The 45719-nt window shown below is 41.9% G+C and carries 38 protein-coding genes and 1 pseudogene; 18 read left to right on the forward strand and 21 right to left on the reverse strand.

Annotated elements, in window-relative coordinates; translation table 11 throughout:
• Positions 1 to 342 precede the first annotated feature (342 nt).
• A complete protein-coding gene (locus AC1F2U_RS29975; RefSeq protein WP_480264445.1) occupies positions 343 to 777 on the forward strand; it encodes a VOC family protein in 435 nt (144 codons plus the stop codon).
• 262 nt (positions 778 to 1039) lie between these two features.
• Here the strand turns inward: AC1F2U_RS29975 and AC1F2U_RS29980 are convergent, their stop codons facing one another.
• From AC1F2U_RS29980 to AC1F2U_RS30000, 5 genes are all read right to left on the reverse strand, one after another.
• Positions 1040 to 1417 (reverse strand): response regulator transcription factor, encoded by a 378-nt coding sequence (locus AC1F2U_RS29980; RefSeq protein WP_322712093.1) that lies wholly within the window; start codon positions 1415 to 1417, stop codon positions 1040 to 1042.
• Between the two features lie 159 nt (positions 1418 to 1576).
• On the reverse strand, positions 1577 to 5707 hold the full coding sequence (locus AC1F2U_RS29985) for a PAS domain S-box protein (RefSeq protein ID WP_480264446.1): 4131 nt from the start codon (positions 5705 to 5707) through the stop codon (positions 1577 to 1579).
• A 13-nt stretch (positions 5708 to 5720) separates the two neighbouring features.
• A complete protein-coding gene (locus AC1F2U_RS29990) occupies positions 5721 to 7700 on the reverse strand; it encodes a GAF domain-containing sensor histidine kinase (RefSeq protein WP_480264447.1) in 1980 nt (659 codons plus the stop codon).
• A complete protein-coding gene (locus AC1F2U_RS29995) occupies positions 7687 to 7863 on the reverse strand; it encodes a hypothetical protein (protein ID WP_480264448.1) in 177 nt (58 codons plus the stop codon). The genes AC1F2U_RS29990 and AC1F2U_RS29995 overlap by 14 nt, the downstream gene beginning before the upstream one ends.
• Before the next feature lie 381 nt (positions 7864 to 8244).
• Positions 8245 to 8748: a sterol desaturase family protein gene (locus tag AC1F2U_RS30000; RefSeq protein ID WP_480264449.1), complete on the reverse strand. Its 504-nt coding sequence runs from the start codon at positions 8746 to 8748 to the stop codon at positions 8245 to 8247.
• 1023 nt (positions 8749 to 9771) lie between these two features.
• On the opposite strand from AC1F2U_RS30000, the gene AC1F2U_RS30005 reads away from it, so the two are divergent.
• A complete protein-coding gene (locus AC1F2U_RS30005) occupies positions 9772 to 9924 on the forward strand; it encodes a ribbon-helix-helix domain-containing protein (RefSeq protein ID WP_480264473.1) in 153 nt (50 codons plus the stop codon).
• A gap of 491 nt (positions 9925 to 10415) precedes the next feature.
• On the opposite strand, the gene AC1F2U_RS30010 is transcribed toward AC1F2U_RS30005, so the two are convergent.
• Complete coding sequence (locus AC1F2U_RS30010; protein WP_094348394.1) at positions 10416 to 10595, reverse strand: ribbon-helix-helix domain-containing protein; 180 nt, start codon at positions 10593 to 10595, stop codon at positions 10416 to 10418.
• Between the two features lie 438 nt (positions 10596 to 11033).
• Between AC1F2U_RS30010 and AC1F2U_RS30015 the strand changes: the two genes are divergently transcribed.
• Entirely contained in the window at positions 11034 to 14615 is a 3582-nt protein-coding gene (locus tag AC1F2U_RS30015; protein ID WP_480264450.1) for a WD40 domain-containing protein, read from the forward strand.
• Positions 14616 to 14730: 115 nt separating this feature from the next.
• Here AC1F2U_RS30015 and AC1F2U_RS30020 read toward each other — a convergent pair whose 3' ends face one another.
• Genes AC1F2U_RS30020 through AC1F2U_RS30035 form a run of 4 tightly spaced genes read right to left on the reverse strand, consistent with a single transcriptional unit; the run spans position 14731 to position 19462 of the window.
• Positions 14731 to 15486 (reverse strand): SDR family oxidoreductase, encoded by a 756-nt coding sequence (locus tag AC1F2U_RS30020; RefSeq protein ID WP_480264451.1) that lies wholly within the window; start codon positions 15484 to 15486, stop codon positions 14731 to 14733.
• 48 nt (positions 15487 to 15534) lie between these two features.
• Positions 15535 to 16506: an SGNH/GDSL hydrolase family protein gene (locus AC1F2U_RS30025; RefSeq protein ID WP_480264452.1), complete on the reverse strand. Its 972-nt coding sequence runs from the start codon at positions 16504 to 16506 to the stop codon at positions 15535 to 15537.
• Positions 16507 to 16549: 43 nt separating this feature from the next.
• Positions 16550 to 17692: a 3-oxoacyl-ACP synthase III family protein gene (locus AC1F2U_RS30030; RefSeq protein WP_480264453.1), complete on the reverse strand. Its 1143-nt coding sequence runs from the start codon at positions 17690 to 17692 to the stop codon at positions 16550 to 16552.
• 12 nt (positions 17693 to 17704) lie between these two features.
• Positions 17705 to 19462: a ScyA-related TPP-binding enzyme gene (locus AC1F2U_RS30035; protein ID WP_480264454.1), complete on the reverse strand. Its 1758-nt coding sequence runs from the start codon at positions 19460 to 19462 to the stop codon at positions 17705 to 17707.
• A gap of 259 nt (positions 19463 to 19721) precedes the next feature.
• On the opposite strand from AC1F2U_RS30035, the gene AC1F2U_RS30040 reads away from it, so the two are divergent.
• From AC1F2U_RS30040 to AC1F2U_RS30050, 3 genes are all read left to right on the forward strand, one after another.
• Positions 19722 to 19871, forward strand: a complete 150-nt coding sequence (locus tag AC1F2U_RS30040) for a hypothetical protein (protein ID WP_480264455.1) — start codon at positions 19722 to 19724, stop codon at positions 19869 to 19871.
• 22 nt (positions 19872 to 19893) lie between these two features.
• Complete coding sequence (locus AC1F2U_RS30045; protein WP_480264456.1) at positions 19894 to 20586, forward strand: haloacid dehalogenase type II; 693 nt, start codon at positions 19894 to 19896, stop codon at positions 20584 to 20586.
• 257 nt (positions 20587 to 20843) lie between these two features.
• Positions 20844 to 21713, forward strand: a complete 870-nt coding sequence (locus tag AC1F2U_RS30050) for a DUF5895 domain-containing protein (RefSeq protein ID WP_480264457.1) — start codon at positions 20844 to 20846, stop codon at positions 21711 to 21713.
• 273 nt (positions 21714 to 21986) lie between these two features.
• On the opposite strand, the gene mltA is transcribed toward AC1F2U_RS30050, so the two are convergent.
• A complete protein-coding gene (gene mltA / locus AC1F2U_RS30055) occupies positions 21987 to 23246 on the reverse strand; it encodes a murein transglycosylase A (protein WP_480264474.1) in 1260 nt (419 codons plus the stop codon).
• Between the two features lie 3 nt (positions 23247 to 23249).
• Positions 23250 to 23504, reverse strand: coding sequence for a hypothetical protein (locus AC1F2U_RS30060; protein ID WP_094348386.1), 255 nt, complete (start codon positions 23502 to 23504; stop codon positions 23250 to 23252).
• A gap of 324 nt (positions 23505 to 23828) precedes the next feature.
• Here AC1F2U_RS30060 and AC1F2U_RS30065 point away from each other — a divergent pair, with 324 nt between their 5' ends.
• Positions 23829 to 25289 carry a protein kinase domain-containing protein gene (locus AC1F2U_RS30065; protein ID WP_480264458.1) on the forward strand — a complete coding sequence of 487 codons (1461 nt, stop codon included), beginning with the start codon at positions 23829 to 23831 and terminating at the stop codon, positions 25287 to 25289.
• A gap of 48 nt (positions 25290 to 25337) precedes the next feature.
• Here the strand turns inward: AC1F2U_RS30065 and AC1F2U_RS30070 are convergent, their stop codons facing one another.
• Positions 25338 to 26246: a Tll0287-like domain-containing protein gene (locus AC1F2U_RS30070; protein WP_480264459.1), complete on the reverse strand. Its 909-nt coding sequence runs from the start codon at positions 26244 to 26246 to the stop codon at positions 25338 to 25340.
• Positions 26247 to 26426: 180 nt separating this feature from the next.
• Here AC1F2U_RS30070 and AC1F2U_RS30075 point away from each other — a divergent pair, with 180 nt between their 5' ends.
• Positions 26427 to 27281, forward strand: coding sequence for a phosphate/phosphite/phosphonate ABC transporter substrate-binding protein (locus tag AC1F2U_RS30075; RefSeq protein WP_480264460.1), 855 nt, complete (start codon positions 26427 to 26429; stop codon positions 27279 to 27281).
• Positions 27282 to 27419: 138 nt separating this feature from the next.
• On the opposite strand, the gene AC1F2U_RS30080 is transcribed toward AC1F2U_RS30075, so the two are convergent.
• The 3 genes from AC1F2U_RS30080 to AC1F2U_RS30090 all read right to left on the reverse strand — a co-directional run bounded on the left by AC1F2U_RS30080 (position 27420) and on the right by AC1F2U_RS30090 (position 32583).
• Positions 27420 to 28190: a hypothetical protein gene (locus AC1F2U_RS30080; protein WP_480264461.1), complete on the reverse strand. Its 771-nt coding sequence runs from the start codon at positions 28188 to 28190 to the stop codon at positions 27420 to 27422.
• 628 nt (positions 28191 to 28818) lie between these two features.
• Complete coding sequence (locus tag AC1F2U_RS30085) at positions 28819 to 31560, reverse strand: GAF domain-containing sensor histidine kinase (protein WP_480264462.1); 2742 nt, start codon at positions 31558 to 31560, stop codon at positions 28819 to 28821.
• A 552-nt stretch (positions 31561 to 32112) separates the two neighbouring features.
• Positions 32113 to 32583 carry an NADAR family protein gene (locus tag AC1F2U_RS30090; protein ID WP_480264463.1) on the reverse strand — a complete coding sequence of 157 codons (471 nt, stop codon included), beginning with the start codon at positions 32581 to 32583 and terminating at the stop codon, positions 32113 to 32115.
• Positions 32584 to 32850: 267 nt separating this feature from the next.
• Between AC1F2U_RS30090 and AC1F2U_RS30095 the strand changes: the two genes are divergently transcribed.
• Positions 32851 to 34359, forward strand: a complete 1509-nt coding sequence (locus AC1F2U_RS30095; protein WP_480264464.1) for a UbiD family decarboxylase — start codon at positions 32851 to 32853, stop codon at positions 34357 to 34359.
• 201 nt (positions 34360 to 34560) lie between these two features.
• Here the strand turns inward: AC1F2U_RS30095 and AC1F2U_RS30100 are convergent, their stop codons facing one another.
• Positions 34561 to 35478, reverse strand: coding sequence for a TauD/TfdA family dioxygenase (locus AC1F2U_RS30100; RefSeq protein WP_480264465.1), 918 nt, complete (start codon positions 35476 to 35478; stop codon positions 34561 to 34563).
• A 245-nt stretch (positions 35479 to 35723) separates the two neighbouring features.
• On the opposite strand from AC1F2U_RS30100, the gene AC1F2U_RS30105 reads away from it, so the two are divergent.
• Positions 35724 to 36263 carry an SH3 domain-containing protein gene (locus AC1F2U_RS30105; protein ID WP_480264466.1) on the forward strand — a complete coding sequence of 180 codons (540 nt, stop codon included), beginning with the start codon at positions 35724 to 35726 and terminating at the stop codon, positions 36261 to 36263.
• A 76-nt stretch (positions 36264 to 36339) separates the two neighbouring features.
• Positions 36340 to 36606: a DUF4058 family protein gene (locus tag AC1F2U_RS30110; protein ID WP_480264467.1), complete on the forward strand. Its 267-nt coding sequence runs from the start codon at positions 36340 to 36342 to the stop codon at positions 36604 to 36606.
• On the opposite strand, the gene AC1F2U_RS30115 is transcribed toward AC1F2U_RS30110, so the two are convergent.
• Complete coding sequence (locus AC1F2U_RS30115) at positions 36574 to 36771, reverse strand: DUF559 domain-containing protein (RefSeq protein ID WP_480264468.1); 198 nt, start codon at positions 36769 to 36771, stop codon at positions 36574 to 36576. The genes AC1F2U_RS30110 and AC1F2U_RS30115 overlap by 33 nt on opposite strands.
• Here AC1F2U_RS30115 and AC1F2U_RS30120 point away from each other — a divergent pair.
• The 6 genes and pseudogenes from AC1F2U_RS30120 to aroF all read left to right on the forward strand — a co-directional run.
• Positions 36719 to 37123: pseudogene (locus AC1F2U_RS30120) on the forward strand (IS4 family transposase); the annotation flags it as partial. The gene AC1F2U_RS30115 and the pseudogene AC1F2U_RS30120 overlap by 53 nt on opposite strands.
• A gap of 320 nt (positions 37124 to 37443) precedes the next feature.
• Positions 37444 to 37623 carry a chlorophyll a/b-binding protein gene (locus AC1F2U_RS30125; protein ID WP_194046856.1) on the forward strand — a complete coding sequence of 60 codons (180 nt, stop codon included), beginning with the start codon at positions 37444 to 37446 and terminating at the stop codon, positions 37621 to 37623.
• A 179-nt stretch (positions 37624 to 37802) separates the two neighbouring features.
• Positions 37803 to 38126 (forward strand): hypothetical protein, encoded by a 324-nt coding sequence (locus AC1F2U_RS30130; RefSeq protein ID WP_292738173.1) that lies wholly within the window; start codon positions 37803 to 37805, stop codon positions 38124 to 38126.
• 760 nt (positions 38127 to 38886) lie between these two features.
• Positions 38887 to 39156, forward strand: a complete 270-nt coding sequence (gene rpsO / locus AC1F2U_RS30135; RefSeq protein WP_041565894.1) for a 30S ribosomal protein S15 — start codon at positions 38887 to 38889, stop codon at positions 39154 to 39156.
• Between the two features lie 11 nt (positions 39157 to 39167).
• Positions 39168 to 39638, forward strand: a complete 471-nt coding sequence (locus AC1F2U_RS30140; RefSeq protein WP_322668932.1) for a PAM68 family protein — start codon at positions 39168 to 39170, stop codon at positions 39636 to 39638.
• A gap of 286 nt (positions 39639 to 39924) precedes the next feature.
• Positions 39925 to 40983, forward strand: a complete 1059-nt coding sequence (gene aroF, locus AC1F2U_RS30145; RefSeq protein WP_480264469.1) for a 3-deoxy-7-phosphoheptulonate synthase — start codon at positions 39925 to 39927, stop codon at positions 40981 to 40983.
• 278 nt (positions 40984 to 41261) lie between these two features.
• On the opposite strand, the gene AC1F2U_RS30150 is transcribed toward aroF, so the two are convergent.
• Both AC1F2U_RS30150 and AC1F2U_RS30155 read right to left on the reverse strand, forming a co-directional pair.
• On the reverse strand, positions 41262 to 41513 hold the full coding sequence (locus tag AC1F2U_RS30150; RefSeq protein WP_480264470.1) for a hypothetical protein: 252 nt from the start codon (positions 41511 to 41513) through the stop codon (positions 41262 to 41264).
• A gap of 363 nt (positions 41514 to 41876) precedes the next feature.
• Positions 41877 to 43133, reverse strand: coding sequence for an HhoA/HhoB/HtrA family serine endopeptidase (locus AC1F2U_RS30155; protein WP_480264471.1), 1257 nt, complete (start codon positions 43131 to 43133; stop codon positions 41877 to 41879).
• Between the two features lie 284 nt (positions 43134 to 43417).
• Between AC1F2U_RS30155 and AC1F2U_RS30160 the strand changes: the two genes are divergently transcribed.
• Positions 43418 to 44314: an ATP adenylyltransferase family protein gene (locus tag AC1F2U_RS30160; RefSeq protein ID WP_480264475.1), complete on the forward strand. Its 897-nt coding sequence runs from the start codon at positions 43418 to 43420 to the stop codon at positions 44312 to 44314.
• 14 nt (positions 44315 to 44328) lie between these two features.
• On the opposite strand, the gene AC1F2U_RS30165 is transcribed toward AC1F2U_RS30160, so the two are convergent.
• Positions 44329 to 45618, reverse strand: a complete 1290-nt coding sequence (locus AC1F2U_RS30165) for an MFS transporter (protein WP_480264472.1) — start codon at positions 45616 to 45618, stop codon at positions 44329 to 44331.
• Positions 45619 to 45719: the final 101 nt, after the last annotated feature.

Consider the following 45719-nt stretch of genomic DNA (forward strand, 5'->3'; position numbering starts at 1 on the left):
CATGTGACTAAACGCTTTGCTTATTAGCGTACTACTCAACACATTTCATGCTCCTATTTAGTGCATCACTCTTACTACAGTAAAATAATCTGTATTCTTAAGCACAAAATTAGATGCGCTTACCCTGTTCTTTTTCTGTCGTTAAAGGATTATTTGAATTAGCGATTGATTGTCAAATTTTTGACTTCCCTAAACTTTATGAATATGGTGTTTTCTCATGAATCATTTAGGATTGCTATAGTTAGTGATGATACTCTCTATCAGGCTCTGAAAGAAACTATGCGTGAAAAAGGAGTTCGTGTTGTCTCATGTTTATGATGTGTAGATAAAAATCAATTATTCGTGGATTATAAAGAAAAATGCACGCACATAGACAAAATGAAACGCGTAAACACAATCTCTCTCTCATTCATTGTTATTTATACCATGAATATGGAGAGTACATTATCATTTTATTCTGCTCTTGGCATGGAATTTATAGAAGAACAACATGGGTCATCTAACTTAGTTCATCATGCATGTAATTTGGGAAGCATTGTGCTAGAGATATATCCATACCAAGCAACTTTACTAAATCCAGAAAATAAACAGAAAATGGGTGCAGAATCGAGGTTTGGATTTAATGTTACATCTCTTGAAGAGATATTATGCAATTTAGAAAAATTGGAAATAAAATCCAAGCTATCGTCAAAAGTTAAAAATAATGAACAGCGAGTTAGTGTTACCGATCCTGATGGTAGAGTCATTCTTTTAACTGAGATATCAAGCGTTGACTAACAATACAAAAAAAGGATTGCAAGACTGACGGCTATAATCTCGAATATACTTATGCTGATGGTCAACACTTGAGGGCACTGATTTTATTGATTGCTATTGCTTATACTTGTGCTATTTTAGCAGGTCGTAACTCCCGCCAAATGGGACTATAAAAATATGTTAGTCGTTTTAAGGAATTACAGCGATCGCAGCACAAATATAGTGTCTTTTGGATCGGTTGGTATGAGTCTGCGATCGCAGGCAAAATCATTCAATAATTTCCTTACAAGCCTAACACCTGCATTGATTTTTCAAGTACTTCTTTGGGACGAAATGGTTTAGTTAGATATAAATCTGCACCAACCTCAATTCCTTTTTGTTTATCAAACTCCTGTCCTTTAGCTGTCAAAATAATAATGTAGATATCAGTCATTTGCAGGTCGTGTTTTACAATATGGCAGACTTGCAGACCATTCATTTTCGGCATCATCACATCAAGAAAAACTAGGTTTGGTTTTTCAGTTTTAATAGTTTCGAGAGCTTCTTCTCCATTTCTAGCAGTTAGAAGTTCAACACCCTCATCTTCTAATGCTTCTAAGGCTTGTTCCATCAAAATCAAGATATTGGGTTCATCGTCAACAATTAGAATTTTCTGGTTCATAGGGATTGGGGATTGGGTATTGGGCATTTGTACTGAGGACTTGCCCTGAGCGCAGTAGAAGGGAGTCGAAGTATTGAGCATTGGGCATTGAAAAGAGACAGAGGGGAAAATTCTGCTCCCTTGCTTTTTGCACAGTTCCCAGTCCTCACTCCCTAGCAATTACTGTTCTGACAGCATAATAAAAAATACATTTTCTAACTCCTTCTCAAAGCGTAGGGTTTTCACCAAATCGGCTTCTTGAGAGAAGATAGAATCGATGATGATCATGTCAGGTTTGGCTGACAGGGCTTTATTGATGCATTCTTGCGGATTGGAGGCTTCAATTACGCTGTATCCCTGAGCTTGTAATACATCGGATAAAGTTTTTAAGGCTGATGCATTTTTATCTACAACCAATACCTTTTTACTAGAAGTGCCTTGGTAAAGCAATGAGCCAATTTCGTTGAGGAGTTTTCCTGTATCAATCGGCTTGGTGAGATAGCGATCGATGCCAATGTGGTAGCCCCGTTCTTTGTTTTCAATAATCGACAGAATGATAATTGGAATGTCTGCGGTCTGAGGATCGTTTTTGAGAACGGCTGCCACATCGAAGCCGTTGATTTGGGGCATCATTACATCCAAGAGAATCAGATCGGGACGCGCTATTTTGATTTGATGAATTGCATCCATGCCGTCTTTCCCTTCTCGAACATTGTAGCCTTCGTTCTCCAGTTGTTGACGCAGCAGTTCCCGAATGTTAGCGTCATCATCTACAACCAAAATGGTTTTACGGTTTTGGTTCAACACAGCGCTTTTAGTGATGACGTGTTCTTTGAGTTGTTTGACAAGCGTATCCAAATTCAGATTAGCAGTGGTTTGTCGATCGCAAGCGTAGGTGGGAATGATGAACGAGAATATGCTGCCTTTACCTGGTTCACTTTCAACCCAGATTCTACCGCCGTGATGATCGACAATTTGTTTACAAATGGGCAGTCCTAACCCAGTGCCTTTGGGTTTGTCGGTGAGGGTGTCACCAACTTGGCGGAATTTCTCGAACACTTTTGGCTGATCTTCTGGTGCAATTCCAATGCCTGTGTCGATGACGCTAATGCAAACACCGTCGTTTCCTTGTTTAACGCGGCAGGTGACACAACCAGATTCGGTAAATTTAACGGCATTAGAAATTAGGTTGATTAAAACTTGCAGTAGACGATTGCGATCGCCTACTATCTGAGGCAGTTCAGGTTCAATCTCGCTCACCAACTGCAAGCCATTGGTTTCAAATAACCCGGCGGTAGAATTGGTTGCCCAATCCAGTAATTCGCTGGGATCGAGGGGTTGCATCTGCCATTCCACCTTACCTGCTTCCATCTTGGCGATGTCCAAGACATCGTTAATCAAAGACGTGAGCCGTTCTGCTTCCGATACAATAATGTTGAGATTATCAGCCACCCGCTTAATCGTTTTCTGAAGCTTGCGATCTTCGGTAGAAATCATTGGGAACACATCGGTTTCCAGCTTTTCTTGAATGATCGACGCAAAACCGAGGACAGAAGTCAGTGGCGTCCGCAGTTCATGGGAAACTGTTGAGATGAAATCGGTCTTCATCTGGTCGATTTCTTTTTCTGCCGTCACATCCCGAATCAGTAGCGCCGAACCGAAGCAGGCGGCGGGTTCTGAATCTGTCGTCTTTTTAAAAATGGCGGTTGCCACTGCCTGACCAATGCGTTCCTTAGTCAGTGCAACTTCGGCAGAGAACACCTCACCGGGATGGGATTGAGTTCGTGTAATCAGGTCTGGTAAACCAGATATCGGCAATTCTCGGTAGTGACCGTTGAGGGCAGTAGCTGTCAATTCATACATACTTAAAAAAGCAGGATTGAAGTGGGTGATTTGTCCTGTAGTATCTGCCACTAACAAACCATCTGCTAAGTTATCTAAAATCGCATTTAATCCCTGTGCTTCTGCTAATGTATTTTGCAAGGCAGCCGTCCGCTCGACAACTCTGGCTTCCAGTTCTTGATTCAGTTGCCGCAGAGCGATTTCTGCTTGTTTGCGGGCAGTGATGTCAGTATTAATTTCTAGCATGGCGCAGGGTTGACCGGATAAATCTCGTTGCAAAGTCCAGCGGCTCTGAACGGTGATGCATCTGCCATCGCGCGTGATGTGTTCCAGTTCTCCTTCCCAAGTGCCCTGCCGGAGAAACTCTGATAGAATTTCTTCTAAAGGTTTTGGAAAGGTTGATTTTAGAAATGCGTGAATGTATTGGTCTTTCACTTCCTCACGCGTCCAACCGTAGAGCCTTTCGGCACCCTGATTCCAGTGAGAGATTTTGTCGCTCATGTCGCGGGCGATAATCGCATCGCTGGAATGATTCAACATATCGAGTAAACGTTGATTTTCAGCTTCTGCCAGCTTGCGATCGTGGATATCGGTGCAAGCGCCAATCCATTCCCGAATGCTGCCGTCTTCCTCCAGTACGGGGGCACCACAGACAGAGAAGTAGCGGTATGTGCCATCCTTGCCACGCAGCCGATATTCGGTTTGGTAGATACCTCGGTTTGCCACAGCAGCATTCCAAACTTCTGTGGAGCCGGCACGGTCATCTGGGTGAATCGGATCGAGCCAGCCCCAACCCTCAACCTCAGCCTCGCTTTGCCCCGTATAGGCCATCCAGGTGAGCATTTCCCTGCTGATTCCCAGTCCTTCCGGGGTAGCCCCCCAGATAATCTGTGAAGTAGCAGTTACTAAGGAGCGATATCGTTCTTGAAGACGCTGATTTTCGGCTTCTGCCAGCTTGCGATCGTGGATATCGGTGCCGGTGCCAATCCATTCTCGAACGCTGCCATCTGCTTCTAGGATAGGGGTACCACAGATAGAAAAGTGGCGGTAGCTGCCGTCTTTACCACGTAACCGATATTCAGTTTGAAAGAGACTCCGATTCGCCACAGAATTACTCCAGGCAAGGGCGGTGCGGGTACGGTCATCGGGGTAAATCGGATCGAGCCAGCCCAAACCCTGGATTTCATCTGCACTCTGACCTGTGTACGCTAACCAGGTAGACATTTCACTGCTCACCGCCTCTCCTTCAGGGGTAGTCACCCAGACAATTTGCGAGCTGGCAGTCACCAAAGAGCGAAACCGTTCTTCGCTCTGTTGCAAAGTTTTTTCTGCTAGCCAGCGATCGTGAATATCAGTGCAGGTGCCAATCCACTCGCGGATGCTGCCATCTGCTTCCAAAACAGGAGCTGCATTGCCAAAAAAGTAGCGATAAGTACCGTCTTTGGCACGAATCCGATATTCAACTTGATAAAGACTCTGGTTCGCCACAGCAGCACTCCAAACTTCAGCACTCTTGGCACGGTCATCGGGATGCATGACATCTAACCAGCCCCAGCCCATCATTTCGGCTGCACTCTGACCTGTATATGCTTCCCAACCAGCTATTTCAGAGTTCACCATTCCTTCCGGCGATGCCGTCCAGACCATTTGTGAAGTGGTAGTCACTAAAGAGCGATACCGTTGTTCGAGATACTGCTTTTCGGTTTCTGCCAGCTTGCGATCGTGAATATCGGTGCAGGTGCCAATCCACTCCCGGACGCTGCCATCTTCTTCTATAACGGGCGCGCCCCAGACCCAAAAGTAGCGATAGTTGCCATCCTTGCCACGAATTCGATATTCTATTTGATACATACTCAGGTTTGCCACGGCAGCACTCCAGACTTCTCCGGTATAGGCGCGATCGTCAGGATGAACGGCATCAATCCAGCCCCCATTCTCAGCTTCAGCTAGGCTTTGACCTGTATAAGCTATCCAGCTTGCCAGTTCAAAGCAAATTCCATCTGGTGTGCTTACCCAGACAATTTGTGTATTAGCTGTCACCAAAGAGCGGTATCGGGCTTCACTCTGTTTTAGGTTTTGTTGAATATATTGGCGTTCCTGCTGAATGCGTCGAAGGTCGCTGATGTCCTCCACACTAGACCAGATCAGCCGCTCTCCATCCTTCTCAATCATCAGCCCAGATAACCTGACTGGAACCAGATGCCCGTTTTTGTGGATGTACTCCTTCTCATAAGGTCCATAGCGACCAGTTCGTTCCAAGTCTTCTAGGCTAGATTGCTCCGTAGCAGCATATTTTTCTGGGGTAATCTCGCAGTAGGTGAGATTCAGGGTTTCTGGAACAGTACGCCCCAAAATGGCAGCAAAGGCGGGGTTGATGTTAATTAGTGTCCCATCTGTTCGGCATAGTGCTAGCCCAACAGGACATTGTTCAAATAGCTGACTGTTGTATTCATCAAGTTGGTTAAACATGATTGAGGTTTCTTTAGTGGTGTATTTGGCTAGGGTTAGAACAACAGAACCAAGACAACAAAGTAGCGTAAAGCTTTAACGAAATTGGGTGGTGTTGAAACATCTGATAAAGTTGATCGGGTGATGCACTTTCCACATCTGGACTGTGCTGTGAAAGTCGCTGGATCAGTTGAGTATGGCGGATCAGCAGATCCGTCGGTTTGAGTATTGGAGCTGTTGATGGAATGAAGCCGTCGGTATCGGGAGTAGGGGATGATTCCGTTGTGGGAGTTGGCAAGGCAGAGGTGCTATTTTGTTCTTCAACAGCGTCTGCCAATGCACAATTTATTGGAATCTGAATCCAGAATTCTGTGCCTTCACTGGGTTGAGAACGACACTTAAGCATTCCCCCATGTTTGTCTACAATAATTTGGTAGCTAATTGCCATACCTAACCCCGTTCCTTTCCCAACATCTTTCGTGGTGAAGAAGGGATCGTAAATGCGGCGAATTACCTCCTCCTTCATGCCTGGGCCGTTGTCGGCAATGCGAATTACAACCCACTGGTGGTCAATGGCTATGGTACGAATAGTGATTTGGGGATTGGGAGTTGGAGATTGAGGATTATTTTTGAGTTTCCAATTTTCCATGCTTTCTTCCAAAGCATCAATGGCATTTGCCAAAATGTTCATAAACACCTGATTCAATTGTCCGGGATAGCATTCAATCAGAGGAAGTGTTGCATAGTCTTTAACAATTTCAATTGCCGGACGATGAACATCTGCTTTCAGACGATGATGAAGAATCATTAGCGTTCCATCGATGCCATCGTGGATGTTCACGGCTTTCATTTCAGCTTCGTCATGGCGGGAGAAGTTTTTCAGGGATTGGACAATTTCGACGATACGACCTGTGCCCAGTTTCATCGAATCTAGCAGTTTGGGAAAATCCTGCATGATAAATTCCAGGTCTATATTGTCTAACTCTGATTCCAGTTCTGGAGGAGCAACAGGTAGAAATTTCTGATACTTTTCCAACAGGTGTAACAAGTCTTGGGCGTATTCGGCAACATACTTTAAATTGCCGCAAATAAAATTAACTGGGTTGTTGATTTCGTGGGCAACTCCGGCAATAAGTTGTCCGAGACTGGACATTTTTTCGCTTTGGATTAACTGAGTTTGGGCTAATTGCAACTCATGGAGAGCTTGCTGAAGCCTTTGTGTTTGGGCTTTTGCCTGGACGGCTGCTTGAGTGCTTTGCTCGTAAAGCACAGCTTTGTCAATAGCGATCGCTGTTTGAGAGGCAAAGATACTCACCAGTTTCAGGTGTTCAGCCTTGTATGAGTCAGTTTTGGCCGTTCCAATAGCGATCGCTCCCAGTACCCGCTCTTTGGCTCGTAATGGTACACAAATCATTGCACTAACGTTTTTTTGCCCCTCTAATCGCGGATCGGCTTGCACATCATTGACGAGTTCGGCCCGGTTGGATTGCACAATGTTGCCGATAATTCCCTTACCGGGTTCTGGCTGATTGCGGTCAAAAAACACTCCAAATTCGGCAATGATTTCAAACGCAGTTGCATCTGGACTCAAAAGCAGAATCATCCCCGCAGATGATTCAATTAATTGACTCAATTCTTGAAGCACAAGTTGGGCAATCTGTCGCGTATCTAAACTTGTTGTCAGTTGAGTCGAGATATCGTCAAACAAATCAATTTCCTGATATCGCTCTAACAATTCTTTGGCGAGTACTTTCTTTTCAGCTTCCTGCTTTGCCAGCAATGATAGCAAGTTTGCAAGTATAGTTGCCTGTTCTTCTCCAACAACCCAACCGATGATTTCTCCTGAAACCTCGATTGGATAACGCTTTTCTACAGTTTGCTCCCCAATACTAATTAGTTTCGTGCCGTCTACCAGTTCAACATCAATCGCGATGTTGAACTGGTAGACTAAGTTATGAATAAGAGATGGCAACTCTTTTTTGTTGAGCATCTTTCTGAGGCTAACTGCGGGCATGAAACACCTCATCTAGAGCAGGTTGCAAATTTCTCACAATCAGTGTTGATTCGTCGTTGGCGTAGTGTCTCAAAGAGAAACCTACACTTTCACAGTAGTTATCTGTACCCCTTTGTATAAGCAAGCTACGCCTAGCATCTCCCGAAAAGAGAGGAATTGTCATAAAAATCTAGGGATATAATAGTTTACTAATTAAGACTAGTTTTCCCAAAAACCTTAGCGATATAACAGCGAAGTCGAGCGGTAGTAAATACCTTTAAACTCTTTACCACAGGCATTCTTCCGTTCTTATAACTCGCTTAATGTTTGATAGGTTCTAAAACAACTATAATTAAAAAATTCTTAATTAGATAAAAGCATAGATTTTAATCTATGGTAAATTCATGTCTCTTGTTGCTACTCCTTATAAATTGGGAATCAGCTTTTTTGAGTATAAAAGTTAGCGTATTTATGAGAGTAGAATAATCGCTTTTAGCATACCAAAAGAAGCTGCGATCGCAGCTTCTTTTGGTGATTTTAAAAAGTATTTAAGTAAGTGCTAGTTTTAGTTAGATCCGAGGTAGCGAAAACGAAGTCTGAGTAACCGTAGCCAGCGTAACCACATTTGTGCAGGTTGTTCAAAGAAGGTAAAAATATCACCGAAACCCAAATTAGTTTTGTGATGATGTAACCAGTGTCTTTCAGGAGTAGTAATAAATAGAATTTGGCATAAAATATTTACAGGCTTTGAAGTTTGCCAACCCAGTACACTTATATGTCTCCACCATACATGTAATTGACCAAGCAGTAATCCAGAAATCACGCCAATAGGAGAAAAAGACCACAGGACTACTGCTATAAGTATATAAGGCAAAGCTCCCAAGATACCATCTAAAAGAACCTGGGGATTAAAAGTCAAAATAGCGTAGTGGCGGAAGTCTTTCTTCCAGGAGTGGTGCGTTTTTAAATGAAGGCTACCAAAAACGTGCTCGGGTACGTGGTAAAAGAATGTAGATAGAAAATCGCCAATAAATAGTAACAACCAAGCGACAGCGATAGCCTCAAGCATTTGTACTCCTCAAGTTTAATAAGAAAACTTCACAGAAAATATGCAAATGTCATGCTGTAGGAGTAGACACCTGTTTTGCGCTATGCAAGCAGCATCTGTGTGTTTCATGAGTCTACCCTCCAGTTAATTTGGCTCAGAGTATATGTAATTGGAGCAGTTGTAGTTTCATGAATCTCCGATCCTTAATGCAGTCAACAGCAACTTGTAAGAACCTCCAATTTGACTTCTAGATCTGGGTTAATGGTATTAATACCTCTAAAACCCGATGTAAATACAGTATTTTGCCATAGTTACTACACAATCTTCTTACTAAGGCATACAGCGTAAGCAAAGGTTGAGTTAAGTTGAGTACAAATTTAGGTTAAGGGTTTCTGCAATATTGTTAATTCTAAATTTATTGCAATTAAGCTTGAATTATGACTCTATTTAGAACGTTCTAAATAAATATTCTGCCAATATTAATTGAGTTATTGGGATGAATCAAGTAGGTTTATAGTTTAACTGAAAAGCTGTAAATTTTAGAGCATCTAAGATTAATTAGATGCTATAGATATTTTCTATAAATCGAGTAATAATATCGTTCTCAATTTCCACTTCCAATAATGAATAAACATTAAAAAGATAGGGATACTTTTATAATTTATCTTTATTTGCCAAGTGCGTTTGGATTTCCTTACTCTAGATTAGTCGTTCGTTCTTGTTGTAGACACTGGCAACTTTATGTGTCACCCTTGTCCTGTGGTTGCTGCTGCGCATAGCTTGCTACGCACACCGAACGGGGTATGCATTAGACTACAGCCTAAGCTAAAAGTGACAAAAAATAAAATGATAGAGTACTAAATATTGATTCTTTCTTTATCATTTATAGACAAGTTAGTAAATCAGTAAAGCACGCCTGCAATATTTATTTACAACGTGTCCTATTAAAATGGTATCTCAGTATATTCAAAATTTAGATTACTTTCCAGTTGGAAGGTAAAATCAAGATTTGAAGTTATGATTACACGATTTATCTATTTCAGTATGAACAAAAAATGGGCGGTCAAGCGAATCACTATAAACCTGGCATCAAATGAAGCCAAAAACCTTGAAAAATATTGTGAACAGACAGGCAGACCAGCAACGGATGTCATCAGAGAACTTATTCGAGCCTTACCACTGACGAAACAAAAGTAAATTTGCGAACTATTTCACCCTGCTTGATTTTCAAGATATAAATATTAAAATTCGGTTTAATTGGAGGTCTTAAATTCAGAGGTAGTAATTTTTTGTGATGATTGAGAAGAACGTAAAAATTTAGTTCTTGACGTGCTGCGCTCATTTACCGCGGACGCAGCGTGCCAAAAAGAAGATGACACGAGCGCTATTATTGAGTTGCACAATGAGGAGTGAGAGAATATTTTTTTGATTTGGTGACTATCCTTATTGTGTCGTCATCTTCGTCAAAAAATAATCTCTAACTCATATTGTTTAAAATTTTTGCCACAAACAATAGCATTGAGGTAGCAAATATACAGTCGTGAGAATCTAATCTATGATTATTGCTCTTGCAATTACTCACGTTAGAATTAAATTGGAAACCTTTGTCCAAATCTGCAACAGCTTCTACTTTAGCTATAACTCTTCTGGACTGACGCTTTTCAGGCTTGGCGTCAACGTTCAGCATCTCAAGGCAAAGCTTGAATGAGTTCTCGAATCACGTCTATTGCTAGTTTGCCTGTCTGTTCGCAATACTTTTCAAGGTTTTGAGCTTCATCTGATGTCAAATTGATAGTGATTCGCTTAAGCGCTCTTTTTTGACTGGAGGTGGTCAAACGGGGAAATTTAAGTGCAGCAGTTTTATTCATTGATTGATAAGCTAGATATATAGAAACTTTCCTTATCAAGATTGCCAATTTTGAGCTGTATTTACCAGTGAAAATCGAGATTTTGAGATTGAACTTAAGCTTTACTCCCAAAAATATTACTGAGGAAATGAGGTATTAAATCACTAATACCATACGTAATCAATCTGCCATCACCAAATGTAAGAAGCTTTCGGCTAAAAAGATGATCTTAGCAATGTCCAACAGTCCAGATAGTCTGTTGAGCAAGGGACGTTTAATTACCGAGATGAGTGAATGGCAAAGGTAGTTTTTGTTACCAAGTGATTTGGTAATATGCCTATTTTAAATCTTCTGCAACATGAGATTATTCGTTTGTTATGGCTATTACCCCATATCTATAACAACCTAGTAGATAATTCCTTTTAATAAAAAGTGATTAAACGAACAGTGAGTTAATACATGACTTTACAGAATTGGAGACGTAAGCGTGGCGTTGCACTTACTACCAAGGGTTTACAAAAAATTAAAGAAGCAAAGCATCAGTCAGAAGCAAAAGAAAATTTTGGAAATCGGTATACTCTTGAAGAAATGAGTGTACGTTCTGGTTTATATTCCGCTACCATCTCGAAAGTATTAAATCGGGAAGGAGGAGTTGACAAACAGACTATTGAGAAGCTTTTTTCAATTTTTAACTTAAAAATAGATAAAAGTGACTATTCAAGCTCAAATACTCGTCTAGATTGGGGAGAAGCTATCTTTAACTCCGCTTTTTATGGGCGTATAGAAGAACTTATTACACTAGAGCAATGGATTCTCAATGAGCACTGCCAATTGGTTGCACTATTGGGAATAGGAGGCATTGGGAAAACAACACTGTCTGTAAAGCTTGCTCAACAGATTCAGGAGAACTTTGAGTATGTGATCTGGCGATCGCTGCGAGAAGCACCGCCTGTTAAAATTATTCTAAGTAACTTAATCCAATTTCTATCTGACGAACAGGAAACAGAAAGTAATTTACCAGAAAGCTTTAGCGATCGCGTATCGCGACTACTCTATTATTTACAAAATAATCGCTGTTTAGTGATCCTTGATAATGCAGAATCAATTCTCCGCAGTGGTAGCCGCGCTGGGCTTTATCGAGAAGGATATGAGGAATATGGTGAGCTTTTAAGACGGGTAGGAGAAGCAACTCACCAAAGCTGCTTAGTGCTGACTAGTCGGGAAAAACCTAGAGAAGTGGCATTGCTAGAAGGACAAGCACTACCTGTTCGCTCATTGCCACTGAGTGGATTGAAGGTGGCGGAAGGGCAAGAAATTTTAAAACTCAAAGGACTATCGGCGGCAGAGGATGAATGGAAAGTAATGATTGAACGTTACGCAGGCAATCCATTAGCCTTAAAGATAGTTGCCACAACCATTCAAGATATTTTTGATGGTAATGTGACTGGATTTTTACAACAAGACACAGCTGTTTTTGGAGATATTCGCGATATTTTAGAGCAGCAGTTTGAGCGCTTATCAGATTTAGAAAAGGAAATAATGTATTGGCTAGCGATTAATCGTGAGCCAATGGCGCTTCCAGAATTGCGAAATGATATTACATCACAAGTACCGCAAGCAAAATTAATGGAGGCTGTGGAATCTCTACTAAGGCGATCGCTAATTGAGAAGGCTTCTCTACGAGACCCTGCGCGAACGCTAATGCCAATGCCTAAGCTGATTGAAAAAAGTAAGGCACTATTCACACTTCAGCCTGTAGTCATGGAGTATATGACTAGTAGATTGATAGAACAAGTCTGTGAAGAAATTGTTACTCAGAATTTTGATTTGTTTAGGCGTCATGCTTTGATAAAGGCGACTGGTAAATACTATGTTAAAGATATTCAGGTTCGCCTTATCCTTAAACCAGTCATAGATGGGTTGCTTTACGACTTAAGAAGCAAAAAAAATATTGAAAGTCGGTTAACTCAAATTCTTGCAACACTGCGAGAAGAATCTCCGCTAGAACCAGGGTATACGGCTGGCAATATTCTCAATCTGCTTTGTTATTTAGAGACGGATCTAAGTGGCTATGATTTTTCTTATCTGACTGTTTGGCAAGCAGACCTACGCAACGTAAATTTTCACAATGTAAATTTTGCTCATGCCAATCTAAGTAAATGTGTTTTTGCTGAAACCATAGGGGGGATTCACTCAGTGGCATTCAGCCCTGATGGAAAACTTTTAGCGACAGGAGATACTAATAATGAGATTCGCCTGTATCAGGTTGTGGATGGAAAACAACTGCTTACCTGCAAGGGGCATAAGGGTTGGATTTGGCCAGTTACTTTTAGTCCTGATGGTCGTGTTCTTGCCAGTGGCAGTGACGATCAAACAGTGAAGCTGTGGGATACTAGCAGTGGTCAATGCCTAGCCACTTTACAGGGCCATAGCGGTGGAATCTGGTCTGTTTCCTTCAGCTCAGATGGTAATATACTAGCGAGTAGCAGTGAGGACACAACGGTGAGGTTGTGGGATATCACTACCGGGCAATGCCTTAAGACTCTACTAGAACATGGTAGTCGGGTGTGGGCAGTTACTTTTAGTGCTGATGATACAATGCTTGCTACTGGAAGTGACGACCACACGGTAAGGTTATGGGATATCATCACTGGTCAATGCCTAGCCACTTTACTTGGACACACCCATAGAGTACAGTCAGTTGCCTTCAGCCCAGACGGTCAAATATTGGCTAGCGGTTGTCATGACCATACAGTAAAGCTATGGGATGTTGCTACAAGCCAATGCCTTCATACCTTGCAAGGTCATACTGACTTAGTAAATTCGGTTGCCTTCAATTCAGACAGTATGATGTTGGCAAGTGGCAGTGATGACCAAACGGTAAAGCTATGGGATGTCAGTACAAGCCAATGCCTCAAGACTTTCAAGGGGCATGGCACTCGGATCTGGTCAGTTGCCTTTAGTCCTGATTCTACGATGCTGGTAAGTGGCAGTGATGACCAAACGGTAAGGCTGTGGGATGTCAGTACAGGTCAATGCCTTAAGATTTTGCAGGGTTACTGTAATGGAATATGGTCAGTTACCTTTAATCCTCAAGGCACGATGCTTGTTAGTGGTAGTGGCGATCAAATGATAAGGTTATGGGATACCAGCACAGGTAAATGTCTTAAAACGTTGCAGGGGCATACTAATCGGGTTACATCAGTTTCCCTTAGTCCAGATGGTAGCATTCTTGCTAGTGGCAGCGAAGATCAAACAGTGAAACTATGGGATATTAGTATCGGTCAGTGTCTCAAAACGTTGCAGGGGCATAGTAATCGGATCTTATCAGTTGCCTTTAGTCACGATGGTACAATGCTGGCAACTGGCAGTGATGACCAAACAGTAAAGTTGTGGGATGTCAGCACTGGTAAATGCTTAAAGACTTTACAAGGGCACACCCAGCGGGTATGGTCTGTTGCTTTTAGTTTAGACGATCATACGCTAGCTAGTGGTTGCCATGACCAAACAGTAAGGCTTTGGGATGTCAGCAATGGCAAATGTCTCCAGATTCTGCAAGGTCATACTGACTGGGTCTGGTCAGTTGCCTTCAGTCCTGATGCTAAGACATTGGCAAGTAGCAGCAGTGACCAAACAGTGAAACTATGGAATGTCAGCACCGGAATGTGTCTTAAAACTTTGTATGGGCATACCAATTCCGTATATTCAGCTGCCTTTAGTATGGATGGTTGCACATTAGCAAGTGGTAGCGGAGATCAAACGGTGAAGCTGTGGGATGTCAGCACAAGCAACTGCGAGAAAACTTTATCAGCACACACTAAATTAATCTGGTCAGTTGCTTTTAATTCTAAAGGTAATACTTTAGCTAGTAGCAGTGAAGATGGGACAATTAAGCTTTGGGATATTTTAAAAGGTGAATGCTTGAAAACTCTTTTTAGCTCTAGACCTTACGAAGGCACTAATATCACGGGCATTACAGGTGTAACTTTTGCAACTATTGCCACTCTAAAAGCTTTAGGAGCAGTTGAATATAAGAAGTAGTATTACATTTGTAAACGCTGCTCTTACATTTTGCGCTTGTTTTTGGCAAAAGCGATATTCGGGAAGCAAGTAATATCTATCACAACTTATGAACCTTGCCTCCATCTGCCTTGCTTTACTGTGCAGTATATCCTCCATCAATTATCATGTTGTGCCCCGTGATGAAGGAAGTTGCTTCCGAACACAACCACACTACTGTTTCTGCCACTTCCTCCGGCTTTCCAATGCGTCCTATAGGATGCATTGCCTTAAGTTGAGCAAGTGCATCTCTAGATAAAGCACTCAGTATATCAGTCTCAATGACACCGGGACTCACGACATTGATCCGGATGCCTTCCTTAGCATAGTCCATAGCCAACGCGCGGGTTAAAGCGATGACGCCACCTTTGGTAGCACTATAGTTTGCAATGCCCGCAATACCTACAACACCAGCAGCAGAAGCCACATTTACGATCGCCCCGCTGTTCTGTTTGAGCATCGCCTTGATTTCGTACTTGAGGCAGAGCCACGTTCCTTTAAGATTTACGTTTACTAGACGATCCAAGTCTTCTTCTGAGATATCATCAGTAATTAAGCTGGGATTACCCCCAATCCCAGCATTATTGCAAGCACAGTCTAGACGACCATAAATTTTGACAGTTGTATTGACCAGTGCCTCCACTTCAGCAGCATTTGAAACGTCGGTCTTAACAAAAATAGCTTCACCTCCGATCTCTTTTATAAGACGCACGGTCTCCTGACTTTCGGCAAGCCGACGACTAGCAACCACAACTTTTGCTCCAGCGCTGGCAAATGCGATCGCACTCGCCCGACCAATACCTGATGAGGCCCCTGTAACCAGTGCTACTTTCCCGTCTAATTGACCTGTCATCGGTGTGTTCCTTCCCTTTTGATTGCTTTGTTTTGCACCAACTGATAGCTATTTGCGTTTCCGTAGCGATACTGCACCTACACCAAAAGTTAAGACTCCTAACACAGCAGAAGGTTCAGGGACAGGTACTGGTTCAAGGGCTGAAAACGCTAATTTTCCGATTAGCTTATGAGTGGCAGTCGTTGGATGAACTTCATCCCAGAATAAAAACTTGTCTGGGATACACATAACTGGCTGTGTGGTAACTTCAATAGGCACCACTGGTGAATCTCCGATGCACGAGTCAGTTCCATTCGTGAGACTGAATTCCTCCGGCTTTGCAACGATCCGATTAAAAAGAGAATTAACATCAAGAGGAATAATGTTGGCATTAAGGTTTAGTTTCTGACTCAAAAGTTTCAGGTTTGTGGTCAAGCTGGAATTATGTTTACTGGTAAAAGTGTTAAGTAAGCTAGAAACTTGACTATTGCCGCCTGTAACTGGAAACTTTCCTAAATCTGGCAGATTCAATACCATGATATCTCTAGCACCAACAGCAGCAAGCGATTTTATTGCTGTTGATAAATTTGTAACTGCCTGCGTAGGGTTGGGAGTGCCTTGGAAAAAGTAATCTAAATAATCATTAACACCCGCCCACAAGATGTAGAGGGAGTTTGGATCGGCAGACGGATTTGCTGTTGTAAAACTGTTGATTTGTTGTTGTAATCCTGGTAGAGTGCTGATTCCTATATTCTGGAATCCTGTAGTTGCACCACCGAAGGCAAAGTTGGTGTTCGGATTGAAAGTTAACCCAAGATCGGAGGCGAGATATTCCACCCAAACCGGACCATTGGAAAAACGTTTATTAAAGTAAGGTGGATTTGGGGGGACGATTCCGTTAGTTGCATTAAATACATTACCCGTATCGGAAAAGCTATCTCCAAAAACATAAATCTTGTCATAGTTCTTTGCCGAGACTTTGAGCGGAAATATCATCAAAGATAACAGGAAAAATCCTGTTGCTAGGATTTGTTTTTGCACAATTATCAAGTATTGATTATGTTTTAAATCTTGATAGATAACTTTAACAAGGAGCGAAGCTACGATCTAAAGAACTTTTCAGTGCTGATTCAGGTTCATTGAGATGTGGATCAAGACCTAGCGCCACGTTACCCCAACGCATCACACTTGCAGAGGCGACTCCTGCTGCGCCAAAGCCATAAATGAGAACCAGATCGTTTTCCCGAATTTTACCCATCTGTGCAGCGTGATAAAGATTGGCCACGGTAAGTACTGGCCCAATGTTTGCGTACAGAGGATAGAGGTTAAGGGTGCGCTCTGAGTCAATACCAAGTACACGTACACAGAAGCTTGAAAACCAAGCTGTGACCGTATTGAAAAGAAAAAAATCAATTCGATCGAGAGTTAAATCGGCTGCCGAGATAGCACCTTCGCAACAGATACGTAAAAGCTGCGCCGATTCTTCACTGAGCGCATTTTTTGCATCCTTGTTCAACTGCATACGAATTCGTGGATTGCCTTGCTTGTTTTCTGTAATATTTAAGGTTAATAATTCACAGAAACAACTTGTATCCATAGTTTTTGTACTTAGTATTCCTTGGTTAGGTTTGACTGAACCGACCACGAAGGCTCCAGCACCATCACCGAGAAACCAGGAAACAGTATCTTCCTCATCGACAAAGCGAGAGTAAGTGCAGGAAATTACTACCAGTACATTGCGGTACTCACCTGCTCGTACTAGAGCACAAGCAGTTTGCAATGCTACTGGGGTAACACCGCAGGCTCCATCAAGATTCCATGCAGCACCTTGCAGTCCTAGTTTTCGGGCAAGAAAGGCAGCATTACCAAATCCGATTTGTTCGGGCCAAATCGAGGCTACGAGCATTAGATCGACTTCTTCAGGATTAAGCTTCGCTGCTTTGAGAGCATCACGAGCTGCACGCTCTTCCAGCATCAGCGATGATTCACCTGGAGCAAGTACCCGCTGCTCGACAGTACCACGAAAAGGATCTGACAGATATGGCAACATCTCCAAGTCAAACTCGTTGCTGGGGGTAGAGCCAGCAAGCGAAAACAGCCTTCCCAAGCTTTTTTCCTCGACTTGAGCAACTATATCTGGGTATTTCTCTCTGTAATAATCCTGCGTGCGTCTGACGCTGGGAAAGCTAACTGCGATCGCGCGAATACCTACTGAGTGATGCACCATGAAAATCTCCTCTTAGTAATTCGTAGCACCTTGTGAAATCAAATTGTGAATATGACTTTTAATTGGTGCAAGTCGGGTTGGATCAATTACTACGTCAACAACGTACGGACAGGTCGAGGCCATCGCTTTCTCCAAAGCTGCCTGGATTTCAGGTTCTGTTTCAACACGGATGCCGTCAGCTCCCATTCCACAAGCTATCTTGACAAAATCCACCTGCGGAATCTCTACATCTACATCTTTGAACCCTAACAAAGCCATTCCCTGGTCGCACATACTATAGCGCCCATCGTTTAGTACAATCCAAACGGCAGCAATTTGGTATCTTACAGCCGTGCTTATCTCATTGTTCATTAGCATGGCACCATCTCCAACTATGGCGACGGTCTTACCATTGCGTGCCAGCGCAGCACCCACGACGCCTGTGACGAAATGACCCATAGATGCAAACCTGGTACTGGCTCGAAAACGACCTGGTTTGGCAAATCGCAATAGGTTAATTGCCCAAGCTAGCGAGTTTCCTCCTTCAGCCATGACAACTGCATCGCTTCCTTCAACTATTTGCCGTTGAATTGCATCCATGAGTACTTCCGGTCGTACTGGCCCCTCTGCACGTGGATTAATTATTACAGGCTTGGAACAAGGCAGCAACAGTTCTGTTAACTGATTTGGGTGTTGTGGAAAGTACTTTAGCAGTGCCTTTACAAACATTCCCACATCGGACTGGATGGCAAAGGTTTCAGCAGATGGATATGCAGTTCCTGGAACTTCTGGGTCGATATCGACATGGACGAACCCTCGTTTGGGAACCATCGTAGAATTCCAGAACGAAGTCCACTCACTGAGGCGCGTTCCTAGCACCAACACTCGTAAAGGTCGTTGTTCTTGCATATACGTTAAAACTGACGTATCTCCGGCAAAACCTGTAACACCAACAAATTGAGGATGGTTTTCGGGAAAAATGCCCTTGCCCCGAGGTGAACACATTACCGCCGCTCCCGTCGCTTCTGCAAGCTGACGAATTTCTGCTGCTACACCCCGCGCACCAAAGCCGACCCAAATGGCAAATGGCCCTTCTGAAAGCAACCGCGTACATTCTGCAATAGTTTCTTCATTTACGGCTGCGGGAGCAAAAGAGAAAGCCACTCGTGGCAATGATGTCTTGACCGAACTAGATTGGATATTAGTGGAGATATTTAAGTGTGCTACAAAGCCATCTGGTCGGGCTATACCAAGTGCCAACCGTCTATGAATTTTTGACAGTTCATCACTGCATTCGAGAGTCGTCGCATAATGAAACACTGGTTCTGAGCTAAACAGCCCCGCGCTAGGCATGGTGTAAGTGCTGGTTTCTTGGAATGCCCACCGTCCACGCTGTGGTGCTGAGGTTGAAGGCGACAAAAAAATCACTTTAGCACCCTCCCAACGTGCAGCAAATAACCCGGTTAGTGCATTCGTAATTCCTGGACCGGTTGTAGTGAATACCACAACTGGCCGATCGCTAGCAAAGTACGCCTCAGTAGCTGCAAAAGCTGCTCCAGCTTCGTGGCGAAAGTGCAGCACCTGGATAGAACTTTGATGTAGTGCAGCCCACACTGGCGCGATCGCACCTCCCGATACACCAAAGGCATACTGTACTCCCATATCTTCCAGGATTTTTACCACTGCCTCCGCTATCGAAAAAGTTTCGGATGGCTTGCTATGAGATGGCTGTTTACTTGAGTTTAATTCTTTAGTGGTATTTGCTTGTGTATCCTGAAATTTAACATCCATACAAACTATACTTAGGAATAATTTCCTTTCTGGAATAACTATTATCCCACACCTAAACTTAGTAATATTGTAATATCAATGTAATATAAATTTGTTTGGATAATGCCCATACAACTTCGGTGAGCAATGCTCTCTAACGCAGGTATAACTATAAAATGGCCTTGGCGGTTCACTTTGTCAATCTTTGAGCAACCTATAAGTTCCGCGTTGCCCTGATATAAAAAAATGTTCAGAGACTTCAAGAACAGTGGATGTGGCGATGCCTGCGGTGGTCACTGAGCGGCTGGTGAGCGCAGTTGTACCCCTCCGGGGAAGCAAGCTACGCGCAGCGTCTCGTAGAGAAGTGCGGGCTGCGCTAACGCGGACGACTTCACCCGTCTTTTGGTTTGTGAAAACTGAACGCTATTAATCAAGCTCTGGAGTATAAAAAAGTGATTGAATTAAATCAGTATAAGGCTTTAACTTTCGATTGTTACGGAACCCTAATTGATTGGGAAAATGGCATCTTAGGGGTGCTAAAGCCACTTCTCCTGGCACACAACACTAATTTGGATGACGAACAAATTCTTGATATTTTTGCTGAATTTGAAGCAGAACTGGAAAAAGGAGATTATATCAGATATCAAGAAGTTTTGAAAAGAGTAGTCCAGAAATTTGGTGAACGATTTGGCTTTGAGCCAACTGCTAATGAACTAAATTCACTTGCCGATTCGATTCAGCATTGGCTGCCTTTCCCCGATACAGTTGAGGCACTTAGAACTTTCAAACAAAAGTTTAAGCTGGTAATTATCTCAAATGTAGATGACGATCTCTTTGCTTTCTCGGCAAAGCACTTGCAGGTGGAATTTGACGAGGTAATCACAGCAGAACAGGCAAAAAGCTACAAACCTTCCTTCAACAACTTCAGATTGGCTATTGAGAGAATTGATTTGCCGTTAGAGCAGATATTACACGTTGCTGCTAGTGTATATCATGATATCGTGACAGCCAAATCTCTAGGATTATCAACAGTCTGGGTAAATCGTCGAGCAGAGCAAGGGGTTAGTGCGAGTTTACCAGCAGTCACTCAACCTGATTTAGAAGTGCCTGATTTGAAGACTCTCGCAGCTTTAAGTTTACAGTAATTTGCTGATTTGAATTTAACCACGAGAGGAACAAAAAGTAGATCGCATTTAGATAGAGAGATGCCAAAGAAAGAATTTGTTGTTAAAAAACTAAAGAGGGATTGCAACATAGATTGATTCTGTCTTACTCTAGAAAAAATACTACGTCAGTTTAATGTTCTTAAACTTTGGGAACCACAGCATATAACTGGCTTTCCTTTCCTCAGAGCGCCCTGCCGATAACCTTGTTCAATAAAACACTTTGATAGCCTAAAACGATGAAAGCATCTGCTAATTTTGACTTTGAAGACGAGAAATTCAGTGCACCGCCTTCTCAAGTCCTTCCCTGGTGTCAGATGATTAATCCTCGGTATGGCACAGATGGTATACAATCTCACGGTTTGGCGATTAAGCTGGATAATGCCAATGCTGTCGGCTTTGTGCCAGATGATAATTGGCAGCAAGTTGAGCATGAATTTAGCTCTGGAGTAGAAACAGTCTTTATTAGCGCTACTCCACGCTTGGTCATAGTGCGTCGGGGGCCATTGTCTGTTAAAGACCGGGAAAGTGGTCTAAAACTGGGTACGCTCAAAGATAATTATGATGCTTTTTTAGCCGACAAACTTAAATTTAAAACCTTTACTCGCTATCTAATTTTTATAGTGGGTGAGAATAAAAAGTTTTTACATGAATCACCACTGCAACTAACTCTCAATGGTGCAGCCGGAGCGAGTTTCAGCAAAACCTACTGCGAATATCAACAAGGCAGAGTAGTAAGTGGATTCGTTGCTGAACTAGAAAAAGCTTATGCTATCTATCGTAAGCAACCTTTGACACCAAAAGGGCCTTTGTTCCACGCTCACGGGATTTTTTGTCCGATCATTGAGTGTGAAGAAAGAGGAATTGAACCAAATACAGTTTTGGTAGCTTCAACTGTGGACTATAAACATCCCACCGTAGGGACTTTAACGCAATATTTAATTGCTTCCGATGCTCTGGAGTCTGCAATGATTTGTAAGACTTTTGAAGAATACAAAGATTTTGGCAAGGAACCTGTAAAATCCGAAACTCCTAAATTGGCAATGGCAGGAGTTTCCAACTCTTACGTTTATGCTGATGAAGATGATTTTGCTTATCCGCCGTATTAAAAAGAGTGAGGAGTGAGGAGTGAGGAGTTAGCCCGGATTTCTCACCACACCTCGAATGGAGGAGTAATGAGTAGTGAGTAAGGAGTAATGAGTAGTGAGTAAGAATGTACAAGTTCTTGCACTGGTATTGCGCCTGTTGCTCTTTTACTTATTACTCATTACCCATTACTTATTACTCATTATCAAACGCTTCATAAGCTTGTGAGAAATGCGGGTTAGGAGTGATGAGTTTTGAATTAATAACTCCTAACTCCTAACTTCTAACTTCTAACTTTATTCTTTGAGCAGCAAATAATATAATGAACCATTACCGCCTGTGACACCAGCGCGATCGCCCGCTAGTTTACCAGACCCCATAAAATAATCCACTCGGCCCGGTCCTTTGATGGCGCTTCCTGTATCCTGGTCAAGCACAAAGCGGCTGACAGTACGCCTCTCTAATTTGCCACCACTGGCAATATAGGGAAATGAGTTGTAAATCAGGGCTAACGCTCCCGGTGGCATGAGAGACTTATCTGTAGCAATGGAACGTTCTGCTGTTACTGGCACATGAATACTACCAGTAGCACCTCTACCGTTTGTTTCTTGGAAGAAAATAAATCGTTCCCAGCGGAACAGATAATTGTTCAACTCTTGGGGCTTTTGTCGGAAATAACTAATCAGACGTGGCATTGTCAATCCATTTAGTGGAAGTTTGCCATCTTTGGCTAGTTCTTTGCCGATACTAGTCCAGGGATAATCAGTTCCACCAGCATAGCCAATTGATGTTGTCTTGCCATTAGTTAATTTAATTTGGGCAGAACCTTGGATATGTACCATGTATGCGTCTAGGCGATCGCGAAACCAAAGCAATTCTAAACCGCGTAACTTGCTTTTATTCCCTTTTAAACCATCCTTCCCTTCCAAATCAATTCGTTTTGGGTGGGGTTTAGACCATTGGCTGAAATCAGGTGGTAGCCGATAAAGAGGATACTTATAGATTGCAGTTCTGACACGGCTAGCAGTGTAAACAGGTTCATAGTAAGCAGTGAACTTAACAGTACCCTTGCCATCGTTGCCCACGGACTGGTAGAAGACAAACTCACGGCGGACAGCGGCTTGTAATTGCGCTGCTGAGTTAGAACTGACAACCAGTTGGCGGAAACGCAACAAACTCCGGCGGACGCGATCGAGGGTAATTTCCCGAACTGGATAATTTTGATATGCTGCGATCGCGTCACCCTTTGTTAGGTAAAGCAGACTGTTATCAATGGAAGCCAACAGCGCTTTGCGATCGCCTGTTTTACCTCTTTGGCCCCAAATTTGCTCATCCCAACCCAAGCAAGTCGGCCGGAGTGTACAATCGCTTCCGATAGTGATTGGTTTTAGCGGCGGCGCTAACTCAGGAGCGATCGGTATTGGTATAGGTGGAAGATCGGGAGCAGTCGGTAGTGGCAACGGCAGTAAGTTAGGAACCTGAGCAACAGCCGACCAGAGAGGGTTTACGAGGGCAATTCCTAGACTTAAGGAAAGCAAAGCAAGGGTTTTTCTCATCATTTAGTTGAATCTTTCAACACTGGAACTAAAAATGGGTTCTACCCGGATTGCCACAATCCGAGAAGGGCGTACTACCATATATTCCCCTTGAATATTTTTGATCGGCACGCTAATAAAGTCATTAGAAGCAGATTTTGGCACAAGTTCGCCGCTATACCATTTCTGAAACTCTTGAATAGTAGGAAAACGTACTTCTTCTCGGTGGCCGCTTTCCAGTAGGATGTATACGGCATATTCATTTGCAGTTCTAGCCATAAAGTTGAATCATTTAAAAAACATTCAACCCATTGTTAACCACGTAACCCCCGAATGAAAAGGGTAAGCATACGGGAGGTTGGAAGCAAGGGAGCAGGGGAGCAAGGGAGTAGAGCAGAATTTCCAGTAAGTTTTTTTCCTTTGCCCCTCTGCACCCCCTGCTCAATGCCCAATGACTCTTCACTCTAGACGCCTAATCCTTTAAGCAGTTCCTCAAAAAACCTTGCTTGAAATTTTGGCACTACCTACTTTCTGTCTCAACAAACCTTACCAAAGCTGGTAGTTGTGTCAAGATTAATTTGAGGAATTAAGGCTTGTAACACAATGTTAGGACAATTATTAGACGGACGTTACCAAGTCCTCCAGATATTAGGTGGAGGTGGATTCGGTCAAACCTACATAGCCCAAGATACCCATCGGCCAGGTTTCCCAAAATGCGTTGTCAAACACCTTAAGCCCGTCACTCGTAGTCCTGAATTTCTCAAAACTGCCAGACGGCTATTTACTAGTGAGGCAGAAACACTAGAAAAAGTGGGCTACCATGACCAGATTCCTCGGCTTTTAGCCTATTTTGAAGAAAACCAAGAGTTCTTCTTGGTGCAAGAGTTTATTGAAGGACATACCCTGAAAGCGGAACTATTCCCCAATCAACGTTGGACAGAAGATCGAGTCATTCAACTACTCCAACAAGTTCTGGGTATTCTACAATTTATTCACAGCCACAACGTTATTCATCGAGATATCAAACCGGACAATATAATTAGGCGGCAACAAGACGGTAAGTTAGTACTGATTGACTTTGGGGCTGTTAAACAAGTCCAAACTCAACTGCTCACAATTGCAGGGCACACGGGGGCTACTATTATTATTGGTACTCCCGGATATATGTCTACAGAACAGGGACAAGGTAAGCCCCGCCCCAACAGTGATATTTATTCCTTGGGCATTATTGGTATACAATCGCTGACAGGGTTACATCCGATAAACTTTCAGGAAGACCCAGATACAGGAGAAATTTCTTGGCAGCATCAAGCTAACGTCAGTTCTGAGTTGGCATCTGTGCTATCTAAGATGGTGCTACATCACTTTAAACAGCGCTATCAGTCTGCGGCTGAAGTTTTACAGGTGCTTAAGCATCTCGATACTAGAGGAGAAGCGCGATCGCTTCAAATACCATCTTTGACACCCAAAGAGCAAGAATCTTATCGTAAAGATTACCAGGTAGAAGCGCGATCGCTTCAAGTACCAGATTTGACACAACCGCCTCAAGCTTCGCTTTCTCAACAAAACTCAATTGGGTATCCGGCTGCTTCTATTCTGTCTGGGGAAAATTACAACCGCTTAGAAACAATTCTTTTAGAATTTGTCGGCCCCATCGCCTCAAGATTACTACGACAAGTTGCGGCATCAGCGTCCAATTTGGAAGAATTAATTAGTCAATTAGCCCTTCATCTTCGAGAAAATCAACAAATTGATTTTAAGAAGAAAACAATCTTTTTACTAGAGAAACCTACTCTATTACAAGAACTTACTGTAAAATCCGACCAATCTGGTATAAACTCAAATAATTTACTAAACCAAGAATCTCAAGTCATAAGTGACAAATTTCTGGAAGAGTGCGAACGTGAGTTGGCTAATTTAATTGGCCCGATAGCTAAGTTTCTAGTGCAAAAAGCTATGAAATCTGCTGGACAAATCTCTCGTGCAGAATTTGTAAAAATTTTAGCATCACAAATCCCTGAACCTCAAAAAGCTTTGCAATTTGAGCAACGCTTACTTTCTTGATTTTATCGAAATTGCGTTTTTATCTCTGTGAATTACGGATTATTAGCCTTAATTGTTCAGCATGTCCAGAGCTATTTTCAAGCTAGCTTTCATCCGATTAAATGCTTCTGCTAACCCGCCAATTTCATCATGAGAGCTTTCTTCAAAATCAGCACTCATATCACCAACACTAACTTTTTGAGCTATTTTCTCTATTCTTCTGATGCGCTGAATCACATATTTTGTAATTAAGAAGTTAATTAAGAAAACTACGAGCGCAAAGATCGCAATTAAAAGTCCCATTATCAATATCCAAGTCCGTTTGGCATTGGCAAAAATATCTTGAGAAGGAACAGAGATGATTTGAGCAGAAACAATCTGATTGAGTTGCCAGCCAAAACCATTTTCCGAGCCATAATTTAGCAACTGACTTTTAGGAGCCCGATCTGGTGTAGAATGGCATCGCAAACATTTCGCTTGTGTAATCTTTAATGGTTGTGCAATGTAAAATACTTCGCCTTCTGACAATTTACGAAAGCCTGTAATTTCTAGAGTATTAGGTTCATTGCGAAAACGCTCGACAAGTTGAGTTTCAAAATTATCAGCTTTATCCGCTAAATTGGTTGGATTAAGTGTTGCATCCTTATGAAAAAAGTTTTGAAATTCAGGCTTTTTACGAAAATTTTCAAAAACCTCTTTAGAAGAAAAAGTTGGTACTACTTCAGGTAGGAATGTTGGGTTAGTATCTAATCTAGGTTCTAATAAGGGAGCAATACGATTTTGTGTATAATCTCTAACTGCATTCACCATTTGGATGAGAATCTCCGCTTGAGAACTTACTTCATTTTGCGCTCTCCTTTGAAGTACACTGGATAAGGCAACGCCACTTCCTAAAATACTGATGATGAAAACTAATATTAAAAGCAAGTTAAATTTAGCACCTATTTTTAAGTTTTTTAACGTAATGTTGTTTAACATAACCTAAGCAAGGAAGGTGGGCTGTGAGTTTGTCTAATATTTATTTATACCTGTTATAAAGCATCTCAACACGATCTAAATAAATATTAATTTTTTACTGCAATATAACCCCTTTAGGTAGCAGTCAAATTTATCTAAATTAGTCCTGAAAGCCAAATTATTTTTTAACCATAATTAGTGATGTTTGTGCGATTTCCTCGTCGTTTATTTTTGTTTCATCTACTAGGTTTTACATTTGCTGCTTGCAAACCACAAGGTGGGGTTGAGGGCACGTTAACTATTGGTGCGATCAACTATGGTGGAGGCGAACAGATAATTAATCAATATGCTAAATTTAATAGTTACTTAGGTGAAAAAACAAACTCATATATTCAGTTAGAGCCTGTTTTTAATGAAAATAGAGCGGTTGAGCGCCTTGATGCTCGTGCTTGGTCATTGGTGTTTGCTCCACCGGGTTTAGCAGCTATTGCGATCGCACGTCACCAATATGTTCCTCTATTTCCTTTAATAGGTATTAGTAATTTACGTTCAATCTTTGTTGTTCGCAAAGATAATCCGATAACTGAATTGAAACAATTGCAAGGCAAAACAGTGGCTTTAGGACAGTTAGGTTCAGCAACAGGATATTATTTTCCTCTTTACAATCTTTATGGTACAACACTAGCTGAGATACTATTTGCACCCACACCCAAAGCAGCATTGGAATTGGTCGCTCAAGGAAAAGCGATCGCCTGCGCCGTCTCAGAAGCGGAATTAAGTCTCTATAGTTCACAGTTGGCGCCAACCGAATTCCGCATACTATTTAAAGACCCTCACTATGTACCATTAGGTGTGGTTTTGATTGGGCCGAATGTAGAACGTAACCGTCAAGAGTTTATCCGCAAAGTCATGAGTGATTCGCCTTCAGGTTTAGCTCAAGAAGTGGGGTATGTACCCAATGGACAAGTACCAGATTACAAATACATGATTTCTGTGGTCGATCGGGTAAGTTCAATTAGTTCTAAGCTGCAAAAAAAGCCTGTTCGTTTATTCTAATTAAAGCAATAACAATACTTCCAGGTTTTACTTTGTTTAAAAAAGCCCTCTTGTTAAAAAGAGCATTGTTATTGCTAACTTTTGTAAAGTACAAACTGAGAAGAAAAAACAGCCAGCAAGTCTGACTGGGAAATTAGGTCAAAAAAACAATTTGAATCGTGCTAGCTGGTTTTTAATAGTCTCTGTTAGGATTTTGTCCAGTTCTGTGGTGTCTTGAAATTGTAAAATTTGCTGTGTCGGCAAATCGAAGGGAAATTCACCTTCAAAATCTGGGCGTTGCATTTGCGCTAGTAGAATCTGTTCAGATCGCTTACTTTGGATGGCATAGCCAATCTCAATACAAACATTCGGACTAGGAATTAATTGGGGCGTTTCTTTACCATCAATACTAGCAATGGCCGTGGTGTCAGCTATAAATAACAAACTCTTACGGATTTTCCGCATAATTGTGCGGTTAATTCGGAAAGTAGCACCGCTAGGACGAGAGGATTCTATTAATGTTAGGGGAAGACGCGATCGCAAGTTTAAATTGTCTAAACTTTTTCGCAGTTCTTCTTTGAGAATATTCGTCGCTGCGCCATACTCAGTTTGATAGGATAAAAAAATTGTTGGTTCTAACTGAGCCAACACCGCCTGCTTGGTGAAATAAATTTCATGACTAATTAAGTCAATGTTAGAGACGCAATAGCCACCGCTACCTTCAATATAAAATTCAATATTTTCCCCTTCCAAATAGCGTCCAAACCAAGTTGATTTTTTCACTTCGTCACTGTCTTCCAAAAAGTCTGCTCGCAATGCTGATTTCAGCAGGCTTTTTTTACTTAAGCGAATGTCTGGCGGGCGTTTTTCCAATTCTGGAATCGGCTCATAATCCTGTAGATACCACGCTCTGAGCGCAATTATTGACATAAGGCGCTATTTTAACTGTTTCTCGCTATTTAACTTCGTATAATCTTACACCCACAGGAGTCCCTATTTCAGACTTCTTTTTAAACACAACAACACCCAAGCCTCTACTCGCTAAACTATCTCCTCTCTTTGTTCATCGTAGTTAGGGATGTACTAACTTCCATTGCTTTTGTAAACAAGTAATGAAAATCAGTTACAGTGCCCCCTAATCTTCCACGTTTGAGGAAATCGCAGTTTTCGTGTTGGGTGTTGCTGTATTTGGACGAGACAGATGTAAGTTAAACAGCGTCTTATACCTCTTACTAACATTTCAAATGCAGCTGTTATATCTGCCACCGGAAGCTTGTTTTTTAGCTTCAACTATTAGATTATCACTTGTAGCTGGGAGGGATTAATTTTGCAACTAAACTTTACTTTTAAATGATTTTTGATCGTATTCAATATATTGCATATCCTGGGTAGCTAATAGATATTTTTTTAGATTATATGTTAAGAAAATTATCATCTATCTTGTGGATGAATTTAAAAATTGCTCAGTCAAGTTTTAAGTTTTGAAACTAACAATTGAGCATTGGTCAATAATCAATAGTGATTCTTCGCCTGCGTCCCGATCTCCCACTCCCTATTGCTAGTTAACTATTTTGGCTGGAGGCTTGACAGGAATCTCAATCCAGAACTCTGTACCTTTGCCAGGTTCTGAAATGCACTCCATTATTCCGCCATGTTTTTCGACAATAATCTGATAGCTGATTGCTAGTCCCAATCCTGTACCTTTGCCCACAGGCTTGGTAGTGTAAAACGGGTCAAAAATTCGCTTTTTTACGTTTTCATTCATTCCGGGGCCGTTGTCAGTAATCCGAATTAACAGACGAGAGTTGTCTGCTGAGACTTTAGTGGAAATCTGGATAGTTGGAATTGGGCATAAGTTATTCTCCTTGTCACCCCGATTCCGCCACTCCTGACTCCTTACTTCCAGAGCATCTATGGCATTGCTGAAAATATTCATGAATACTTGATTCATTTGACCGGCATAGCATTCCACCCGTGGGATTTTGCCATAATCTTTAATTATCTCAATGCGTGGAAATTCAGCATTTCCTTTCAGCCGATGTTGCAAAATTAATAAGGTGTTGTCAATGCCTTCATGCAGGTCAACGCGCTTGTTTTCAGACTCATCCAAGCGAGAAAAATTGCGTAACGACAACACTATTGAGCGAATGCGCTCGGTTCCTACTTGCATTGAGGTCATGATTTTTGGCAGGTCTTCTACCAAAAATTCAAAATCGATCGCTTCGATCGCAGCTTGAATTTCACTATGGGGATGGGGATAATATAGCTGGTAGAGACGTAAAATTTCTAGCAGTTGTTCGGTGTAATCACTGGCGTGGCACAGATTACCGTAAATAAAGTTAACGGGGTTGTTGATCTCGTGGGCGACACCCGCCACCAACTGTCCTAAACTGGACATTTTTTCGGTCTGAATCAATCTTATCTGTGTTTCTTGGAGTTCATGTAGGGTCTGCTCTAACTGAGCAGCTTGATTTCTGGCTTCAGTTTCGGCCTCAGAGGTTTGCTGGTAGAGTTGTGCTTGTTGAATTGCGATCGCAGCCTGATCTGCCACCTGCTGCAATAAATCAATTTCTGTATCCTGCCAATTTCTGGGAGCCTCACACTCATGGGCAATTAATAAGCCCCATAGTTCCATACCCATATTAATCGGAACTATTAAGTTTGCTTGCACTTGCAGACTTTGCAAAAACTCTCGATGACAATCACTTAAAGAAGCCGTTGAAAGGTTGTTAATTGCCCGTACCCTACCCTGAGAGTATAGACGGGTATAATCATCAGGAAAGCATTCTGGTGGTGCATTCACTCCTAAAACTGACTGCCAATTACCATTAATCTCTTCTACAATCACTGATTGAGTCTTCAGGTAGAAAATCAGCATTCGGTCTGAATTTAGCAGGGGACGGACTTCCCGAACTATGGATTGCAGAGTTGCCTGCAAGTCCAATGTGCGGCGAATATGCTCTGTGACTTGCTTGATGACTTTGGTAAACAGTAATGATTTTTCGAGTTCAGAGGTTTGCTCTTGCACCCGCCGTTCTAAGTTGGCATTTAGGGATTGTACCTGTTTATACATCTGCTGCTGCTGAATTGCCATTGAGAAATGATCGTATAAGGCTTGTGCCAAAAAGATGTCTTCCAATTTCCACTCAGGTGCTTGCCCTTTTTTTTGCTCTCGCCAAACCTCAAAGGAAAGCTGGGGTAAAAGTTGTCGCCGATTATGTTCGCATCGTCCCGCCCACAAGATTTCTGTTTCAAATTCAGAGCGAAAAATACTTAATACACCGATAAATTTTTCGCGGTAATGTAGCGGAATCACCATAAGTCCGCGAATTTGAGTAGAACGGAATGCTAAAGCCAAAACTCGCAAACGTGGTTCTTTATAGAGGTCAGTAGTTGCCCAAATATTACCTTGTTGAAACTCAGCCATCCAGTTTTGCCAGATGGGATGCTGTTCGATAATAGTGTTATCTAACTCGTAGGGGAGTGTCGGTTGGTCGCCCCAAGTGTATAGTTCTCGGTTCTCTGCAATGTAAAGCCTGCCACCGACTCCACAGAAGGCAGTAATAACTTCTTCTAGTGCTCCTTGTAATTGGATTGTCGGCAGTTTATGCAATAGTGTGGTGACTCGATTAATAGTAGCTTCTCGTTTTTGCTTGGCGTGGGCTTCAGTGAGTAGATTACTTTGAGCGATCGCGATCGCTACCTGGTCAGCAACTTGCTGCAATACTTTTAGTTCCCGCTTCAAAATCTTTTGCGGTTCACTGTGGTGAGCTACTAACAATCCCCACAATTTAGGCTTTACCGATGATTCTTGTGGGTCGCAATCTAAAATTGGTACTACCAACGAAGACTGCACGCCCATTGCTTTTAGGTATTGAATATGGCACTGGTCTACTTGCCGATAGTAGATATTAGTTTCTAGACGTTTGCCAGTTTCTTTTGACTGTAGAGGCGATAGCCCGATCTTCTCATTTGCCACATCGACAATCGAACGTTGCCCCACTAACAAAAACATCTCTCTGGCGGCTTCTGGAATATCATCAGCTGGGAAGCGTTGACCCAATAAGGATGGCAAACGTTGTTTATGAATAGATTCTGCAATGACTTCACCACTACCATCAGCATCAAAGCGATAGATTTTTACCCGATCTGCACCCAAAAATAAACGCACTTCGCTAACAGTTGTTGTTAATATCTCTTGAAAGTCGAGCGATCGCCTAATCTGTTTTGTCATCCGGTGCAGTAAACTTTCTCGATCGAAGTTTTGCTGCAACTCGTTTGGTTTTTCCCTACGTTTCATTACTTAGATTTAATTTTGTTTAAGTATAATTTTTTGTAGTTGTCTTCGATCGAATTTTCAACTTACAATGCTTTGATTGTCATCCTCTTTCAAGAAAATATTGCTACTAATGCATTGCTAAGGGCATACATGTATTACAAAGATTTTCGGAAATGGATTAGAAGATGTTTGAAAAGTAACAGAGATTTTGCTTGTTCCCTGTAGCCCTTGTAAAGTGGATTTAAGGGAGATATAAAATTGCTGTATCATTCAATACTTTTCAAGTATCATCTCAAGTCTAAAGTTAAGAAAATTTTAATCATTGACATTTACTAATTTTATATTCTCAATCATTAAACTATTCCAGTAATTTTACTTAATTTAGAACTGTAATAATTTCTTGAAATTAAAAACATTTTTTTAATATTTTTGCCCATTAATTCAATTAATTAAAATTTTTTCAAAGCTATAAATAAATTATTAGTAATTTTATAAAATATTTTTGGCTGGGGAATTTGACTATTCCCCATTTAATTGCTTGACTTGATGTTGAATGTAACTATTTTGATTAAATTATTCGTAAATTATCGTTAAAGATAGTAAATTACGAATTTCTTCACGCACACTCATGAGAGTTTTACCGAGATGGTTTTGACCGCTTTTATTAGCACCACAGCCCCAAAAAGAATCGGTTGGGGAGTTTTCAACCAACATCTCATTACCTGTCTTCAGGAGAACTTCTCTGATATCAGCATGAGTGAGAAACTTTTTGAGTACAGCTTCTCGCATAATTTGAGTTTTAACCAAATCCCAGTCTCGACGGAGTTGGCGAGTGTTACATCTTCCCAAAGTCGCAGCTTCTTCTGGGGTGGCGGCAGCATGGATGAGAGGTATAATTGCCGCATCTGGGCTGCCTACAAACTTTTGCGCTTGATAATAATGCTCAACCGTTGGCCAGTAAGCGCCCTCGATGTGGATTCCGTGGAGAGAAAAGTTAGAAAAACAGCCATAAGGCTGCCAAACCTTATAAAAGTAAATGGTCATTTGAAAATTGCTCTTTTATATATATATCAATTTCAGGGTAACTGAAAGTTTAGGTTTCAAAACCCTTCATTTATATGAAGGGTTTGTAACATCACTCTGGGGGGGTAATTTTACACAACTTTTGGAACAGTAGGTTTACTACTTTACTCATCAGCTTTCCTTAGATGTGTTGTCCCCAATTCTCCTTGTCTCCAAGTCCTCTCTCCCAATGCCCCATAATATAAGAAAGCGCTTCACACTTCTTAAATAATCAGCTTTATTAGAACAATGGCGAGAGACTTGCGGGGATTCATTAAAATTTTGGAAGAAAGAGGACAATTACGGCGAATTTCAGCTTTAGTTGACCCAGACTTGGAAATTGCTGAGATTTCCAACCGAATGCTGCAAAAAGGTGGCCCGGGGTTGTTGTTTGAAAACGTCAAAGGCGCTTCCTTCCCGGTGGCGGTGAATTTGATGGGAACTGTGGAAAGGATTTGCTGGGCGATGAATATGCAGCATCCAGAGGAGTTGGAAACTCTGGGTAAAAAATTAAGTATGCTGCAACAGCCAAAACCACCGAAGAAGATTTCCCAGGCGATAGATTTTGGAAAAGTGCTGTTTGATGTGGTGAAGGCGAAACCAGGACGAGACTTTTTCCCTGCTTGTCAGCAAGTTGTACTTCAAGGTAATGATTTAGATTTAAATAAGTTGCCTTTGATACGTCCTTATAATGGTGATGCTGGCAAGATTATCACGCTGGGACTAGTAATTACCAAAGATTGTGAGACTGGTACTCCAAATGTAGGTGTGTATCGTTTACAACTACAATCTAAAAATACGATGACGGTTCACTGGTTATCGGTGCGGGGTGGGGCGAGGCATTTGCGAAAAGCGGCCGAACGTGGGAAAAAATTAGAAGTTGCGATCGCACTTGGTGTAGATCCTCTAATTATCATGGCAGCAGCTACACCCATCCCTGTAGATTTATCAGAATGGCTGTTTGCTGGACTTTACGGCGGTTCTGGCGTGCAGTTGGCGAAGTGCAAAACTGTCGATTTGGAAGTTCCCGCAGATTCGGAATTTGTCTTGGAAGGAACGATTACACCAGGGGAAGTTTTACCAGATGGGCCTTTTGGCGACCACATGGGTTATTACGGCGGTGTAGAGGATTCGCCATTAATCCGCTTCGAGTGTATGACGCACCGGAAAAATCCGGTTTACTTAACAACATTTAGCGGTCGTCCACCCAAAGAAGAAGCGATGATGGCGATCGCGCTAAATCGCATTTATACGCCCATACTGCGGCAACAAGTATTAGAAATTGTCGATTTCTTCCTGCCAATGGAAGCTTTGAGTTACAAAGCAGCGATTATTTCCATAGATAAAGCATATCCGGGACAAGCGCGACGGGCAGCTTTAGCGTTTTGGAGTGCTTTACCACAATTTACATATACAAAATTTGTAATTGTTGTGGATAAAGACATAAATATTCGCGATCCGCGTCAAGTTGTCTGGGCAATTAGTTCTAAAGTTGATCCAGTGCGAGATGTCTTTATTTTGCCGAATACACCTTTTGATACCTTAGATTTTGCTAGTGAGAAAATTGGCTTAGGCGGACGGATGGGAATTGATGCAACTACAAAGATTCCGCCGGAAACAAACCATGAATGGGGTTCGCCTTTAGAATCTGACCCAGATGTGGCGGCGATGGTAGAGAGACGATGGGCAGAGTATGGTTTGGCAGAGTTGCAGTTAGGAGAAGTAGACCCGAATTTGTTTGGCTATGATATGAAGTAGCTTATAGCTCAATACAGTTTAGATAGAGTAACAAAACCCTGATGTAGAGACGCGATTTATCGCGTCTTGAAAGACAAATTATCTACACCAATAACGCTTGACTAAAACGTATTGCGTTATAGATAATGTAGTAATAGCACAGTAAAGCTATATCTTACGACAGATATCATTTAAATAAATGAAAACTCCTGTAATCGAACATCAAAATGAAAAAGCTGGAGAACACAGCCTGATATAAATATCTCTTTGATCGTCAGCAAAAGACCTTCTCCCATGAAGTATCCTGGTATTATCAATCATTAAAATATCGCTTTTTTGCCATGAAATTTCTGTGGTTATTTTTTCAGCAATCTCATTAAGTTCAAAGACAACTTTTTCAGGAATTTCTGAATCATCTTCAAAATTAAGAATCTTCGGGCTTAACTGCTTTGTAGGCAATAAACTATTAATAAATACCTGATGTTTTCCACATCTGCTAGGGATAATAGCTGGAGAAATATATTCAAGCAGAATCGATTGATCGTCATTTACTATCAGATGTGTATTATTTTTATGGCACATTTCTTCTAGCTGATTCAAATCATCTGTTTGGTATTTTTTCTGCCAGTCGTCTTGAGATATCCGAACAGTAAATTTTAACTTCTTTTTGCTGAATAACTCTTTGGTTGAACTACTAATTTCATTAAAAAATTGTCTACCATCACATACCGTAGTTTCACCATCTTCTAATGGTGGATTAGCACAGAAAAACCACAGCATAAGTGGGATATTCTGCTGATAATACATTTCGCCGTGCAACTTAATCTCAGACTTAAAATCATTGACGCTTAAAAGAGTCTCATCTCCATTAATTACCCTTCTACTGAATGCACCACCAGCATAATTTATAAAATCGATACTCAAGAGATTGGTAAATTCTTTAAAAATATCAACATCAACATCAAATCCTCTAAAAAGTAAGATTCCATTAGCCTTAAACAGGCTAATAATTTCTTCTTTATCTAATTCTAAAATACTCAGATTATCAAGATTATTAATTTCTTGAACTATGCTATTTGATCTGGGCTGTATCTTAGTAGTCATATAACTTAAGAAACCTTTGTCTAAATTTGAACTCACTGTTGGCGTTAACTATACTGATAGTTTAATACTCAATGATGTCATTGTGTTTTATCCATTAGCGTAGGCGTAGCCCCTCGTAGACATCGCAGGACGAAATTTTGTAAAATTAAAAGTGTTATTGCAGTACTAAAATCTCTTTGATAGAACTACGTTGCAAAGTTAACCAGAATTTGTTTAAGTAGATTCGGAGATATCAATAAGACTCCAGCCTTGGGTACTGATGCCAGAAACTTGAAGAAATAATGACAAAAAAAGTGAAAAATCCAGCATCAAAGTTAGCGATCGGATTGGCATTCAGTTGTATTAGTATGATACTCAATACTGGTATAGCTAGTAAAATAAGTTTAGCAAAATCAAGTAATTCTCAAAAGTGCGATCTTTTTGCCTACGTCATCGATACAGATTCGCAAGGGTTAAATGTGCGCAGTGGTGCAAGTACAAATAATGTAATTCTAGGACAAATACCCATTAACGAAACAGTTCATGTTATTGGTGCAGCTGGAAATTGGGTGCAGATTACTAATGCTAGCAATGGTTTTCAAGGAACTGGATGGGTATTTGTGCCAAAGTTAGGCTTAACAACGCGAGGCTACGGTACTAATGGCGTGGATTTCTATGCTAGTAGTAATCAAAAAAGCCAAAAACTGAGAATAATTCCTACTAATACGACTGTCAAATTGTTAGGCTGTCAGGGAGATTGGGCGCAGGTGGAATATCAAGGTGTTAAGGGTTGGTTGACAAGGGAAGATCAATGTGGTGCAGCCCTTACTAGTTGTTCTTAAAATCTCACCCCCAGCAGGCAAGCAAAGATGGGGCTATGAGAATTACTTTTAAAATTTTGGTTTTGAGATATTTGTTATGGCTTATTCATTTCCAGGAATGAACACGTATTTAGAAGATCCTGAATTATGGCCAGGAGTACATGGGAGATTAATAGTAGCGATCGCAGATTATCTTTCCCTTCAATTACGCTTATCAAAAGATTCCAGAAATATAAATGGACTGGATTACACTACTGCGATCGCACACACCACCAAAAACCACATAATTAGCCCCCTCCCCGCAAGCGAGGAGGGGGTTGGGGGTGGGGTTCTATCTCTGCAACCAAGCACCAATATCCTGTAACACCTCCTCCATCCTCTCCAGAACATCCTCATTTCTAAATCGCACAACCTGCAACCCCAAACTCTCCAAAAATTCTTGACGTATCGCATCTTCCTGTTGGGTGTAGTCATCATTAGGAGTAATTGACCAACAAGTATGGGCAAGAGAAAAGGAAACTATTGGCATTGCTAAGAAGCGTCGGCAACGAGAAACTAAAGATAAAGAAAGTCAACGTTGGTTAGATGCTGCAACAGTGACACAAGAGGTAATACAAACAGATATCCAGGTAGTGACTATTACCGACCGAGAAGGGGATATCTACAACTTATTTGCCATGCCACGAACAGGAAATTCCGATTTTTTGATTCGTGCCATCCATAATCGACGAGTTGACCATGAGACTAAGTACTTACATCAAGCGATCGCTGAAATACAACCCTGCGGCAGAATCATTGTCGAATTACAGCGCCATCCAGAACGGGAAGCACGACTTGCCACATTGACATTACGCTTTGCCACTTTAGAGATTCAAGTACCACTGAAGATCAATTTCCTCTCCTGTTAACGATCGCCTACTGTAATTATTTCCCATCACAGCGAGTGTCCTAAATGTCAAGTCCACCCTTTTTGTCTTTTCCTAAAAGCATATTCCTGTAACAGTTACAGCAATGTTAAGAAAGATCCGGGTAATGGATAGCGATGCTTTGGGGAGGGGTGCAATGATTGTGGAAATCATAATTAATTACCCGGACTTGATATAAGTCCTATTCACTCAATCTTGCATTTTTTTTAACATCTGTTACATTACTTTACAGACAGTTATAACTGCTACAACACTTGAATTTTGGAGTTATGCTCATGTCAGATTTTAAAAATACTGCGTCTATTGTTTCAGAAGATCCTAATGCTGTGCGTTTTGGCTTCACTCCTCAGAGTGAAAATTGGAATGGTCGTCTTGCAATGATTGGTTTTGTCTCTGCGATTTTGATTGAAGCTTTTTCTGGTCAAGGAGTACTCCATTTCTGGGGTATTCTCTAAATTAATAATAGTGGGGTAGAACTGCTGTACTACCCTGCAAAATTTTCTATATTCTATGCCAGTCATTCGTTTCTAACCGATGGCGGCTGTTGCCATTGGTGCAAAATATCAGATTTTTCCGGTTGAGCCAAAATATAAGTGAATAATTACTTTACATTGAATGTGTATAGCTAAAACTCATGGAACTACCCCAACGCGTATCAGTCCGCTACAAAGACGCGTCCTTCAACACCAATGAAATCCGCTTGAGAACTTTTCGGCTTGGGTTGCAAATATGGGATGAACAAACTAAACCCAGAAAAACAGAGCTTTATCAGTTTATATCGTCTTGTTTGAAACAAGTTGACCGCCAAGATCGTTTTATGTTTTCTCTGTTGTTCATAGAATTAACAGACCTCATACGCAACTCTTCTCTGGAAAGAGGAACGAAAGAAGTTCTGATTAAAACAGCTTTTAGAGAATTTGCTTGTGCGATAACAGACTTTGAAGACGTTGCCAAATAAGGTTAATTATGGGGATGCTGGAATTGCGTAAGCGTAGGCATCACCTTAAAGCCATCTGCCCTAGTTGAGTGGGATATCTATAGTAAACACCTTTCCAATCGGATTAGTTTTTTAGCTAAATGCGCGGATGGGTAGGTGTTGGGGAAGGGGGGAATAAAAAAATAGCTGAATTGCCCTATATGCAAGGTTTTGAGGGCTGTAGCATCTCCAAACCATCCGCGTACCTTACGTAGACTGAGTTTCAGCTATTTACATTTAGCACAATTGCCACTCCTTATGTTATGATTTTCGCATTCGCGCTATTGAACCTTGAAAACCAAATAACACAAGTCTTTCAGAAGCCTGCGATCGCAATCAACTAAAATCCCTATTAGGGATTGAAACACCTCGATGTACGCTGAAAGCACTTTCAAATCAGTGTGACCAATCGCAATCAACTAAAATCCCTATTAGGGATTGAAACATTTATTTACCTACCTTTAGCGAGTGCATGTAATATCGCAATCAATTAAAATCCTTATTAGGGATTGAAACTTATCTTCTATCGTCTTGGCGCGATCGCTTGATGGTGCAATACGATCGCAATCAATTAAAATCCCTATCAGAGATTGGAACGAAGTATACCGAGAGCTAGCCTCTGAGAATAGTATTAAAAATTACAGAAATATACTTCAAGGGTCATTCCACATCCAGCTTGAGGGCTGTGATATTATAGGAGACTGCTGCATACATTTTAGAAAAACTAGAAACTGAATCGACCATGGCCCTCACGCAACTGCGGAAACAAGAAATAATCTCCAACTACCAAGTTCACGAAACTGACACTGGCTCGGCCGATGTCCAAGTCGCTATGCTAACTGAGCGCATTAACCGCCTCAGCGAACATCTCCAAGCAAATAAAAAAGACCATTCTTCCCGAAGAGGACTGTTGAAGCTAATCGGACAGCGCAAGCGTCTTCTAGCTTATATATCGCAGGAAAGCCGGGAAAAATATCAAGCTTTGATTGCTCGTCTCGGTATTCGTGGATAGGACTACCGCTTATGTCTGCTGAAGAATCTGAACGCAGTCGTTTGCCCTTTGAACCGAACAAAAAGCGCCAAAAACCCGCAAAAGCTCAAAGTAAACCAGCAGCACAGCCCCAAGAATCCGTCAAAAAGGCTGATAAAAAAGTGGTTTACACCAAACAAGAGATGGCAATTCCCCAAGTAGTCAGCCAACGGATGATCCGACGGGTAGCTGGGTTCTCTGGTGTACCAACAGCTTTGGGCATTAGTGCCTTGGTTGCTAGCTATCTGCTTGCTGCCTACTCCGATATCCGACTACCTCCCATCGCCGTGTTATTGGTGAACATGGGATTATTTGGTTTGGGGGTTTTAGGGATAACTTATGGCGTTCTCTCTGCCTCGTGGGATGAAGAAAAAGTCGGAAGTTTTTTGGGTTTGGGTGAGTTCAACACCAATTTGGGACGAATGGTGGCAGCTTGGCGCGAAACTCGGCAAAAAAACTTATGATGAACGGCGCTCAGGTATTAAGTAACTGTGATATTGGGTAAATGAAAAAGTTAATGTTGAAGTTGAAATTTTATCGCTTCAACATTGCTAGTTAAAATTATACAATCTTTTTTATACCATATATCTAGTTATGTAGTAGTAAAACTACTGACTGAGCGCTACATTTTATCTATTTATTTTGTAAACAAATTTTATTTTTAACTATTTGTAATTAGGCCAATAGGCAACAATAAAGTTAGCCTATTCACAGAAAATTTTACTCAATTAATTAATCAGGAACTTTCAGATGATTATAGTAATGAAAAGTGGTTCCCCAGAGGCGGAAATAAACCGCATTGATGAGGAACTAACTAGCTGGGGGCTAACTCCAGAAAAAATTGTAGGTCAACACAAAGTAGTTATTGGTCTAGTAGGTGAAACCGCCAGCTTAGATCCGCTACAAATTCAGGAACTTAGCCCTTGGATTGAGCAGGTGTTACGGGTAGAGCAGCCTTACAAACGAGCTAGCCGTCAGTACCGCCACGGCGAAGCTTCAGATGTAGTGGTTAATACTCCTGATGGAGCGGTAGTATTTGGCGAACATCAGCCTTTGGTAGTCGTTGCCGGCCCCTGCTCCGTAGAAAATGAAGAAATGATTGTAGAGACGGCGCGGCGCGTCAAGGCTGCTGGAGCCGCATTTTTACGCGGAGGGGCATACAAACCCCGGACTTCACCTTATGCCTTCCAAGGACACGGCGAGAGTGCTTTAGATTTATTAGCGAAGGCGCGGGAAGTCAGCGGACTAGGTATTATTACAGAAGTGATGGATGCCGTAGACCTGGATAAAATTGCCGAAGTTGCTGACGTGATTCAGGTGGGGGCAAGAAATATGCAAAATTTCTCCTTGCTCAAAAAAGTGGGAGCGCAGCCAAAACCAGTACTCTTGAAGCGGGGAATGGCAGCTACTATTGAAGATTGGTTGATGGCAGCCGAGTATATTTTGGCATCTGGCAATCCCAATGTAATTTTGTGTGAAAGGGGAATACGCACCTTTGACCGTCAGTATACGCGAAATACACTGGATTTATCGGTAGTGCCCGTGTTGCGAAAACTAACTCACCTACCAATTATGATTGACCCCAGCCACGGCGTAGGTTGGTCTGAATTTGTGCCTGCAATGGCAATGGCTGCGATCGCAGCTGGTACAGATTCCCTGATGATAGAGGTTCACCCTAATCCTGCCAAAGCTTTATCCGACGGGCCCCAATCTCTGACACCAGACCGCTTCGATAACTTGATGCAAGAATTGGCAGTAATTGGTAAAGCGGTGGGACGCTGGCAGCAACCAGCAGTAGCTCTAGCTTAAAATTCAGTTGCAACTTATTGCTAGGCATAAATCAATTAAAGTTTGTAGTCAGGATTTTAGTCCTGATAAATCCAAAGAAGCGATAAATCGCTCACTACAAACTAGGATTTTTTTGTATGTTTAATTATGCCTACCTATTTATTAAACCTCTTGCAAAAGTGAAATAATTCCCCTTTAGAAATATTCTAAAGGGGATTTTTAAACACTAACTAAAGCTATGAAAAGAAATTTGCAATCAATATTGATAGACAATATTTTTTTTGCAATTGTAAGACTTTTTATCGATATATATAGCGAGCAGGTATCCAGCGGCGACCACGATTTGTTTGCACCCAACGTCCAGGAACCACTATCCTTCTTCTTGCTTGAACAGGGGTATGAACCCTAACTCGCACTGGTCTTCTGATTATTCTAACTGGAACCGATCGCCTAACTGGTCGTCTGATTTGAGCATCGGCTTGAAAAGGAATAAAGGTAACAGCAATTGGTAAAATCAGCGCTGCACTAGCAAGCATTCTTTTAATACTCATTCGCAAACTTCCCTTTTATGATATTGATATCAAAGAGATTAATAGTTGTCCAAATATTAATCTCTTTGACAAATAAATACTAGGGTTGAAAAGAGCTATTTACTAGTGAAAAAGGTCATTAGTTGAACCGTGACTAATGTCATGGATAAAAATTGTAAACATGACTCGCTATTAAATAAAACTATTTTTACAAGGCAGAACTGTTAATATCAAAAATTCCGATTTTGATGTTTGGGGCAGTGCCTATCTGACGGCAATACAGTTACTACAACTCAATTTTGCCACCTGAAAAAAAGGACGGGTAAAATACCCATCCCAGAAAATTCACTTTTATTCAATTGATAGCAAATGACAGCAAAATTTTTATTGCACTTGCACGGGGAAAGCACCAGGCTGTACAGCTATGTTAAGATTCTGCCCATTGCGACGTAATTCCATACGTAAATCGCTCCCGACTTGGCTATTTTCTACTGCCCTTTGGACACTGCTGGCATCTGTGACTGCTTGACCTCCTAGCGTTTGGATCACGTCACCAGCACGTATCCCTGCTTTAGCAGCTGGTGAATTTGGTACAACTTTTACAACTAGTACACCTTTATCTTCATTTACACTCAAACCACTATTGGGATCTGAGTTGATATTTTGTTTTAGCTGAGGTGTTAACCCCACCATTTGAATTCCCAAGTAAGGATGTTCTACTTTACCTGTAGCTATTAGTTGACTAGAAATGCGTTGTGCTGTGTTGATAGGAATAGCAAAGCCTAATCCTTGTGCCCCTTGAATAATGGCTGTATTCATAGCAATTACCTGGCCGCGAGAATTTAGCAGGGGGCCACCGGAGTTACCGGGGTTAATTGCAGCGTCGGTTTGAATATACTCTACTCGCTTATCGGGAGCACCGATTAGATTGCTACTGCGTCCAGTGGCACTAATGATTCCGGTAGTTACTGTATTATCTAATCCAAGGGGGTTGCCGATCGCGATCGCCCATTCTCCAGGTTGTAGTTGATCTGAGTTACCCAAGGCTACTAACGGGAGATTATCTGCCTGAATCTTGACAACAGCAACATCGGTCAACTCGTCTTTTCCTAATACCTTTCCTTTAAAGCTACGCCCATCTTTGAGTGTTACTGTTACAGTATCAGCACCATCAACTACGTGAGCGTTGGTAAGAATACGACCATCAGCACTAATAATAAAACCTGAACCTGTACCCCGTTCTACGCGATCTTGTTGTTGTGGTATTTGAGAACCAAAAAAGCGTTGGAAGAGTGGATCGTTAAATTCATCTGGTAACTGGGTTTTTACAGTTCGGGAAGAGTCAATTCGCACTACAGCAGGCCCTACCTTTTGCACCACCTGGGTAACAAAGTTAGGATCTGTGGCTGCTGGTAATGGAGGAGCAGCATTTACTCGACTTACTGCCAAATTAGATGCATTTTCAGACACCTGCTGAGAGTGTCCAGCTATATAGCCGCCTGCCAATGTCATACCCGATCCCAGCAGCACCAGCGATAGAGAGGCGGCAGCTTTTCGCCAGGGTTTATAATATTTGGCATCAGCAGTGTTATGTAAAATGCTATTTGATGGGTGTTCTCTGTCGCGAGATTCGTTTTGCATTGCTGTCTGGAAGGATATTTAGATGTATTACTAATGTAGATATGATTTATGACAGTTTTGTTGCAAAGGTATTGCGTTGTTGTGAAAGCTTTGGTATTTTATAGAACCGTATTGGAATATAGTCATTCGTAGAGACGTACATCGCTGCGTACTCTTTACCAACCTCAGTGCTGAGTGAATTAAGAATTATTCAGTACTTATGTACTTGGGTTTGAGTAAGGCCCGTTGTGGGCGTTCTTTCAACTCAGAACTCAGCACTCTTCATCATGCCTGAAGGAATGAAAATGGCACAGGGGAAAATCTTACTTAAACCTGACACTTTATGGACAAGTGTTAGAGAACGGACTGAATATGCTTTGCAATGCGGGGCGCTACTCTCGATTCCAACAGAATTTGAATTTATTGAACAGGATGGCGTGCGCTTTTTGGTACGGATTTTGTCTAACCTGAATCGCAAAAAATCAGCAAAGGATAAACAGGAAAAACAATCTGTTACTTCTGGTGAAGAGTTTAATCCTTTTTTGCCCTACGAAGAGGATTTATTTGTGGCGGATATCTCCGATACCCATGTATGTATTTTAAATAAATTCAATGTTGTAGATTATCATCTGCTAATTATTACCCGTGGTTTCGAGGAACAAGAAAGCTTACTCACACTGGAAGATTTTACGGCTATGTGGGCGTGTTTGGCTGATTTCGATGGTTTAGCATTTTACAACAGTAGCAAAACCGCAGGTGCTAGTCAGCGACACAAGCACTTACAATTAGTACCCCTACCACTTGCCCCTTCAGGTTTGCAAATACCGATTGAAGCTTTACTAACATCAGCACAATTTCAAAACTCGAACGCAACTTCAGCAAAACTTCCTTTTGTACACGCTTTCGCATCACTAAATTCTAATTGGGTGCGATCGCCATTGGCAGGGGGTCAAGCAACATTGGAAGTTTATCACGCTTTGCGTCACGCTGTAGGTTTAGATAACAAGCAATCTGGTGCTTACAATCTGTTAGCGACACGAGAATGGATGTTAATCGTACCGCGATCGCAAGAGCATTTCCAATCTATCTCTGTGAATTCATTAGGATTCGCTGGTGCGCTGCTGGTGCGAAACGCAGCAGAAATGGAGATTCTCAAAACCCAAGGGCCGATGACTATCCTCAAAAATGTTGCTGTATCCTAATACTTACGCACACCCTACGAATTCTTCTCTACGAGATAATTATCTTTAGTGGGAGTTTGACCAATTTGCAGTACACAAACTGCGGCAATCAGACAGAGAACGCCTGATAAAATAAACGCTTGTAAATAACTACCCGTCCAAGTTCTCAAAACTCCGGCTCCGAATGCTGCTGTAGCTGCACCAAGCTGGTGTCCTGCGACAATCCAACCGAACATCACGCCGACATTTTCTTTACCGAAGATGTTGGCAACAAGACGTACTGTCGGTGGTACGGTAGCAATCCAATCAAGCCCATAGAAGACGGCGAAAATGGAAAGTCCATAGAAGGAAAAGTTGAAACTGAAGGGCAAGAAAATCAAAGATAAACCCCGCAGTCCGTAGTACCAAAACAATAAGTAGCGATTGTTCCAACGGTCAGATAGCCAACCGGACATAGTAGTTCCAAAAAAATCGAATAGTCCCATGATTGCCAAAAGCCCAGCGGCCTTGACTTCAGGGATACCGTGGTCAATACAAGCAGGAATTAGATGAGTTCCAATTAACCCATTTGTGCTGGCGCCACAGATAAAAAAGCTACCAAATAACAGCCAGAAGTCTCGATTACGCATTCCTAGCCAGAGGGCGTTAAGAGTGGAGACGATGGTATTGACTTTGGGCTGTAACACTTCCACAGTTTCCCTGTTGTCGCCAAAGGCTCGCAAACCGACATCCGCCGGACGATCGCGCATAAAGACTGCGATCGCTGGAATAATTAGAAGTGCTGCACCAGTCAGAGCCAGAGCCGCAGTTCGCCAGCCAAAGCGATCGGCCATTGAGGCTAGTATCGGCAGAAACACTAGTTGTCCCGTGGCTGTACTGGCGGTTAATATGCCCAGAACTAAACCCCGCTTTTCCAAAAACCAGCGATTGACGACAATAGCACCCAAAACTAGAGCAATAACTCCGCTACCAGAACCGACAACTACACCCCAGAGCAAGACTAGTTGCCAAGACGCTGACATCAAAGTGGTTAAACCGACACCGAGGGCAATCACAGCAAGTGAGAATACCATCATCCGACGAATGCCGATTCGCTCCATAACTGTGGCAGCAAAAGGGCCAATTAATCCGTAGAGTACTAAGTTAATGGAGATTGCCAAAGATATAGTTGCTCTACTCCAGCCAAACTCCTGTTCGAGAGGCACTATAAAAACTCCGGGAGCAGAGCGAATTCCGGCTGCTACTAACAATGCTAAGAATGTTAAACCCGCGACGATCCAAGCATAGTGAAACGAACGACGCGCTAGGAAGGAGGGTAAGGACATGGTTTGGAGGGGGAAGGGGGCAGGGGGGCAGGGGAGCAGGGGGGCAGGGGAGCAGGGGAGCAGGGGAGCAGGGGAGCAACACTTCGGCTACCCCTGTCTCT

Source organism: Nostoc sp. LEGE 12454 (assembly GCF_056620565.1).

Bases quoted from the DNA above. Each gene is read 5' to 3' on its own strand.
- AC1F2U_RS30140 (WP_322668932.1), top strand. From the start codon at position 39,168: ATGTCTGCTGAAGAATCTGAACGCAGTCGTTTGCCCTTTGAACCGAAC.
- AC1F2U_RS30125 (WP_194046856.1), top strand. From the start codon at position 37,444: ATGTCAGATTTTAAAAATACTGCGTCTATTGTTTCAGAAGATCCTAAT.
- AC1F2U_RS29980 (WP_322712093.1), bottom strand. From the start codon at position 1,417: ATGAACCAGAAAATTCTAATTGTTGACGATGAACCCAATATCTTGATT.
- AC1F2U_RS30005 (WP_480264473.1), top strand. From the start codon at position 9,772: ATGAACAAAAAATGGGCGGTCAAGCGAATCACTATAAACCTGGCATCA.
- AC1F2U_RS30030 (WP_480264453.1), bottom strand. From the start codon at position 17,692: ATGGTGCATCACTCAGTAGGTATTCGCGCGATCGCAGTTAGCTTTCCC.
- AC1F2U_RS30060 (WP_094348386.1), bottom strand. From the start codon at position 23,504: ATGGCTAGAACTGCAAATGAATATGCCGTATACATCCTACTGGAAAGC.
- AC1F2U_RS29990 (WP_480264447.1), bottom strand. From the start codon at position 7,700: ATGCCCGCAGTTAGCCTCAGAAAGATGCTCAACAAAAAAGAGTTGCCA.
- AC1F2U_RS30015 (WP_480264450.1), top strand. From the start codon at position 11,034: ATGACTTTACAGAATTGGAGACGTAAGCGTGGCGTTGCACTTACTACC.
- AC1F2U_RS30075 (WP_480264460.1), top strand. From the start codon at position 26,427: ATGTTTGTGCGATTTCCTCGTCGTTTATTTTTGTTTCATCTACTAGGT.
- rpsO (WP_041565894.1), top strand. From the start codon at position 38,887: ATGGCCCTCACGCAACTGCGGAAACAAGAAATAATCTCCAACTACCAA.
- AC1F2U_RS30070 (WP_480264459.1), bottom strand. From the start codon at position 26,246: ATGTTAAACAACATTACGTTAAAAAACTTAAAAATAGGTGCTAAATTT.
- AC1F2U_RS30080 (WP_480264461.1), bottom strand. From the start codon at position 28,190: ATGTCAATAATTGCGCTCAGAGCGTGGTATCTACAGGATTATGAGCCG.
- AC1F2U_RS30065 (WP_480264458.1), top strand. From the start codon at position 23,829: ATGTTAGGACAATTATTAGACGGACGTTACCAAGTCCTCCAGATATTA.
- AC1F2U_RS30130 (WP_292738173.1), top strand. From the start codon at position 37,803: ATGGAACTACCCCAACGCGTATCAGTCCGCTACAAAGACGCGTCCTTC.
- AC1F2U_RS30090 (WP_480264463.1), bottom strand. From the start codon at position 32,583: ATGACCATTTACTTTTATAAGGTTTGGCAGCCTTATGGCTGTTTTTCT.
- AC1F2U_RS30115 (WP_480264468.1), bottom strand. From the start codon at position 36,771: ATGCCAATAGTTTCCTTTTCTCTTGCCCATACTTGTTGGTCAATTACT.
- AC1F2U_RS30010 (WP_094348394.1), bottom strand. From the start codon at position 10,595: ATGAATAAAACTGCTGCACTTAAATTTCCCCGTTTGACCACCTCCAGT.
- aroF (WP_480264469.1), top strand. From the start codon at position 39,925: ATGATTATAGTAATGAAAAGTGGTTCCCCAGAGGCGGAAATAAACCGC.
- AC1F2U_RS30150 (WP_480264470.1), bottom strand. From the start codon at position 41,513: ATGAGTATTAAAAGAATGCTTGCTAGTGCAGCGCTGATTTTACCAATT.
- mltA (WP_480264474.1), bottom strand. From the start codon at position 23,246: ATGAGAAAAACCCTTGCTTTGCTTTCCTTAAGTCTAGGAATTGCCCTC.
- AC1F2U_RS30095 (WP_480264464.1), top strand. From the start codon at position 32,851: ATGGCGAGAGACTTGCGGGGATTCATTAAAATTTTGGAAGAAAGAGGA.
- AC1F2U_RS29995 (WP_480264448.1), bottom strand. From the start codon at position 7,863: ATGACAATTCCTCTCTTTTCGGGAGATGCTAGGCGTAGCTTGCTTATA.
- AC1F2U_RS30050 (WP_480264457.1), top strand. From the start codon at position 20,844: ATGAAAGCATCTGCTAATTTTGACTTTGAAGACGAGAAATTCAGTGCA.
- AC1F2U_RS29985 (WP_480264446.1), bottom strand. From the start codon at position 5,707: ATGTTTAACCAACTTGATGAATACAACAGTCAGCTATTTGAACAATGT.
- AC1F2U_RS30155 (WP_480264471.1), bottom strand. From the start codon at position 43,133: ATGCAAAACGAATCTCGCGACAGAGAACACCCATCAAATAGCATTTTA.
- AC1F2U_RS30040 (WP_480264455.1), top strand. From the start codon at position 19,722: ATGCCTGCGGTGGTCACTGAGCGGCTGGTGAGCGCAGTTGTACCCCTC.
- AC1F2U_RS30160 (WP_480264475.1), top strand. From the start codon at position 43,418: ATGGCACAGGGGAAAATCTTACTTAAACCTGACACTTTATGGACAAGT.
- AC1F2U_RS30085 (WP_480264462.1), bottom strand. From the start codon at position 31,560: ATGAAACGTAGGGAAAAACCAAACGAGTTGCAGCAAAACTTCGATCGA.
- AC1F2U_RS30105 (WP_480264466.1), top strand. From the start codon at position 35,724: ATGACAAAAAAAGTGAAAAATCCAGCATCAAAGTTAGCGATCGGATTG.
- AC1F2U_RS30165 (WP_480264472.1), bottom strand. From the start codon at position 45,618: ATGTCCTTACCCTCCTTCCTAGCGCGTCGTTCGTTTCACTATGCTTGG.
- AC1F2U_RS30020 (WP_480264451.1), bottom strand. From the start codon at position 15,486: ATGACAGGTCAATTAGACGGGAAAGTAGCACTGGTTACAGGGGCCTCA.
- AC1F2U_RS30000 (WP_480264449.1), bottom strand. From the start codon at position 8,748: ATGCTTGAGGCTATCGCTGTCGCTTGGTTGTTACTATTTATTGGCGAT.
- AC1F2U_RS30035 (WP_480264454.1), bottom strand. From the start codon at position 19,462: ATGGATGTTAAATTTCAGGATACACAAGCAAATACCACTAAAGAATTA.
- AC1F2U_RS30110 (WP_480264467.1), top strand. From the start codon at position 36,340: ATGGCTTATTCATTTCCAGGAATGAACACGTATTTAGAAGATCCTGAA.